Origin of the sequence: Hydrogenophaga sp., from assembly GCF_030656115.1 — a bacterium.
Classification (GTDB): domain Bacteria; phylum Pseudomonadota; class Gammaproteobacteria; order Burkholderiales; family Burkholderiaceae_C; genus Hydrogenophaga.
Window position 1 is genome coordinate 1 of record NZ_JAUSOO010000062.1, and the last position, 47,150, is coordinate 47,150.

At 64.0% G+C, this 47,150-nt stretch carries 51 protein-coding genes, 1 tRNA gene and 1 pseudogene; 22 read left to right on the forward strand and 31 right to left on the reverse strand.

The window, feature by feature from the left end:
• Window positions 1-655: hypothetical protein (locus Q7J58_RS09135; RefSeq protein ID WP_304826533.1), on the forward strand; the 655-nt coding region annotated here is incomplete at its 5' end.
• A gap of 393 nt (window positions 656-1,048) precedes the next feature.
• Here Q7J58_RS09135 and Q7J58_RS09140 read toward each other — a convergent pair.
• A complete protein-coding gene (locus tag Q7J58_RS09140) occupies window positions 1,049-2,596 on the reverse strand; it encodes an AMP-binding protein (RefSeq protein ID WP_304826536.1) in 1,548 nt (515 codons plus the stop codon).
• Window positions 2,597-2,711: 115 nt separating this feature from the next.
• Here Q7J58_RS09140 and Q7J58_RS09145 point away from each other — a divergent pair, with 115 nt between their 5' ends.
• Entirely contained in the window at window positions 2,712-4,313 is a 1,602-nt protein-coding gene (locus tag Q7J58_RS09145; protein ID WP_304826539.1) for a bifunctional aminoglycoside phosphotransferase/ATP-binding protein, read from the forward strand.
• A gap of 17 nt (window positions 4,314-4,330) precedes the next feature.
• Here the strand turns inward: Q7J58_RS09145 and Q7J58_RS09150 are convergent, their stop codons facing one another.
• Entirely contained in the window at window positions 4,331-4,885 is a 555-nt protein-coding gene (locus Q7J58_RS09150) for a hypothetical protein (protein ID WP_304826541.1), read from the reverse strand.
• A gap of 180 nt (window positions 4,886-5,065) precedes the next feature.
• On the opposite strand from Q7J58_RS09150, the gene Q7J58_RS09155 reads away from it, so the two are divergent.
• The 4 genes from Q7J58_RS09155 to Q7J58_RS09170 all read left to right on the forward strand — a co-directional run bounded on the left by Q7J58_RS09155 (window position 5,066) and on the right by Q7J58_RS09170 (window position 9,313).
• Window positions 5,066-6,694: a HAMP domain-containing sensor histidine kinase gene (locus tag Q7J58_RS09155; protein WP_304826544.1), complete on the forward strand. Its 1,629-nt coding sequence runs from the start codon at window positions 5,066-5,068 to the stop codon at window positions 6,692-6,694.
• 10 nt (window positions 6,695-6,704) lie between these two features.
• On the forward strand, window positions 6,705-7,448 hold the full coding sequence (locus tag Q7J58_RS09160) for a response regulator transcription factor (RefSeq protein WP_304826546.1): 744 nt from the start codon (window positions 6,705-6,707) through the stop codon (window positions 7,446-7,448).
• A gap of 160 nt (window positions 7,449-7,608) precedes the next feature.
• Window positions 7,609-8,760 carry an alpha-hydroxy acid oxidase gene (locus Q7J58_RS09165; RefSeq protein WP_304826549.1) on the forward strand — a complete coding sequence of 384 codons (1,152 nt, stop codon included), beginning with the start codon at window positions 7,609-7,611 and terminating at the stop codon, window positions 8,758-8,760.
• A gap of 7 nt (window positions 8,761-8,767) precedes the next feature.
• On the forward strand, window positions 8,768-9,313 hold the full coding sequence (locus Q7J58_RS09170) for an anti-sigma factor (protein WP_304826552.1): 546 nt from the start codon (window positions 8,768-8,770) through the stop codon (window positions 9,311-9,313).
• 87 nt (window positions 9,314-9,400) lie between these two features.
• On the opposite strand, the gene Q7J58_RS09175 is transcribed toward Q7J58_RS09170, so the two are convergent.
• Window positions 9,401-10,129 carry an SIMPL domain-containing protein gene (locus tag Q7J58_RS09175; RefSeq protein WP_304826555.1) on the reverse strand — a complete coding sequence of 243 codons (729 nt, stop codon included), beginning with the start codon at window positions 10,127-10,129 and terminating at the stop codon, window positions 9,401-9,403.
• A gap of 142 nt (window positions 10,130-10,271) precedes the next feature.
• On the opposite strand from Q7J58_RS09175, the gene Q7J58_RS09180 reads away from it, so the two are divergent.
• Together Q7J58_RS09180 and Q7J58_RS09185 are read left to right on the forward strand one after the other, a co-directional pair.
• Complete coding sequence (locus tag Q7J58_RS09180; protein ID WP_304826664.1) at window positions 10,272-11,510, forward strand: DNA polymerase IV; 1,239 nt, start codon at window positions 10,272-10,274, stop codon at window positions 11,508-11,510.
• Window positions 11,473-12,318, forward strand: a complete 846-nt coding sequence (locus Q7J58_RS09185) for an enoyl-CoA hydratase-related protein (protein ID WP_304826558.1) — start codon at window positions 11,473-11,475, stop codon at window positions 12,316-12,318. The genes Q7J58_RS09180 and Q7J58_RS09185 overlap by 38 nt, the downstream gene beginning before the upstream one ends.
• Before the next feature lie 188 nt (window positions 12,319-12,506).
• On the opposite strand, the gene Q7J58_RS09190 is transcribed toward Q7J58_RS09185, so the two are convergent.
• The 3 genes from Q7J58_RS09190 to Q7J58_RS09200 all read right to left on the reverse strand — a co-directional run bounded on the left by Q7J58_RS09190 (window position 12,507) and on the right by Q7J58_RS09200 (window position 14,372).
• The gene (locus Q7J58_RS09190) at window positions 12,507-12,830 is read right to left on the reverse strand and encodes a DUF1161 domain-containing protein (protein WP_304826561.1); all 324 of its coding nucleotides are present in this window, start codon (window positions 12,828-12,830) and stop codon (window positions 12,507-12,509) included.
• 29 nt (window positions 12,831-12,859) lie between these two features.
• Window positions 12,860-14,089 carry a 6-phosphofructokinase gene (locus Q7J58_RS09195; RefSeq protein ID WP_304826564.1) on the reverse strand — a complete coding sequence of 410 codons (1,230 nt, stop codon included), beginning with the start codon at window positions 14,087-14,089 and terminating at the stop codon, window positions 12,860-12,862.
• A 157-nt stretch (window positions 14,090-14,246) separates the two neighbouring features.
• Window positions 14,247-14,372 carry a tryptophan-rich sensory protein gene (locus tag Q7J58_RS09200; RefSeq protein WP_304826567.1) on the reverse strand — a complete coding sequence of 42 codons (126 nt, stop codon included), beginning with the start codon at window positions 14,370-14,372 and terminating at the stop codon, window positions 14,247-14,249.
• Between the two features lie 145 nt (window positions 14,373-14,517).
• Between Q7J58_RS09200 and Q7J58_RS09205 the strand changes: the two genes are divergently transcribed.
• Window positions 14,518-15,579 carry a histone deacetylase family protein gene (locus Q7J58_RS09205; RefSeq protein ID WP_304826570.1) on the forward strand — a complete coding sequence of 354 codons (1,062 nt, stop codon included), beginning with the start codon at window positions 14,518-14,520 and terminating at the stop codon, window positions 15,577-15,579.
• 205 nt (window positions 15,580-15,784) lie between these two features.
• Here the strand turns inward: Q7J58_RS09205 and Q7J58_RS09210 are convergent.
• A pseudogene (locus Q7J58_RS09210) lies at window positions 15,785-16,027 on the reverse strand (DUF3455 domain-containing protein); the annotation flags it as partial.
• Window positions 16,028-16,305: 278 nt separating this feature from the next.
• On the opposite strand from Q7J58_RS09210, the gene Q7J58_RS09215 reads away from it, so the two are divergent.
• The 5 genes from Q7J58_RS09215 (at window position 16,306) to Q7J58_RS09235 (ending at window position 20,031) form a co-directional block, all read left to right on the forward strand.
• On the forward strand, window positions 16,306-17,253 hold the full coding sequence (locus Q7J58_RS09215) for a DUF3034 family protein (RefSeq protein ID WP_304826573.1): 948 nt from the start codon (window positions 16,306-16,308) through the stop codon (window positions 17,251-17,253).
• 52 nt (window positions 17,254-17,305) lie between these two features.
• Complete coding sequence (locus Q7J58_RS09220) at window positions 17,306-17,797, forward strand: group 1 truncated hemoglobin (RefSeq protein ID WP_304826576.1); 492 nt, start codon at window positions 17,306-17,308, stop codon at window positions 17,795-17,797.
• Between the two features lie 11 nt (window positions 17,798-17,808).
• Entirely contained in the window at window positions 17,809-18,465 is a 657-nt protein-coding gene (locus Q7J58_RS09225) for a plastocyanin (RefSeq protein ID WP_304826579.1), read from the forward strand.
• A 68-nt stretch (window positions 18,466-18,533) separates the two neighbouring features.
• Window positions 18,534-19,106, forward strand: coding sequence for a sigma-70 family RNA polymerase sigma factor (locus Q7J58_RS09230; RefSeq protein ID WP_304826582.1), 573 nt, complete (start codon window positions 18,534-18,536; stop codon window positions 19,104-19,106).
• Window positions 19,107-19,251: 145 nt separating this feature from the next.
• Window positions 19,252-20,031, forward strand: a complete 780-nt coding sequence (locus Q7J58_RS09235; RefSeq protein WP_304826585.1) for an anti-sigma factor — start codon at window positions 19,252-19,254, stop codon at window positions 20,029-20,031.
• A gap of 165 nt (window positions 20,032-20,196) precedes the next feature.
• On the opposite strand, the gene queF is transcribed toward Q7J58_RS09235, so the two are convergent.
• From queF to yaaA, 5 genes are all read right to left on the reverse strand, one after another.
• Window positions 20,197-21,048, reverse strand: coding sequence for an NADPH-dependent 7-cyano-7-deazaguanine reductase QueF (gene queF, locus Q7J58_RS09240; RefSeq protein WP_304826588.1), 852 nt, complete (start codon window positions 21,046-21,048; stop codon window positions 20,197-20,199).
• Window positions 21,045-21,623 (reverse strand): alpha/beta hydrolase, encoded by a 579-nt coding sequence (locus Q7J58_RS23195; protein ID WP_336623485.1) that lies wholly within the window; start codon window positions 21,621-21,623, stop codon window positions 21,045-21,047. Before Q7J58_RS23195 ends, queF begins: the two co-directional genes overlap by 4 nt.
• Window positions 21,521-21,943: a hypothetical protein gene (locus tag Q7J58_RS23200; RefSeq protein ID WP_336623486.1), complete on the reverse strand. Its 423-nt coding sequence runs from the start codon at window positions 21,941-21,943 to the stop codon at window positions 21,521-21,523. The genes Q7J58_RS23195 and Q7J58_RS23200 overlap by 103 nt, the downstream gene beginning before the upstream one ends.
• 67 nt (window positions 21,944-22,010) lie before the next feature.
• Window positions 22,011-22,868, reverse strand: a complete 858-nt coding sequence (locus Q7J58_RS09250; RefSeq protein ID WP_304826591.1) for a 2OG-Fe(II) oxygenase — start codon at window positions 22,866-22,868, stop codon at window positions 22,011-22,013.
• A 26-nt stretch (window positions 22,869-22,894) separates the two neighbouring features.
• Window positions 22,895-23,671 (reverse strand): peroxide stress protein YaaA, encoded by a 777-nt coding sequence (yaaA, locus tag Q7J58_RS09255; RefSeq protein WP_304826594.1) that lies wholly within the window; start codon window positions 23,669-23,671, stop codon window positions 22,895-22,897.
• Between yaaA and Q7J58_RS09260 the strand changes: the two genes are divergently transcribed.
• On the forward strand, window positions 23,670-24,386 hold the full coding sequence (locus Q7J58_RS09260) for a pseudouridine synthase (RefSeq protein WP_304826595.1): 717 nt from the start codon (window positions 23,670-23,672) through the stop codon (window positions 24,384-24,386). The two genes, yaaA and Q7J58_RS09260, sit on opposite strands and share 2 nt — an antisense overlap.
• A 120-nt stretch (window positions 24,387-24,506) precedes the next feature.
• Here Q7J58_RS09260 and Q7J58_RS09265 read toward each other — a convergent pair whose 3' ends face one another.
• The 5 genes from Q7J58_RS09265 to Q7J58_RS09285 form a co-directional block, all read right to left on the reverse strand.
• Window positions 24,507-25,817 carry a Y-family DNA polymerase gene (locus Q7J58_RS09265; RefSeq protein ID WP_304826598.1) on the reverse strand — a complete coding sequence of 437 codons (1,311 nt, stop codon included), beginning with the start codon at window positions 25,815-25,817 and terminating at the stop codon, window positions 24,507-24,509.
• Between the two features lie 33 nt (window positions 25,818-25,850).
• Window positions 25,851-26,255, reverse strand: coding sequence for a translesion error-prone DNA polymerase V autoproteolytic subunit (gene umuD, locus Q7J58_RS09270; protein ID WP_304826667.1), 405 nt, complete (start codon window positions 26,253-26,255; stop codon window positions 25,851-25,853).
• Between the two features lie 369 nt (window positions 26,256-26,624).
• The gene (locus Q7J58_RS09275; protein ID WP_304826601.1) at window positions 26,625-27,014 is read right to left on the reverse strand and encodes a VOC family protein; all 390 of its coding nucleotides are present in this window, start codon (window positions 27,012-27,014) and stop codon (window positions 26,625-26,627) included.
• A 25-nt stretch (window positions 27,015-27,039) separates the two neighbouring features.
• The gene (locus Q7J58_RS09280; protein WP_304826604.1) at window positions 27,040-27,174 is read right to left on the reverse strand and encodes a hypothetical protein; all 135 of its coding nucleotides are present in this window, start codon (window positions 27,172-27,174) and stop codon (window positions 27,040-27,042) included.
• 41 nt (window positions 27,175-27,215) lie between these two features.
• Window positions 27,216-27,791, reverse strand: a complete 576-nt coding sequence (locus Q7J58_RS09285; protein ID WP_304826606.1) for a LexA family transcriptional regulator — start codon at window positions 27,789-27,791, stop codon at window positions 27,216-27,218.
• 432 nt (window positions 27,792-28,223) lie between these two features.
• On the opposite strand from Q7J58_RS09285, the gene Q7J58_RS09290 reads away from it, so the two are divergent.
• Window positions 28,224-28,415 (forward strand): hypothetical protein, encoded by a 192-nt coding sequence (locus tag Q7J58_RS09290; RefSeq protein WP_304826609.1) that lies wholly within the window; start codon window positions 28,224-28,226, stop codon window positions 28,413-28,415.
• Window positions 28,416-28,463: 48 nt separating this feature from the next.
• On the opposite strand, the gene Q7J58_RS09295 is transcribed toward Q7J58_RS09290, so the two are convergent.
• From Q7J58_RS09295 to Q7J58_RS09305, 3 genes are all read right to left on the reverse strand, one after another.
• A complete protein-coding gene (locus tag Q7J58_RS09295; RefSeq protein ID WP_304826611.1) occupies window positions 28,464-29,054 on the reverse strand; it encodes a DUF3501 family protein in 591 nt (196 codons plus the stop codon).
• A 67-nt stretch (window positions 29,055-29,121) separates the two neighbouring features.
• On the reverse strand, window positions 29,122-30,471 hold the full coding sequence (locus Q7J58_RS09300) for a heterodisulfide reductase-related iron-sulfur binding cluster (RefSeq protein WP_304826615.1): 1,350 nt from the start codon (window positions 30,469-30,471) through the stop codon (window positions 29,122-29,124).
• Window positions 30,472-30,628: 157 nt separating this feature from the next.
• Window positions 30,629-31,051 (reverse strand): rubrerythrin family protein, encoded by a 423-nt coding sequence (locus Q7J58_RS09305; RefSeq protein ID WP_304826618.1) that lies wholly within the window; start codon window positions 31,049-31,051, stop codon window positions 30,629-30,631.
• Between the two features lie 350 nt (window positions 31,052-31,401).
• Here Q7J58_RS09305 and Q7J58_RS09310 point away from each other — a divergent pair, with 350 nt between their 5' ends.
• A complete protein-coding gene (locus tag Q7J58_RS09310; RefSeq protein ID WP_304826621.1) occupies window positions 31,402-34,308 on the forward strand; it encodes a valine--tRNA ligase in 2,907 nt (968 codons plus the stop codon).
• 57 nt (window positions 34,309-34,365) lie between these two features.
• Here the strand turns inward: Q7J58_RS09310 and Q7J58_RS09315 are convergent, their stop codons facing one another.
• The 4 genes from Q7J58_RS09315 to cysM form a co-directional block, all read right to left on the reverse strand.
• Window positions 34,366-35,406 carry an NAD(P)-dependent oxidoreductase gene (locus Q7J58_RS09315; protein ID WP_304826624.1) on the reverse strand — a complete coding sequence of 347 codons (1,041 nt, stop codon included), beginning with the start codon at window positions 35,404-35,406 and terminating at the stop codon, window positions 34,366-34,368.
• A gap of 54 nt (window positions 35,407-35,460) precedes the next feature.
• Window positions 35,461-35,688 (reverse strand): sulfurtransferase TusA family protein, encoded by a 228-nt coding sequence (locus tag Q7J58_RS09320; RefSeq protein ID WP_304826627.1) that lies wholly within the window; start codon window positions 35,686-35,688, stop codon window positions 35,461-35,463.
• Window positions 35,689-35,811: 123 nt separating this feature from the next.
• Window positions 35,812-36,345 carry an NUDIX domain-containing protein gene (locus Q7J58_RS09325; protein WP_304826630.1) on the reverse strand — a complete coding sequence of 178 codons (534 nt, stop codon included), beginning with the start codon at window positions 36,343-36,345 and terminating at the stop codon, window positions 35,812-35,814.
• A 66-nt stretch (window positions 36,346-36,411) separates the two neighbouring features.
• On the reverse strand, window positions 36,412-37,314 hold the full coding sequence (gene cysM, locus Q7J58_RS09330; RefSeq protein WP_304826632.1) for a cysteine synthase CysM: 903 nt from the start codon (window positions 37,312-37,314) through the stop codon (window positions 36,412-36,414).
• 39 nt (window positions 37,315-37,353) lie between these two features.
• On the opposite strand from cysM, the gene Q7J58_RS09335 reads away from it, so the two are divergent.
• Window positions 37,354-37,438, forward strand: a tRNA-Leu gene (locus Q7J58_RS09335).
• Window positions 37,439-37,440: 2 nt separating this feature from the next.
• Here the strand turns inward: Q7J58_RS09335 and Q7J58_RS09340 are convergent.
• Window positions 37,441-38,112 carry a glycoside hydrolase family protein gene (locus Q7J58_RS09340; protein WP_304826634.1) on the reverse strand — a complete coding sequence of 224 codons (672 nt, stop codon included), beginning with the start codon at window positions 38,110-38,112 and terminating at the stop codon, window positions 37,441-37,443.
• A gap of 97 nt (window positions 38,113-38,209) precedes the next feature.
• Here Q7J58_RS09340 and Q7J58_RS09345 point away from each other — a divergent pair, with 97 nt between their 5' ends.
• Complete coding sequence (locus tag Q7J58_RS09345) at window positions 38,210-39,220, forward strand: calcium/sodium antiporter (RefSeq protein WP_304826636.1); 1,011 nt, start codon at window positions 38,210-38,212, stop codon at window positions 39,218-39,220.
• A gap of 13 nt (window positions 39,221-39,233) precedes the next feature.
• On the opposite strand, the gene Q7J58_RS09350 is transcribed toward Q7J58_RS09345, so the two are convergent.
• A complete protein-coding gene (locus Q7J58_RS09350) occupies window positions 39,234-40,160 on the reverse strand; it encodes an SDR family oxidoreductase (RefSeq protein ID WP_304826638.1) in 927 nt (308 codons plus the stop codon).
• Window positions 40,161-40,238: 78 nt separating this feature from the next.
• Between Q7J58_RS09350 and Q7J58_RS09355 the strand changes: the two genes are divergently transcribed.
• A complete protein-coding gene (locus Q7J58_RS09355; protein ID WP_304826640.1) occupies window positions 40,239-41,270 on the forward strand; it encodes a CDP-6-deoxy-delta-3,4-glucoseen reductase in 1,032 nt (343 codons plus the stop codon).
• Window positions 41,271-41,366: 96 nt separating this feature from the next.
• Window positions 41,367-42,347, forward strand: a complete 981-nt coding sequence (locus Q7J58_RS09360; RefSeq protein ID WP_304826643.1) for a tripartite tricarboxylate transporter substrate binding protein — start codon at window positions 41,367-41,369, stop codon at window positions 42,345-42,347.
• An 84-nt stretch (window positions 42,348-42,431) separates the two neighbouring features.
• Here Q7J58_RS09360 and Q7J58_RS09365 read toward each other — a convergent pair whose 3' ends face one another.
• From Q7J58_RS09365 to Q7J58_RS09385, 5 genes are all read right to left on the reverse strand, one after another.
• Entirely contained in the window at window positions 42,432-43,031 is a 600-nt protein-coding gene (locus tag Q7J58_RS09365) for an SCO family protein (RefSeq protein ID WP_304826646.1), read from the reverse strand.
• Window positions 43,032-43,126: 95 nt separating this feature from the next.
• Window positions 43,127-44,032, reverse strand: a complete 906-nt coding sequence (gene cyoE, locus Q7J58_RS09370) for a heme o synthase (protein WP_304826649.1) — start codon at window positions 44,030-44,032, stop codon at window positions 43,127-43,129.
• Window positions 44,032-45,183, reverse strand: coding sequence for a COX15/CtaA family protein (locus tag Q7J58_RS09375; protein WP_304826652.1), 1,152 nt, complete (start codon window positions 45,181-45,183; stop codon window positions 44,032-44,034). Before Q7J58_RS09375 ends, cyoE begins: the two co-directional genes overlap by 1 nt.
• A 129-nt stretch (window positions 45,184-45,312) precedes the next feature.
• Window positions 45,313-45,984 (reverse strand): hypothetical protein, encoded by a 672-nt coding sequence (locus Q7J58_RS09380; protein ID WP_304826655.1) that lies wholly within the window; start codon window positions 45,982-45,984, stop codon window positions 45,313-45,315.
• On the reverse strand, window positions 45,965-46,705 hold the full coding sequence (locus Q7J58_RS09385; protein ID WP_304826658.1) for an SURF1 family protein: 741 nt from the start codon (window positions 46,703-46,705) through the stop codon (window positions 45,965-45,967). Before Q7J58_RS09385 ends, Q7J58_RS09380 begins: the two co-directional genes overlap by 20 nt.
• 45 nt (window positions 46,706-46,750) lie before the next feature.
• On the opposite strand from Q7J58_RS09385, the gene Q7J58_RS09390 reads away from it, so the two are divergent.
• On the forward strand, window positions 46,751-46,990 hold the full coding sequence (locus Q7J58_RS09390) for a twin transmembrane helix small protein (RefSeq protein ID WP_304826661.1): 240 nt from the start codon (window positions 46,751-46,753) through the stop codon (window positions 46,988-46,990).
• Window positions 46,991-47,150: the final 160 nt, after the last annotated feature.

Sequence of the window (47,150 nt, forward strand, 5' to 3'; positions counted from 1 at the left end):
ATCGCCATTGCGTACCTGCGCCTGTCCAAGCTCAAGCACCTTCCAGCTAACCCGTTCGAGTACGCAGCGCCGCGCTTCGCAGGCCTCAGCACGCATAGGTGTTGAAGGTCAAGTTCCATGCAAAACGGCATTGAGCCAGAATCTGTCGATCCGATTTATCGACAGAAACGCGGACGAATGGGCCTTCGTTGTTGGCGATTGCTTTCGCACCCAACTGGACATACGCCTTGACGAGCGGATAGACACTGAGGCAAACAAAAAAAAGGAAGCACGTCTTGGCCGAAAATTGGAAGCAGCAGAAAAGATAAAACGAAGGGTGTGGACACAAGGTGTCCCACCAGCTTATTCGTTCGGCAGGGGGCAAATATTCCACGAACGCAACGAATCGGCGGAAGGCATCAAGCGAACTATTGTGGTGGAACTTGCAAGACCTGACCCGGGAGCGCTCATTGAGAGAGAAATCTCTAGTGAAGATGGGCAAGAATCAACTGTCGTTGCTGAAGATACTTCCGAGGAAACAACTGAAGGATTCGTCGACTTTTACATATTGACCTATCAGAACGGGGTATTAGCCAACAGCAGCGATTCTTCAATCAAAATGCGATCAAGCCTGTCTCAATCTCGCTTCGTAGAGCTTCTTCAGAAAGGAAATTAACTCAAGATATTTTTTTGCACGCTCAATCACGAGCGCCAGAATGCTCTCAACGGCGCAAAGGGGTCTTGCCTTTTGCCTTTTGCCTTTTGCCTTTTGCCTGTTGCCCGTTGCCCGTTGCCTTATGCCCTGCAGCGTCCCAGTAACGGCCTTTGAACTCACGCCAACTGGCGGACGCAAAGCCCTTGAGGCAAGTTGAGCAGCAGGGGCAGTGGCACCGTTTGCGCCACCGGTCAAGGCTTGCGGTGGGTCAACCGCCTGGCGATCAGCGCGCCCCATACTGACGTCACAGCGACCAAGCCGGATGCGCTCCATGCCCACAACACCCCATTCAGACCCAGACCCCCCAAGCGCAGACGCACCCCCGGGCTGGCGTGTTGCCATTGGGCAACGGGGTCAGGTCTTGCCTTTTGCCTTCTGCCCTACCCGCTCCCGCAACACCGTCTTCAACACCTTCCCGTAGTTGTTCTTCGGCAGCGCGTCCACGATTTCATAGCGTTTAGGCCGCTTGAAACGCGCAATATGCTCCAGGCAAAAAGCGTCGAGCGTCTTTGAATCCAGCGCCGCGCCGGGCTGCGGCACCACAAAGGCCACCACGATTTCGCCCCACTCCGGGTCCGGCGCGCCAACCACGGCCACCTCGGCCACGCCGGGGGCGGTGAGCAGCACTTCCTCCACCTCGCGCGGGTAGATATTTGATCCACCGCTGATGATCAGGTCTTTGCTGCGGTCTTTGAGGGTCAAGAAGCCGTCGGCATCCAGCACGCCCATGTCGCCGGTCCAGAGCCAGCCGTCGCGCACAGCGGCTGCGGTGGCCTCGGGGTTTTTCCAGTAGCCGGCCATGACGCTGTCGCCTTGAATGAGCACTTCCCCCACTTCGCCCACTGGCAGCGACTCGCCGCCTGGGCCGGCCACGCGGATGCGAACCGGGGTTTGCGCCACACCCACCGAGGCGATGCGTTCAGCATGGCGCGGGTGCTCGGTGTTGGCCAGGTGCGCGCGGCTGAGCGCGGTGCCCACCATGGGGCTTTCGCCCTGGCCGTAAATTTGCACAAAGCGCGGGCCCATGGTGCGCAGGGCGCGCTGGATGTCGGCCGCGTACATGGGCGCGCCGCCGTAAACGATGGTTTTGAAGCTTTGCCCGCACTGCTCGGGCGAGAGGCCTTGCGCTTCGGCTTCGTCCATGATGCGCTTGACGATGGTGGGCGCGGCAAACAGCGACAGCGGCCCGAGCTGCTGGCCCAGCACGAACAGTTCGGCCGCATCAAACCCGCCCGAAGCGGGCACCACGTGGCGCGCGCCGGCCATGAGGTGCGGGATGGCGTAAATGCCGGCGCCGTGCGACATGGGTGCGGCGTAGGCAATGGCGTCGTGGGCGGCGATGGGGTCCACGTCGTTGAAGTAGGTGAGCCCCATGGTGAGCAGGTTGCGGTGCGTGATCATCACGCCCTTGGGCCGGCCGGTGGTGCCGCTGGTGTAGAACAACCAGGCGGTGTCGGAGGGGCCGCGTTCGGCGATGGCGGGCAAGCGCTCGCTGCCTTCCAGCCAGGCGGTGCAGGCGGTACTGTCGGCGTCCATCACGCCGTCCAGCCCGGTGAACGCCGCCGGGTCGGGCGCCACGTCGCTCGTCACAAAGGCCCAGCGGGCCTGGGCGTTGTCCACGATCCACTGCACTTCTTTCGGGTGCAGCTTGGCGTTGACCGGCACCACCACCAGCCCGGCCCACCAGGCGCCAAACATCAGCTCCAGGGTGCGCGGGTGGTTGCGCATGAAAAGCACCACGCGGTCGCCAGGCTGCAGGCCTGCGGCGCGCAGGTGAGCACCCACTCCGGATGCGCGCTGTGCCCATTGCCCGTGCGTGGCCACGCTGCGGGTGCCGCTGAAAATGGCGGGGCGCGCGGGGTCTTGCAGCGCGGCGCGTTCGAGCAGGTGGGCCAGGTTCATGGGTGCCGTGTCCGTGGTGTGCTGGTGGTGACTGTTGCGGTATTTTCACAGCCCTGACGGTGGATGCACGGCGGTGTCAGGATGCCACAGGGTGTGGGCACGTAAAGTGGCTCGCATGAACGACGCACTGCCGCCCCTGATCACCGCCCTGCTGAACCCGGCGCTGTATGCCGACCTGCAGCCGCAGGCGGTGGAGCGCGTGACGCTGGTGGAAACGCATGGCGCCTGGGTGCTGCTGGCGGGCGCGTTGGCCTACAAGATCAAAAAGCCAGTGCGCTTTCCGTTCATGGACTTCAGCACCCTGGCCCTGCGCCGCCAGGCCTGCGAAACCGAGATTCGGGTGAACCGCCGCTTTCAGCAACACGATCGACCCGATACGCAGCTGTATCTGGGCGCGCTGCCCCTTGTGGGCACAGCCGCGCAACCGCGCTGGGGCGTGCCGGGCACGGCCGACGACGCACAGGCCATTGAATACGCGGTGAGCATGCGCCGCTTTGACGAAGCGGTCCGGCTGGACCACCTGTGTGAGCGCGGCGCGCTCACACCCGAGCACATGGCCAGGCTGGCGCGGCGCATGGTGATGTTTCAGGCCCGGGCCGCCGTGGCGGGCAATGGCCAGGAATGGGGCCATGCGGCCGCAGCCATGCGCTGGCCGCGCGACAACTTCAACACCCTGCGCACGGCCCTGACCGACCCCGCTGACGCCGCGCTGGTGCGCGAACTGAGCGAATGGACCGAACAGCGCTTCAGCGCCATTGAACCGCTGCTTTCGAGGCGGCGTCAAAAGGGCCGCGTGCGCGAAGGCCATGGCGACTTGCACCTGGCCAACCTGGTGCTGGTGGGGGCGGACGGTGACCAAGACGTGTTGCCGTTCGACGCCATTGAGTTCAACGACGCGCTGCGCTGGATCGACGTGGCCAACGACATGGCCTTTGCCTGGATGGACCTGCTGAATCACGGCCGCCCCGGCCTGGCCAATGTGTTGCTGAGCGCCTGGCTGGACGACAGCGGCGATGTGTCGGCCCCCACGGTGTGGAGCTTTTTTGCCAGCTACCGTGCGGGGGTACGCGCCAAGGTGGCGGCGCTGCGCCTGGGGCAACTGGGCGGCGCTGTCCCCGAAGGAATGGCGGCGCCCGAAGCCCAAGCTTGTCTGGCCGAAGCCCGGCGCTACCTCAGGCTGGCGCAAGCCATAGCCCACCCACCCGCGCCGCAACTGGTGATCACGCACGGCCTGTCGGGCAGCGGAAAAACATGGGCTTCCAGCCGCTGGCTGGCTGCCGAGGCCACAGGCCGCGCCATACGCCTGCGCTCGGACGTGGAGCGCAAGCGCCTGCACGGCCTGAGCGCGCTGGCGCCCAGTGGCTCGGGGCTGAACACCGGACTGTACAGCCCGCAGGCCCATGGCGACACCTACGCCTCGTTGCTCAAGCGCACGCGCCGGCTGCTGACCGACGGCTGGACGGTGCTGGTGGACGCGGCCTTTTTGCGCCAGCACGAGCGCGCAGCGTTTGCCACGCTGGCACGCAGCACGGGCGCTGCGTTTCGCATCTTGGCCTGCGAAGCCCCGGTGGATGTGCTGCGCCAGCGCATCACCGAGCGGCAAGCCCACGGCACCGACGCCTCAGAGGCCACGGTGGCCGTACTGGAACAGCAACTGGGCTGGCTGGAACCACTGACCGAAGCCGAGCGCGGGCAGGTGCTGCCCGCGCCGGGCTGAAGGTCACACCGCTTTCATCAGTTGCCGGCGTAAGGCAGTGAAGAGTGGTGCACCACGATGCGCAGGTTGCCGGCATCGTCTTTCACGTATTTCCAGGTTTTGTCCACCGTGGTCACGGCACCCGACTTGTTGGTGATCATGACGTTGCCCATGCTGGTGGCCGAATCGCCGGTGATGAAAACAGCGGCATTCTTGGCCTGGCACTGGGTCCAGCCCTTGAGGGCAAAGCCGGTGTCTTTTGGAAAGTTGCTGTCGCCGCCCACGAAATAAGCCAAAGCGCCGGCGCGGGTGGTGCGAAAGGTTTGCGGCACCACGGTCAGCGTGGGCTTGAACAGCACGGCACCCATCTGGTAGCCGTAGGCGCCGTCGATGACTTTTTCGGCCAGTGCTTTGGCCGCTGCCTGACCGCTTTTCTCGCCGGTCTGGCTGATGTCCACCAGCGCTTTGCACCAGCCGGCCTGTGCAGCCAGCACTTCGGCTTCGGTGATGGATCTGTTGACCACGGTGGCAGATGCAGCGGTGCTCAGGGAGGCCAGGGTGAGTGCAGCAGCGAGTAGAGGCAAGTTTTTCATGGCGGGGCTCCGGATGAGGTTGTAAAAACAGGCCCCTGCACTGGCTTTGAGCGAGGGCCTGCCTGTATTGAAATACCACCGGCTGAATGGGGTTTGAACCCTGCATGACCAGCCTCTGACGGCCAGATGAACAGAAGATGACAACCCCGGGCAGGGGGGCAACCCGTACACAATGGGCGCATGTTCCGTCGCCGCCTCAGCCTGGTCCTGATCTTTCTGGCCGCCACCCTGGCGCTGCAGGGAATTGGTGCGGTGTTTGCCCTGCGGGAAGCCGAGCGACAGGTGGTGCGCGGTCGTATTGCGAGCGACATTCACCTGGGTTTTGTCAAACTGTCGGCCACCAAGCAGCGCTTGCGCTCGTGGGTCACGCAGCAAAAGATTGGTGCCGGCGGTGAACTGGCCGAGCGGGATGCTTTGCTGCAAAACATGAAAACGACGCTGGCCGACCTGGCTCGCCTGACCGAAGAAGCCCGCCTCACACGGCTGGACGCCACGGGCGAAGCAGAGCACCTGGCGCGGCTGGATGCCTTGCGTGTGCTGGATGTGACGGTGCGGGCCCTGGGGGCCAGCATTGGACAGATGAACGTGTTGCCGCCCGACGCACCCGCACGCCAGGGCTGGGACGCGCTCACCGAGGTTTTTGAACGCGCCGACGGCCGAGACCTGCGGCAGCTGATCACCCAGAGCATCACGCGCGAAACAGCTGCCGTGGAGCGCGAGCGCCTGGCCGCTGACCAGGCACTCGCGCGCATGCAGGCGCTGTGGATCGGCATGGCGCTGCTGCTGGCGCTCGTTGCGCTTGGGGCCATGGTGTATTTCGCCCGCGCACTGCGCCGCCCACTGGACGCCCTGGTGAACGGCGCACAGGCCTTGCGCCAGGGCAAGTTGCAGCACCGGGTGGCAGTCCAGGGGCAAGACGAATTTTCGGATGTGGCGCGCAGCATGAACGCCATGGCCGAGGAACTCGAACAACACCGCTTGCGGGAAGCTGCTCAGCGCCACGAGCTGGAAACCGAGGTGCGCGAACGCACCCGGGCCTTGCACGAGGCCAACGAGTCGCTGCAAAGGACCGATGTGCGTCGACGACAGTTGCTGGCTGACATCAGCCACGAACTTCGCACACCCACCACCGTGATACGGGGCGAAGCCGAGATCACCTTGCGCGGTGGAACCCGCAGCGCCACGGAATACCAGGAAGCGTTGCACCGCATTGTGGACACCTCGCGCCAGCTCGGCGCCGTGATTGAAGACCTGCTGGCCATGGCGCGCAGCGACATGGATTCGCTCAGCATGGTGCGCCAGCCCGTGGACCTTTCGCTGACCCTGGCCGATGCGCTGACACAAGCCGCAGCGCTGGCAGCGGCCCACCAGATTCGCATTGAAGGCCCTTGCGGTGAGCTGAAGCCAGTGTGGTTGCTGGGCGATGCACAGCGCCTTCGCCAGCTGCTGTTGCTGATACTGGACAATGCGGTGTGCTATTCCTTTGCGCAGGGACTCGTGAAGGTGAGCGTGCATGAGACCGGCGGTGCCAGCCCCCACGTCGAACTGCATGTGAGCGACGAAGGCATTGGCATCGAACCTGAGGAACTGCCGCATGTGTTCGAGCGGCAGTTCCGGGGCGCTGCGGCGCGGGTACACCGGGCTGGGGGCATTGGGCTTGGCCTGTCGATTGCGCAAGCGCTGGCCCAGGCACACGGCGGCAGCCTGAGCTTGCGCAGCCCGGCCAGCGCCGCGGGCAACAAGGGCACTTGTGTGGTGCTGCGCCTGCCCATGCTAAAAACCGCTGCACTGACCGTATCCGGACCGTAAGCGCCGCCCCATGAACATCATCCTGATTGAAGACGATCCGCGCATTGCCGACTTTGTGCAGCGGGGCCTGCGCGCCGAGGGCTACCAGGTGCAGCATGCCGCCACCGGGCCTGAGGGGCTGGCGCTGGTGCAGGCGGCAGCGCGCCAACTGTCGGGCGGCACCACACCAAGCGTGGTGGTGCTGGACCTGATGCTGCCCGGCATGGGCGGCCTGGAGATTTGCCAAACGTTGCGGGCGCAAGGCGTGAAACTGCCCATATTGATACTGACCGCACTCGGTTCGCTGGACGACCGCGTGAACGGCCTGCGCACCGGTGCGGACGACTATCTGTGCAAACCCTTTGAGTTTGAAGAACTGCTGGCCCGGCTTGAGGCGCTGGCCCGCCGCTCTCACAGCCTGCAGCCCGGCCGTGCCCGTGTGCTGGCGGTTGCTGACCTTGAACTCGATCGGGAAAGCATGCGCGCAAGCCGGGCGGGCACCAGCCTGAACCTGACGGCACGCGAACTGGCGTTGCTGGAATTGCTCATGGGCGCACCCGGGCGGCTGTTCAGCCGGGAGCGCATTTTGTCCAGCGTGTGGGGGCAAAGTGAAGACCCGCTGACCAATGTCGTGGACGTGTACATCCGCCGTCTGCGCAGCAAGATCGACGAGGGTCACCCCGTCGCACTGATCCAGACCGTGCGCGGCCTCGGCTACCGGCTGGAAGCGCCCGCAGGGCCTTCACACCAGCCAGCCGCGCCAGCGGCTGCCTGATCATCGACCGCCTCGGCGCTGCGCCCCGCTGCACCCGCCTCCAAACGGACACGGGGCGCAAGAAATTTCAATCCGGCCAGGGGGCTTTCACAAGCCATTTCCGGGTGGGCTCGCTAACATCGCGCTCAGAGCACACCCACAACACCGGAGACAAACCCCCATGACCGTCATCACCACCGTCGAAGACCTGCGCGTATTGGCCAAAAAGCGCGTGCCGCGCATGTTTTACGACTACGCCGACAGCGGCTCGTGGACCGAGAGCACCTACCGCGCCAACAGCAGCGAGTTTCAAAAGATCAAGCTGCGCCAGCGCGTGGCGGTGAACATGGAAAACCGCAGCACCGCCACCAAAATGGTGGGCCAGGTGGCCAAGATGCCAGTTTGCATTGCCCCCGTGGGCCTGACCGGCATGCAATGCGCCGACGGCGAGATCAAGGCGGCCAAGGCGGCCGAGAAGTTCGGCATCCCGTTCACGCTGTCCACCATGAGCATTTGCTCCATTGAAGACGTGGCGGAAAACACCACCGCGCCGTTCTGGTTTCAGCTCTACATGATGCGCGACCGCGAAGCCATGGCCCGCATGATCGAGCGCTGCAAGGTGGCCCAGTGCAGCGCGCTGGTGCTCACGCTGGACCTGCAGGTGATTGGCCAGCGCCACAAAGACTTGAAGAACAAGATGCGCGCCTCGGTCATTCCGTCGCTGGGCAACATCGTGGACATCGCGACCAAACCGCGCTGGGTGCTGGGCATGATGGGCACGCGCCGCCACACCTTTCGCAACCTGGTGGGCCACGTAAAAGGCGTGAGCGACATGAGTTCGCTGGCTTCCTGGACCAACGAGCAGTTTGACCCAACGCTGAGCTGGGAAGACGTGGCGTGGGTGAAGAAGCAGTGGGGCGGCAAGCTGATTTTGAAGGGCATCATGTGCGAGGAAGACGCGCAACTGGCCGTGGCCAGCGGGGCCGACGCCATTGTGGTGAGCAACCACGGCGGGCGCCAGCTGGACGGCGCGCCCAGCAGCATCGAAGCGCTGCCGGCCATCGTGGCCGCAGTGGGCGATCAGATTGAGGTGTGGATGGACGGCGGCATTCGCAGCGGGCAAGACGTGTTGAAGGCCTGGGCGCTGGGCGCACGCGGCACCATGATCGGCCGCGCCATGGTCTATGGCCTGGGGGCCATGGGTGAAGAAGGTGTGACCAAGGTGCTGCAAATCATGCACAAGGAACTGGATGTGACCATGGCGTTTTGCGGCCATACCAACATTCAGAATGTGGACAAAGGCATACTCCTACCCGGTACCTATCCGACTTAATTGACCCATGACCGACACCGCGACCTCCGCCGAAACCAATAACACCTCCGTCTCCACCCCCGCCTCGCGCCGCGTCAGCCCTTGGTGGCGCGTGCTGGCTGTCTTTTTGCTGGTGCTGCTGCTGCTCGGCTGGGCCGCCAGCGCCAGCATGATGACCCAGCTGAAAGCCCAGATTCAGCATGTGCAGGCCCGGCTGGTCGATGTGCCACAGATTCGGCAAGTGGCGGTGTTGCTGGACAACCAGCAACAAGCTGCCATGCTGGTGACCTACAACCCCAAAGACGGCGCGCTGCTGGTGCAGCGGCTCAATGAGGTGAAAGAAGGCCGCGAAGACAGCATGCAGGTGTGGGCCATCGCCGGTGATGCAGCCCCGCGCTCACTCGGCGTGGTGACGAGCAAATACAAAACGCTGCAAATGCCTGTGAAAGAAACCGATCTGCAAGGCGTGACCGAGATCGCCGTCAGCGCTGAAAACAAAGGCGGCGTGGCCACCGGCGCAGGGCCGAGCCTGCCCTGGCTGTTCAAAGGCTGGCTGGTGCAAAAGTCGATCTGATGAACAAGGCCCCCACGCTGCGCGGGTCGCTGCCCCTGAGGGGGCTGATCCGCCTTGGGGCGGCCCGGCGGCGGATCGCTGCTTTCGTCATCTGAGTTCGTATTCAAACGTGCTCACCACCCGCAGCCGCTTGGTGCGCGAGCTGCCGTCGTCAAAGTCGTTGCCGTCGTCGCCCGCGATGCGGATCACGCCCTGGTTGGCGTTCTTCAGCGGGCCGAGCTGGGCGCCGGCTTCGGCTGCAAACTTGTCGGCCTGCTCGCGGGCATTGCGGGTGGCTTCGGCCAGCAAGGGGGCTTTGATGTCGTTGAAACCACGCAGCTGAAAACGCGGGCCACTGCGTCCACCCTCGTTTTCACCACCCAGCTGCACCCCGGCCTGAATCAGCGGGTCCACCGCGCGGGCGGCGGCGTCCACTTCAGCCACCCGCGGCGACTTCACCAACACCTGGCCGATGCCGTTGAAACGAAACGGCGTGTTGCCCTGCGGGTATTCGCGGGCGAACAGGTCTTGCACCTGCAGCGGGCGGGCGTCCAGCTCTTCGGCGGTGAAGCCTCGCGTTTTCAGAAATGCCAGCACCTTGTCGCGGTCGCCCGCCAGGGCTTGCTGTACGCCGCTGAAGTCGTTGCCCGCGCGGCGAAACGACAGTGTCCACACCGCAAAGTCGCTCTCCACGTCTTTTTCAGCCAAGCCCTTCACGGTGACCGAGCGGTCCGACATGCGAAAACGCTCCAGCCCCTGGCTGACATGGAAACCGGCCACAGCGATGCCAGCGCCCACCAACAAAGCGGCGATCAGGCGAGACAGGGCGTTGTTCATAAGTTGTTGCTCCCGAAAACAGCGGGACCAAACGCCCGCCTTGCGGCCATCTTAGTCCCGCCCCGCCCCATGCGGGCGGCGCTATGCTTGTACGGTGAACACCGCCCCGCCACCGCGCCTGCGCCGCATTGCCCACCTCGACATGGACGCGTTTTTTGCCTCCGTGGAGCTGCTGCGTTACCCGCAGCTCAAGGGCTTGCCGGTGGTGATTGGGGGCGGGCGGCGCAAAGAAGACGATGTGTTGGCCCGCCTGCGTGAGGCCTACCCCGAGCGCGACTGGTCGGGCGATACGCTGGACCGCATTCCGGTGGACTTTTTCCCGCGCCTGTCGGGCTACACCGGGCGCGGCGTGGCCACCACCGCCACCTACGCCGCGCGGCAGTTTGGTGTGGGCTCGGCCATGGGGCTGATGAAAGCGGCCAAGCTCTGCCCGCAGGCCATTTTGTTGCCGGTGGACTTTGACGAGGTGCGCCGCATCTCGCGCCTGTTCAAAAGCACCATTGCCGAGATTGCACCGCTGGTGGAAGACCGGGGCGTGGACGAGGTCTACATCGACTTCACCGACGTGCCCGGCGGCCAGCGCGAGGGCGGGCGCGTGCTGGCGCGGCTGATTCAAAAAAGCATCTTCCAGGCCACCGGGCTCACCTGCTCCATTGGCGTGGCACCGAACAAGCTGATGGCCAAAATGGCGAGCGAATTCAACAAGCCCAACGGCATCAGCATCGTGCACGAAGACGATCTGGAAGACAAAATCTGGCCCCTGCCGTGCCGAAAAATCAACGGCGTGGGTCCCAAGGCCGACGAAAAATTGCAGCGCCACGGCATCCACACGGTGGGCGAACTGGCCCAGCGCAGCCCGGCCTGGCTGGTGCAACACTTTGGCAAAAGCTACGGCGCCTGGCTGCATGCCGTGAGCTGGGGCCGCGACGAACGCCCGGTGGTGACCGAAAGCGAACCGGTGAGCATGAGCCGCGAAACCACCTTTGAGCGCGACCTGCACGCCGTGCGCGACCGCGCCGAACTGGGGGCGGTGTTCACCCGCCTGTGCGAACAGGTGGCCGCCGACCTGCAGCGCAAGGGCTACGCGGGCAAAACCATCGGCATCAAGCTGCGTTACGACAACTTCCAGAGCGTCACGCGCGACACCACCATCGACGGCTTCACCGCCGACGCCGCCACCATCCGCCGCCATGCGGGCCTGTGCCTGAAGCGCGTGGACTTGAGCCGGCGCATCCGCCTGCTGGGCGTGCGGGTGGGCAAACTCGTCAAGCCCGGGACAGACGCCGCCCTGCCCGGCCGCTACAGTGAACCCCATTCCAAAACACCCCGAGACAAGGCCACCGATGCCCACACCGACCTGCTTTTCCCTGAGCTTGACTGACGACCACGTGGCCCACCTGGTGCTGAACCGGCCCGAGGCCATGAACACCATGCACCCCACCTTCTGGCGCGAGCTGGACGAGGTGCTGACGCAGATTCACACCGAAGGCACGGCGCGCGCACTGGTCATCAGCAGCACCGGCAAACACTTCAGCGCCGGCATGGCGCTGGAAACCTTCAGCGGCGCCATTGCCATGGACGACCAGAGCCCCGAAGGCCGCGCCGCCATTTTTGACCTGCTGACCGACATGCAGGCCACGTTCACCAAGATCGAAAACCTGCGCATCCCGGTGATCTGCGCCATCCAGGGCGGTTGCATTGGTGGTGCGGTGGACATGGTCACGGCGGCCTGCATCCGCTACGCCACCGCCGACGCGTTTTTCTGCATCCAGGAAATCAACATCGGCATGGTGGCCGACGTGGGCACGCTGCAGCGCCTGCCCAAGCTCATTCCATTCGCGGTGGTGAAAGAAATGGCCTACACCGGCAGGCGCCTGCCCGCCCAGCGTGCGCTGGCCTACGGGCTGGTGAACGAGGTGTTTGACAGCGCAGACGCCATGCTGGCCGCCGCGTTGCAATGCGCGAAAGAAATCGCCAGCAAACCACCCATCGCGATCTGGGGCACCAAACAGGCGGTGACCTACGCGCGCGACCACTCGGTGGAAGACAGCCTGCGCCAGATGGGCTGGCTGCAAGGCGCCATCTGGAGCAACCAGCATGTGCGCGAGTCCATCGTGGCCATGAAGGAAAAGCGCGCCGGCCACTTCACGGCGCTGTCGGCGCTGCAGCCGTTCAAAACTCTGGGCTGAGCGGCGGCACAGCAGCGCCTGTTCCGCCTCAGCGGCTGAGCGTTTTTCGGGCGTGTCCGAGCAACGCCTCAAAACGTGCCCGATCAAGGCGCAAAGCACAGCCATAGCAGGGCTATGGCGCGCGTTTGCAGAGACTAGCGGGTGCGTTTGGGGTGGCGAGCGGGCATGAACGAAAGACGCTCAGCCTCTCAGTGCTTGCAACGACCGCCGCGCACCACGGTGCCGTCTTTGCACTCGGTCAGGATGTCTTCGTCTCGCGTGGGCCGCTTGGGGCTTGGCGACGGGGCGACCGTGGGTTGTGCGGGTACGGATACTGCAACCTGGGCATGCACAATTTTCTTTTTGCCGTTGTCGCACGCCAGCACCACGCCGCCTGGCGCCGCGGCATCGGCTGGCACCACCTTCAAAGCCACGCCCGACACACCTTTGCCCAGAATGTGCGCCTCAATCTGCGCTCGCAGCCGCTCGCAACCGTCAGCCCCCTGGGCCGCGCCGATTGTGGGCACGAGCATCCAAGCAAATTGAAAAAACCAACGGCCTGTCATGGGTGCGTCGGCCCTGCTTTGAGCACTTTGGCCACTGGGTTGTTGCGCAAGCGGTAGGCGTCGGGCATGTCCGAACCCAGCAGCGGGCGCAGGTACATGCGAAACGCGTCGGTCACATCGGTGCCGCTGGCGGTGATGAACCCGTCTGCCATGGTGCGGGTTTTGCCCGCCACCGCCTCCAGCGGCAACAGCTCGTAGACGGCCGAATAAAAGCCGGAGCGTTTGATCGCCACCGAGCCGTCCACCTGGCCCCACATGGCGAACTGCACCGCCTTTTCGCCCACCTCGCGCGCTTCGCGCTGGTCCACGTCGCTCACACAGCCAATGAAGCTGCGCTGCAGGTAGCCAAAGGTGTCGCCGCGCACGCGCTTGATGCCCAGCCTGGCCTTGATCTCTTCGCACAGCAGGTCGGCCAGCGCGCCGGTGCCCGACAGCTGCACGTTGCCATGCGCGTCCTTCTCCACGTCTTTCGCCAGCTGCGTGATGATGGGCCGACCCGACGCATCGTGAATGCCCTCGCTCACAGCAATCACACAGCGGCCGTAGCGCTCATACACCGCCTTCACGTCGGCCAGAAATTGGGGAATCTCGAAGACCCGCTCGGGCACGTAAATCAGGTGCGGGCCGTCGTCCGGAAACTTCTTGCCCAGCGCAGACGCTGCCGTCAAAAAGCCCGCGTGCCGGCCCATCACCACGCCCACATACACCCCAGGCAAAGCTGCGTTGTCCAGATTGGCGCCGGCAAACGCCTGCGCCACAAAACGCGCCGCCGAGGGGAAACCCGGCGTGTGGTCGTTGCCCACCAGGTCGTTGTCGATGGTCTTGGGGATGTGGATGGAGCGCAGCGGGTAGTGGGCCTTGCGCGCTTCTTCGCTCACGATGCGCACCGTGTCCGACGAGTCGTTGCCGCCGATGTAGAAAAAGTGCTCAATCTCATGCGCCTTGAGCACCTTGAAGATTTCCTGGCAATACGCCAGGTCGGGCTTGTCGCGCGTGGAGCCCAGCGCCGAGGCCGGCGTGCGCGCCACGGCCTCCAGGTTGTGGCTGGTCTCCTGCGTGAGATCCACAAATTCTTCGTCCACAATGCCGCGCACGCCGTGGCGCGCGCCGTAAACCCGCTTCACATTCTGAAACCGCCGCGCCTCCAGCGCCACGCCCACCAGCGACTGGTTGATGACAGCGGTGGGGCCACCGCCCTGGGCGACGAGTATTTTTCCGGATGACATGGGGCGTGCTCCTTGAAGAATGGAGAGAAATCAGAGACGGCGGTGCTCGGTCGCTTGATTTCAACACGAACAATTTCAAGGATGCATTGTCGCGCCAGTTCTGCTATCCGATGCAAAGTGACCTCCACAGCGAAGGCGTCGCCGAGGTCGAATATCCTCAGCCCAAGATCACTGGGTTCGCCCGCCACAGCACCCAGTTGAGGTCAGCGGCAAAGCCCACCCAGGCCAGGTAGGGCACCAGCAAAGCGCCCACCAGGGGCCGGATGCGCCAGAACGCCGCCACGGTGTCATGGGGTGGGCGCTCGGGTGAAGGCGCCGGAGGCGGTGAAACACCGCAGTGGGCTTTGTGGTACCCGTCCGTTCGGCACCGCGCACGGGCGGGCCCAATGGCGCCCGGTGCTGGCGCGCCCCGTGCGACACTGCGGCGCATGAAAACCTTCCACAACCCCCACCACGCCCTGCACCAGGGGCGCGAAGAGATGTTCCGCGGCCGCATGGTGCCGTGCCACGAGGTGCCGGCACGGCTGGACTTTGTCTTGGCCGAGCTGCTGCGCCGCCCGCTGGGCGCGCTGGAAACACCGGCACTGAACAACGCCGACCTGAACGCTGCGATTGCCCGCGTGCACGCCACGCGCTACACGCAGTTTCTGGCGGGCGCCTGGGACGAATGGGTGGCCATGGACCCCAGCAACGCCCAGCGCGATGCCTTGCCCTCGGTGTGGCCGCTGGGCAACCGCCACGCCTTCCGCACCGACGTGCTGCCCGCCAACTTTGCGGCGCGACTGGGTCTGTTTTCGTTTGACTCGGGCTCGCCGCTGATGGCGGGCACCTGGGCTGCGGCGCGCGGCGGTGCCGCCTGCGCGCTGGCCGCTGCGCACGAGGTGCTGGGCGGTGCGCGCAGCGCGTTTGCGCTCACCCGCCCGCCCGGCCACCACGCTGGGGCCGACTTCTTTGGTGGCTACTGCTTTCTGAACAACGCTGCCATCGCCGCACAAGCCCTGCGCGACGGCGGCCAGCAGCGTGTGGCGGTGCTGGACGTGGACTACCACCACGGCAACGGCACGCAAACCATTTTTTACGAGCGCGCGGACGTGCTCACGGTGTCGATCCACGGCGACCCGGCCACCGAATACCCGTTTTTCCTGGGCCACGCGGACGAGCGCGGCGCGGGTGCGGGCGAAGGCTTCAACCTGAACCTGCCGCTGCCGCGCGGAAGCAACTTCGCCACCTGGCGCGCGGCGCTGGGCCAGGCGCTGAACGCAGTGGCGACGTTCAAGGCAGATGTGCTGGTGGTGCCCATGGGCCTGGACACGTTTGAGGGCGACCCGATCTCGGGCTTCACGCTGCAAAGCGCCGACTACTTTGCCGTGGGCGAGGCGCTGGCCAGCGCTGGCCTGCCCACGGTGTTCACGTTTGAAGGCGGCTACGCGGTGGACGCGGTGGGCACCAACGCGGTGAACCTACTGGAAGGCTTCAACCGCTCCATCTGAGGTTATCGCGAGCGTTTGCGCCGTCGGAGCGATACGCGGCAGAGCGAAGTAGCAGCGCCCAGGGCACCGCCGGGCTGACTCCGCCCGACGGCCAGTACAGCCCCCTGGAGAGGGGTGACGCGCAGCGGCACGGGGGGTGTTACACAGCCTTCCAGAAGATGTAGTCGGCCTGGTAATTGACGACCTGCTGGCCGTTGCGGCTCATCAGCTTGGCATCCGGCCCCACAAACACCCACTCAAACTGACCGGCCAAGTCTTTCCTGGCACGGCATTCGTAGGTGATCTGGCCCATACCCACGGTTTCCATGGCTACTTTGTGGCCCGCGGGCACCTGCACAGCAGCGGGCAGGCCCGACTGCGAAAACGCCACGGTGGGCGCGCCCATGTTGGACGTACAGGCGGTGAGCGCCAGGGTGGCCGCAGCGGCCAGGGTGGACTGAATAAACATGGACAACGCCTCGGTTCGGGTTGCGGGAAAAAAACGTGACCGCGAAAAAAAGCGGGTCGTGCGCCCAACGACAAGATGCCAGCGGCAGCCGCCAGCCCAGCTGTTGCAGCACCGACGTTGTGGATACGCAGCCCGGAACCGTTTTGGATTCAAAAGCCCTTTCAAACCACATGGAATTGGGCAGATCTGAATCCAGTGGGTCTGCACCTGCGTAACCAGAAAGCCGGATGCACTGGCAGCCTCTCAGGCCTTCATTTTTCAACGCACCCACACGACCCATGACACACGACACCACCGCCTCCTTGCACCTGCCACGGGCTTTGGCCCTGCTGCCCCTGGCCGCTGCGTTGCTCGCCGCCGCGCCCGCCCACGCCGACACCGGCAAACTGCTGCTGACCGGCGGCGTGAGCACGGTCGAAGGCGCCGCTGGCGGTGGCCTCACGCCCTGGGCCGTTATTGGCAGCCAGGCCACCGAAGGCGAAACCGGTATTTCAGCGTTTGTGAGCCGCGCCACCACGCAGGACTACGGCCTGAGCGTGGTGGGCGCGGCGGTGGGCATTGACGACCGGGTGGAACTGTCGATTGCCCGGCAAGACTTCAACACCGGTATCACCGGCACCCTGCTGGGCTTGCCGGGTCTGCATTTGAAACAGAACATCGTGGGCGCCAAGTTGCGGGTGGCGGGCGACGCGGTGCTGGACAGCGACACGCTGATGCCACAAATTGCCGTGGGCGTGCAGGTGAAAAGCCTGCAGCGCAGCGGGCTGGACGGCACCTTGGCCGCGCTGGGCGCCAAGCGCGACGGCGTGGATGTGTATGTGAGCGCCACCAAGCTGTTTCTGGCGCAAGGCCTGCTGGTGAACGGCACGCTGCGCGCCACCCGCGCCAACCAGAACGGCCTGCTGGGCCATGGCGCCACGCTGGGCGGCGCCGACAACGGCTACGAACTGCAGCCCGAAATTTCGGTGGCCTACCTGCTGAGCCGCAACGTGGCGGTGGGCTTTGAATACCGCGCCATGCCCAACAAGCTGCAGCGCGCGGGTGCCGCCGCCGGCCTGGGCAACGGCCTGCGCGCCGACGACTGGAAGGACATCTTCATCGCCTGGGCACCGAGCAAAAACGTGTCGCTCACCGCCGCCTACGTGGATCTGGGCCGCATCGTGCCCGCCACCACCAACGGCAAGAAACAGACCGGCGTGTACCTCTCGGCCCAGGTCGCTTTCTGACCTTGGCCCGCACGCCAGCCCGCCCGATATCAACCTTTTTTGAACCTACCCCATGAAAACCTTCATCACCTCTGCCGCCCTCACCTTGCTCGCCCTGGGCAGCGGCCACGCCCTGGCCCAGTCGATGACCCTGAAAGCCACGACACCTGCCACCTCGCCCGCCAGCGCCTACCCCATGGCCCCTGCCGCCGGTCTGTACCAGGCCTTGGGCGAACAAGCCGGTATCCGCGCGCTCATGGACGACTTCGTGGTGCGCCTCAAGGCCGACCCGCGCATCGGCGAGCAGTTCAAAGACACCGAGGGCGACCACCTCGCCAAGCAACTGACCGACCAGGTGTGCCAGCTCGCGGGCGGCCCCTGCGTCTACAAAGGCCCCGACATGAAGGAAGCCCACGCCAACATGGACGTGACCCGCAGCCACTTCAATGCGCTGGTCGAGGTGCTGCAAACCAGCATGAACGCGCGCGGCATGGCCTTCACCCGCCAAAACCAGTTGCTCGCGCTGTTGGCCCCCATGCACCGCGACGTGGTCAACGTCCGTTGAAAGCCGCCGCCATGACAACCCTTCAAAAAACCACACAGGCCCTGGCCTGGCTGGTGCTGGCGGGCGCGGCGCAAGCGGCCACGGTGCAGGTCACGGTGCTGGCCCGCGACGGCCAGCCCCTGGCCGACGCGGTGGTGGTGCTGGAGTCTGCCGTGGTGCAGGCGCCGCGCGCACCAGCGCCCGTGCAAGCCACCATCGCCCAGCAAAAGATGCAGTTCTTGCCGGCGGTCAGCGTGCTGCCGGTGGGCTCGCGCGCGCGCTTCACCAACCAAGATGGCTGGGAGCACCATGTGCGCGGCAGACCGGCCGGGCTGGCCGGACTGAACGCAACGGCTCAGCAGGGTTTTGAGCTGCGGCTGCCCGGCAAGCTCGACGGCCAGGAACCCAGCAGCGCCGACGTGACGCTGAACCAGGCCGGACCCCTGCAACTGGGCTGCCATTTGCACGGTTCCATGCGGGGTTTTGTGTACGTGGCCGACACGCCGTGGGCGGTGAAAACCGGACCCGACGGCGTGGCGATGCTGCCCGACGTGCCCGAGGGCGCCGCGCGGGTGCGCGTGTGGCACCCCGAGCAACTGCTGGAAATGCCCGCCACCGCCATCACGGTGGTGCCGGTGACGCTGCTGACCGCGCCCACCCAGGTGGTGCCACGGCGGCGGCGCCTGTGATGCACGGGCTTGCGGGCGTGACAGCCCCCAAGGCGGCCAAGCCTGCGGGCTTCCCGCACAATGCGCCCATGCAAGACACACCCGATGCACAACTCATGGGCCTGCTCGACCGCGTGGCGCTGCGCGACGAAGCGGCGCTCAAGGCGCTGTACGACCTGACCTCGGGCAAGTTGTACGGTCTGTCGCTGCGCGTGGTGCGCCACACCGAGTGGGCCGAGGACGCGCTGCAAGACACGTTTTTGCAAATTTGGCGCTCCGCGCCCGACTACCGCGCGTCCTTGAGCCCGCCCATGGCCTGGCTGGGCCTGATCGTGCGCAGCCGCTCGCTGGACGTGCTGCGCCGGCGCAAGGCCGAGCGCGAACACCTGACCGACGAGATCGACGAGGCCATGGCCGACACCCTGGCCGGCGATTCGCCCAACCCCATGGACACCCGCCTGGCCAGCCAGCAGGCCCGCGCCTTGCACCAGTGCCTGGGCCAACTGGAGAACAAACAGCGCGAGGTGGTGAGCCTGGCCTACCTGCGCGACCTGAGCCACGGCGAACTGGCCACACAGCTCCGGCTGCCATTGGGCACGGTGAAAACCTGGATACGGCGCGGGCTGGACCAGCTGCGCAGCTGCATGGCAGGGTATGCATAAATACCCCCCGCGCCGCTTCGCGTCCCCCCCCTCCAGGGGGGCGGCACTGGCCGTCCGGCCAAGCCGGCCCGGCGGTGCCTCTGGGTTGGACCGCTTCATGCGGTGCGTGTGGCGCTCCGGCACCGTGAACCACTGAAGTTTGTCCATGAATTTGACCCAACACCCCGAACTGCTCGATCGTCTGGCCAGCGCCTACGCGCTGGGCACGCTGCGCGGTGGCGCGCGCCGCCGCTTTGAAACGCTGGCCCGCGAACAGGCGCCGGTGCGCGCGGCAGCGCTCATCTGGCAAAGCCGTGTGGCCAGCATGAACGAACTGCAAACCCCCAGCACACCACCGCCTGCGGTGTGGACACGCATTGCCAACCTGGTGCGCGCCGACGGCGAACAAGCCGCCATGGCCGCCGCCCGCACCCAAGCCGCAGCACCCGCGCCGGGCGGCTGGCTGCGCAGCCTGGCGCTGTGGCGCGGCACCACCGCAGTGGGTGCGCTGGCCACGGTGCTGGCGGTGGTCACCGCCGTGGGCCTGCGCGACGACCTGGGCGCGCAGATCGGAGCACTGCAGGCGCAGCTGTCGGCCCAGCCGCAGATCGAATACGTGGCTGTGCTCAACGACGACCAGGCCAGCGCGTCCATGCTGGTCACGTTTGACCCGAAGAACGCTCGCCTGACGCTGCAGCGCGTGGGCAGTTACCAGGAGGCGGCCGACAAGTCGCTGCAACTGTGGGCCTTGCCACCCGCCGGCGGTCCGCGCTCACTCGGGGTGTTGAGCGCAGACAAACTGCTGCAGTTGGCCGCCGACCAGCGCGACGTGCGCGAAGTGCCCGCGCTGGCCATCAGCCTGGAGCCCAAAGGCGGCGTGCCGAGCGAAACCGGTCCCACCGGGCCGGTGCTGTTCAAGGGCGCGCTGATCCAAAAAATGCTGTGAGATGGACCACCCCCGCCGCGCTGCGCGCGACCCCCTCAAGGGGGCGATGCGAGTGGCCCGGCAAAGCCGGTTCCACCGCATCCTGGGTGGGGCACGGCGCTCCGGGGAAAGCTCCGACGCGCTGCGGGTAGCGCTGTGGCGCCTTGAAGGACCCGGCTTCAGCGCCTACTGCCGCGCGGTGCGCACGTTGGCGGGCGGCAGTTGCGGGTGGCTGCTGCGCCAGGGGTTGATGTCGAGCCCGCCACGGCGCGTGTAGCGCGCGTACACCATGAGCTTGGCGGGTTTGCAGCGCGCCAGAATGTCCATGTACATACGCTCCACGCACTGCTCGTGAAACTCGTTGTGGTTGCGAAAGCTCACGATGTATTGCAACAGCCCAGCCTGGTCGATCTGCGGGCCGCTGTAACGGATCTGCACCGAGCCCCAGTCGGGCTGGCCGGTCACCAGGCAGTTGCTTTTGAGCAAGTGGCTCACCAGCGTTTCGTCCACCGGTTTTTCGTGCAGCGCGGCGCGCAGCAGCTCGGGCGCGGGTTGGTACTGCGTGCATTCCACGTCCAGCCGGTCGATGCACAGGCCGTCCAGCTCATGCACCGGCTCGCGGTCAAACAGCTCGGGCAAGCGCAGACGCACACCGGCGGTGGCCTGCACCGGGCCACCGTGCCAGATGGCGGCACTGAGGTCGTGGCGCATGCGCTCACGCACCGCATCGGCGCTGTCAAAGCGGGTGTTGTTGAAGCTGTTCAGGTACAGCTTGAACGACTTGCTCTCCACGATGTGCGTGCTTTCGCACGGAACGGTGATGTGCGCCAGCGCCACTTGGGGCTTGCCGCGCAGGTTGAGCCAGCTCAGCTCAAACGCGGTCCACAGGTCGGCGCCCAGAAACGGCACGCTGCCTGCAATACCGATCTCGCGCCGCTTGGCCGCGCGCGGCAGGGGGTACAGCAACGACGCGTCGTACTGGTCGATGTAGGCTGAGGCCTTGCCCAGTTGGGAGTGTTCGGGGGTGTTGGGGTTCATGCGGGGGTCGGTGCGGTTGCAGCGTTGAGGTGCGGAATGATGTGGTTGGCCAGCAGCGCGGCCACACCGGACGGCCAGTCGTGGCCCATGCCCGCAATGGACTCAAAGCGGGCGCCGGGTATGCGCGCCGCCGTGTCTTTCCCGCAGGCCACGGGCACCAGCGGATCGGCAGCGCCATGCATCACCAGCGTGGGGCAGACCACGCGCGGCAACAGCGTGTGCCGATCGCGGTCGGCCATGATGGCGAGCAACTGGCGCGACACACCCGCACGGTGGTAGCTGCGCTGCACGCCGTCGAGCAGGTGCTGGCGAAAAGCCGGCAAGTCTTGCGGGTAGGCCGGACTGCCAATCAGCCGAAAAATCTCCAGCGTGTGGTCCACCACGTCTTCAGGCAACTGGCTTCTGGGCCGCGTGACCATGGCGCGCGACACCTCGGGGCTGGGGCCGGGCAGACCCGGTGCGCCGCTGGAACTCATGATGCTGGTGAGGCTGAGCACGCGCCCGGGTGCGGTGGCCGCGATGCGCTGCGACACCATGCCGCCCATGGACACACCCACCAGGTGTGCACGCGCCACGCCCAGCGCGTCCAAAATGCCCAGCGCGTCTGCGCCATGTCTTGCAAGGTGTAAGCCGCGTGCAGGCGCAGCCCCAGGCGCGACTTGACGAACTGCCACAGCAGGTTGGGCTCACCCAGCTCGTCGAGGTGGCTGGACCAACCGATGTCACGGTTGTCGTAGCGGATCACGCGGTAGCCCGCGCCCACCAGCGCCGTCAACAGCTGCTCGGGCCAGGCGGTGAGCTGCATGCCCAGACCCATGGTGAGCAGCACCGCCGGGGCGTGGCCATCGCCTGCTGTTTCAACTTCAAAACGCAGACCGTTGCTGACAATGTTCATGGGGTTCCTGAGCGCAAGGTGTCGGCGGGTGTGGGCCGCAAGCGCTGCACATGGGGGCGCAACGCCCTCATTCAAACACGCGCTCGCGCAACCATTTGGTGGCCACCCATTTCTCGCCATCCACCACAGGCGCTCCGCCGTGCAGCGTGCCGGTGGCGGGGTGCGGCCGGTCGTAGCTGAAGAACACCGCATTGCCCCGCACCGGGGCCACTTCCAGCCCTGCGTCGGGAAACGTGGTGCCGCCACCGCGGGCGGGCTCGCTCAGGTACATCACCAACGTGGCCACGCGTTGGCCCCCGCGCCGCAAAATGCTGGCCGTGCCCGGCTGGGCGGGGTCGAAGTAATCGTAATGCGGCTTGTATTGGGCACCCGTGCCGTAGTGCAGCACCTGCATGCCCTCGCCGTGGTCCACCGGCCAGTTCACCAGCCGGGCAATGCGGGCCTCAATGCGGGCGATCAGCTCGGTTTCGCCCCGCCTGAAAAACATGCCTTCGCTGGTGCGGTCGGGGTTGAGTTCTTCGCCGCCGGTCTGCGTCTGCACCGTCAGGGAGCGGGCCAGCCGAGGGCGTGCGGCCGCCACCAGGGCATCGCACTCTTCGGTGCTCAGCAACTGGCCCAGCACCACCACACGCGGTTTGGCCAGCGTAGCGATCACGTCCACCCAGCGGTCACCAGCGTCGATCTGGCGCGGCGAGCGGCTCAGGTCCAGGTCGGGCAGGCGCTGGCTTGGCGGGGGCGATGCTGCGGCGACCTCACTGGCTGGGTCGCGCTGGTGTGTATCCCACTCGCTGGCCAGTGCGGTGGCGGCCAGCGCGGGCTGCCAACCCGCCTTCAACAGGGCCTCCAGCACGGACTGCCGCGAATAACCTGCCGCCGCCTGCTCTTGCAGCCAGCGGCGCAGTTCGGGGGTGATGGTCTGGCTCATGGTGTGCAAATCTCTGTAGAAAACGCTCAAGCCTTGTGCTCGCGCCGGAACACCAGGCGGTCGATCTCGGACGCGGCAGGCACAAACTGGTAGCCCTCCAGGTCAAAACCCTTGAGCTGTTCGGGCGTGGTCAGGCGGTGCTGCACGGCGTAGCGCACCATCAGGCCACGGGCGCGTTTGGCCATGAAGCTGATGATTTTGTAGCCATCACCTTTGCGCTCTTCAAAGGCACAGGTCACCACACGCGGCTTCAGCGCTTTGCGGTCCACCGACTTGAAATACTCTTCGCTGGCGAGGTTGACCACCACCGGACTCAGGTCGGCGGCGGCGCGCGCATTCAGGTAGTCGGCAATCTGGCTGCCCCAGAACTGGTACAGGTTGTTGCCGCGCCCGGTGGGCAGGCGGGTACCCATTTCCAGGCGGTACGGCTGCATCCAGTCCAGCGGGCGCAACACGCCGTAGAGGCCGCTCAAAATGCACAGGTGCTGCTGCAACCAATCCAGGTCGGGCGCGGCGAGCGACTTGGCGTCCAGCCCTTCGTACACATCGCCATTGAAAGCCAGCACCGCCTGCTTGGCATTGCGGGCCGTGAACCGGGGCGTCCATGCGGCGTAGCGCGCCACGTTCAGGCCCGCGAGCGGGTCCGACAACTTCATCAACTCGGCAATCTGCTGCGGCGATTGGTCGCGCAGCACACCAATGAGCTCGCTGGCCTGCTTCACAAACAACGGCTGGGTGTGGGTGGCGACATGGGCCGGCGTCTCGTAATCAAGCGCTTTGGCAGGGGACAATACAAACAACATGTTGGAAATCCTTTACCGGGACGATTATCTTGCAGCGGTGAACAAACCGCCCGGCCTGCTGGTGCACCGCACCGGGCTGGACGCTGGCGAAACCCGCTTTGCCCTGCAAATGCTGCGCGACCAACTGGGCCAACCCGTGTGGCCCGCGCACCGGCTCGACAAAGGCACCAGCGGCGTGCTGTTGTTTGCGCTGAATGCCACCACCGCGCGCACCCTGGGCCAGGCGTTTGAGGCGGGCAACGGCTTGCAAAAAACCTACCAGGCCGTGGTGCGCGGTTGGCCTGCCGACGCCGGTTTGACCGACCACCCGCTCAAGCGCATGCCCGACGACATGCGCAAAGAACGCGAAGAAGTACAGACGGCCCACACCCGCTGGCGCACGCTGGAGCACTACGAACTGCCGCTGCCCCACGGCGGCTTTGCCACCACACGCTGCGCGCTGGTGGAACTGCAACCCCTGACCGGGCGGCGCCACCAACTGCGCCGGCACATGAAACACATCGCCCACCCCATCGTGGGCGACGCCACCCACGGCAAAGGGCCGCTGAACCGGGCGCTGGCCGAGTGGCTGGGCGTGCAACGGCTGTGGTTGCACGCGGGAGCGCTGGCGCTGCGGCATCCGGTGAACGGTGAAGCGCTGCGTGTGCAGGCGCCGCTGGGAGCGGAGTGGGGACTTTGGCTTCGGGCGAGGCAAGCACCGCCTCGGCATCATTAAGCCCATCGTCAATGTCATCCGGCAGGGCAATACCGACGCCGAACCGGCCGAGACGACTCATCACTTGCGTCTCTGAATCTATGTGACTCATTGCCACCCGTGCCGTGGCTCACATGCCCGTCACGCATGCACCACGGGCATGTCCTCCCACCGCGTTGTGTACTGCGGTGTGCGCAGCTCCTGCTTCATCGACCACGGCCGCCGATCTCCCGCCAGCCCGGTGCTGGCCAGCAGGACCGTGCCCCGGCCATAACGCCGGTTCAAGCCGTCCAGCACATCCATCAGTCGGCCTTTGTTCTGGTCCTCGTCTGGCTCCAGACCCAGTTCCGTCTGTTGTACCGATGCCGGCTGCAACTCCAGCAGCACCACCCCGGCCTTCGCATACAAATAGCCCGGCTTGTAAATCGCCTGCAGACCGGCCAGCGCCGCTTGCACGATCCGGGTGGTGTCAGATGTGGGCCGGCGCAGCGGCACCACGATGGAGCGGCTGTACTGCGGGTCATCCCGAAAAGGGCTGGTGCGCACAAAGGTGAGCACCTGGCAGGCCTGGCCGTCTTGGCGGCGCAGCTTCTCGGCCGCCCGGCTGGCAAATTCACTCACGGCCTCACTCAGATCGCCCAGGGCACTCACCACGCGGCCAAATGAACGTGTACAGGCAATCTGCTGTTTGTCGGACACGGCGTCTTCCAGGCCCACGCAGGGCTGGCCTTGCAACTCCCGTACCGTGCGCTCCAGCACCACCGACCAGCGCTGGCGAACGGTGCCCAGGTCGATGCGTGACAGATCCAGCACCGTGTGGATGCCACCTTTTTTGAGCTGCGCCACAATTTGGCGGCCCACGCCCCATACCTCATCGACAGCGGTCGCAGCCAGCACCGACTCCAGCGTGGCCCGGTCCATGGCAGCCAGGTTGCAGACCTGGGCCAGCCCGGCCGGATAGCTGCCAGGCTTGCGCTCGGCGTTCTTGGCGATGTGGTTGGCCAGCTTGGCGAGGGTCTTGGTCGGGCCGATGCCAATGCAGCACGGAATACCCACCCACTGCAGCACCCGCTCGCGGATGGTGCGGCTGCGCTTGAGCAGGTCACCGCGCACGCCGGAGAGGTCAACAAAGGACTCGTCGATGGAATAAATCTCCTGGTGGTGCCCGAGCCCGGCCACCAGGCTCATCATGCGGTCGCTCAGATCGCCATACAGCGGAAAATTGGCCGATAGGGCCACCAGTCCATGGGACTCCTGCATGTGACGAATTTTGAACCAGGGTGCCCCCATGGCGATGCCCAGCGCTTTTGCCTCGTTCGAGCGTGCGATGGCGCAGCCGTCGTTGTTCGAGAGCACCACCACCGGTTGGCCGTTCAGGCCAGGTCGGAACACCCGCTCACACGAGACATAGAAGTTATTGCCATCCACCAAGGCATAGAGCGGTGACGCCATGTTTTATGCTTTTTACCGATCTGCTCACGTCCATCATGACTTGAACTGCTTGATCGCGGCAATGACCACCCCCCAGACCTCGACCGTCTGGCCCTCTGTGGGCGTGATATCTACAAAGGTGGGATTGGCGGCTTTGAGGTGCATGCGCCCGTCACGCTGGTGCAAGGTCTTGACGGTGAAGTCGCCATCCACCACCGCCACCACAATGTGGCCGTGGCTGGGCTTGATGGCACGGTCCACCAGGAGCACATCGCCATCAAAGATTCCCGCCTCGCGCATGGACTCACCACGCACCTTCATGCTGTACGTAGCCTGGGGGTGTTTGACCAGACGCTCCAGCACGTCGATGCGCTGACCCTCAAAGTCTTCGGCGGGCGACGGAAAACCCGCGCGCACCGTGGAATGCAGCTTATACGCCCACAGCCCTTGTTCACCCAGCAACCGAGGGGCGTTGCACAGCTGGACCCTGGTGGCTGCGCTCACGCTGACATGGGCGAAATGCCCTCTCGCCACTGACTTACCAGAGAAAATTCAAGTCGGCATTGAACGCACTGGTACCGACCCGATGGACGCATGTCTCCCGCGGCATCGCGCGCTATCAGCGTTTTGTAGGCCGTAGCGCCACACCGGTGACACCGATTGCGTGCACGGCCCTCATGGGCATCGGCCCTCATCTCTGTGTAAGTAGGTATGGGCGCACGGGGCAACTGGTGCAGGGTATGCGTTGGCGTGTGGTTCATGGTTGCCTCCTGTGTTTGACAATAGAACGCCGCAAGCGCCAGCGCCATCCCCCGCTTGGGGGGGTGCTCATTCAACGCCACCCATCGGCGTGCACAGTTCGACCAAAAAACCGTCGAGATCGGCCACATAGGCCACGGTTTGTCCCCAAGGCATTTGCTCCGGTGGCTGCACCAGCGTGGCACCGCACTCCAGCGCTCGCGCCAAAGCACTGGCCACGTCGTCCGTTGTGAACGCAATTTCAAAACAGGGTGCCTGGGGGTTGGGCATGCTGGGGTTTTTGTTCAGCGCCGCCATCAACTGCCTTGAAGAGAAAGCCAGCGACGTGGTGCCCGTATCCAACTCCCCGAAGTCCCCAGCGTCATGCAGGAACTTGACCTTCAGGCCAAACGCCGCTTGGTAGAACAACACGCTGCGTTTGACGTCTTCGACGTACAGAATGGTGTAACCCAGTTGCATTTCTCACTCCTTTCCAAGTCACGGATCAATCCAGATCCCACACCGACACCCGCGAAGCCATGGCAATGGCACTCAGGCGGCACACATCGCGGGTGCAGGTAGCGCGGTTGATGGCGCCACCGCGGCCAGTCCATTTGCGTATCAAGGCTTTGATGCTCATGTGATTCTCTCCAGTGTTGACAATGCGGGTGTTCGGCCTGCTCAGTCGCAGCGCCTGAACAGACCCACCACCACCCCCAGCACCTCAAGCGACTGCTGCGCCACGATGTCGGGATAGTCTGGGTTCGCGGGTTTGAGCACCCATCCCGAGCCCTGCAGCGGGTAGAGGTACTTCATGGTCATCTCGCTGTCCACCAGCGCTACCACGATGTCGCCGGGCTTTGTAGGCCGGTTGCGTTCGACGACCACCATGTCGCCGTCGTTCATGCCCGCGTCTTTCATCGAATCGCCCCGCACACGACAAAACACCGTGCGCTCTGGGTGGCGGATCAGGTAGTCCTCGACGCCGACGAACTCAGTGCCAGCGCTCTGGTCTGCTGGCTGTGGCAGACCCGCGCGCACGCTACCCATGACAGGCAGTGCAAAAAATTGGCGGGTTGGCGCGATGCGTCCATCCAAACGCTCCAGGTACCCGGTATCCACCAGGCGACCAATCACCTTGAACACACCACCCGACGAGGCCAGGCCCAGCACCTGGGCCAGTTTGGCCATGGACGGAAATGCCTTGTGATCGTGCCAGTACACCCGTAGGGCGTTGAGGTGCTTGGTGTCTGACATGGGGTGTGCGGTTGCCGGAAGGTCAAAAGTGAATGAATGTTCACCATGGTAGCAAAAGCACGCAGGATAGGTCAATGGTCTATTTTTTTTACTTGCTGTGCCGATTCAGGTCATTTTGGTCATCCGGCTGGACTTGAATACTTGTCAAGTTCCGCCTGTTTACATCCACGCCACCCCATGGACAACCTGCTCAACGAAGCCCGCCACCGTTGGCCGGTCAGACGTTATTGGCGGCAACCGGTCAAAAGATGCGTACACACAACAACCCAGACGTTCCATTGACATGAATACGTGTCACAAATCACAAACAGACGAAATTTCTGAAAGAATCATTTTTTTACAAAAAAAAGGGGGTGGTCGATGTTGTGTCCTCATTGTTTGCGCATGAGTTTTTCAAGGATTTGCAACTACTGCAGCGGGGAACATGAACCCATGGCCAGCCGTATACGTCGCAGGCAGGGGTGGAAGATGCTGTTGGTCAGGCCCGCTGTTGCGGCACTTGTACTGACTGTGCTGTTTTTGCTGATGGGTATCCGCTGGCCCGGATTGATGGTCGGTGCGGTCTTGGGCGCCCTTGTGGGTGCTGCGTTCCAGTCGCTGATCCGGGTCAAGCGTTACCGCTGACGGTTGCGCCAGCAACACCCACAACGCTGCAACCGTTGCCGGGGTGTGCTAGCGCAAATCGCCCGCCAAGCTGGCCAGGGTTTCGGGCGGAATCTGCATGTGGGCCGGGTAGTGGGTGTGGTCGCAACCCAGCTTGACCGCGCCACCGGCCTTGACCGACGCGCGCATGGCCGGCGTCAGTTCAAACCGCACAAAATGCACCGCACTGGTTTTTTCGGCGTTTTCGCGGTCCAGGTCTTCGTCGGCAATGGCGTACACCCGGGCATGGCCTTCCACTTCCACAAACAGGCGGTCTTCCACACCGATCAACCGGGCCAGCTCGCGCTTGCGCTCATGGATGTCGGTGTACTCGATCATCAGGGTGGCCTTCCAGTTGCTGCCGTCGGGCACCAGCGAGGCGTAGGCGTCAATTTCTTGCTGAATGCCCTCTTCCTCAAAAATCTTTTCAATACGCAGCATCTCTTGTATTTGGTAGCGGATGGTGGTCTCGCACTCAAACTGCAGGTTCAGGTGCTCGCCCAAGACCGCACTGCGCAGCTTGCGGTGCGCCATGATTCCAGGCTTGTGCAGCTTGCGCCACTTGGTATAAGCCTCCAGGCTCATGAGGTTGTCTGGGGTGATGTTGCCGGTGAGTTGCATTTCTTTCTCCATCTAGAACGTGAAACGGGGCCCGGGCCGTGCGTGGGCTGCACCGCTGACGCGCGCGTCACTTCAATCCGTAGGCCTTGGCCATCAGGCTGATCGGGTGCTGCAACTCGGGCGCCCCCAGACCGTTGACCTCAAAGCCCTGGGCAATGTGGTGGCCACCGAGCGGACAGTCGGAACTGATGAAGTCGGGCTTGCTGCCGTCTTTCATGCTGGCCATGGCCTTGAACACCGGCTTACCGATCTTCATGGCGGTCTGGTGGGTGGCTTTTTTGACGCCAAAGGTGCCCGCGTGACCCGAACACCGCTCAATGGTGTTGACCGTGGTGCCCGGAACCATCTTGAGCATTTCTTCGGTTTTTTTGCCGATGTTTTGCACCCGGCCATGGCACGGAATCTGGTAGCTCACGTTGCCCAGTTTTTGCGGAAACTCCGTCTTCAACAGGCCATCGCGCTTGCGGGCCATGAAGTATTCAAACGGGTCCCACATGTGTTTTTTCACCAGTTGGGTATCGGCGTCGTCAGGGAACATGAGCGGGATTTCTTGCTTGAACATGAGCGCGCAACTGGGCACCGCCGCCAGGATGGCGTAGCCGTCTTTCGCGTATCGGGCCAGCACCGGGATATTGGCCTCTTTGCTGGCCTGCACCGATGCCAGGTCGCCCAGCTCCAGCTTGGGCATGCCGCAGCACTTTTCCTTGTCCACAATCACATAAGGCACATCGTTGTGGTCGAGCACCTTCAGCAGGTCCAGGCCAATACCGGGCTCGTTGTAGTTGATGTAGCAGGTGGAAAAAATGGCCACCTTGCCCGGTGTCTTGGCGCCGTCCACCACGGCAGTGGCCTTGGCTTCGGGCGTGCCAGAGCGGAATTTTTGGGTGGCCAGCTCGGGCAGCCAGGCGTCCTTGTCCACGCCCGCCACGCTTTCCATCACGTTGCGCATCACCTTGGTTTTGTTCAGTGCGTTGACCGCCTGCACCACGATGGGAATGCCCGCCAACTGGCCGTGCACATCGGTAGAGGCCAGAAACTTCTCGGCCGCACCCACCTCACCTTTTTTGAACTTGATGGCCTTGGCGCGCAACATGGTGTGCGGAAAATCCAGGTTCCATTCGTGCGGCGGGGTGTACGGGCACTTGGTCATGTAGCACAGGTCGCACATGTAGCACTGGTCCACCACCTTCCAGTAGTCCGTCCTGTCAACGCCATCAACCTCCATGGTCTGGCTCTCATCCACCAGGTCAAACAGCGTGGGGAAGGAACCGCACAAGCTCACACAGCGGCGGCAACCGTGGCAAATGTCAAAAATGCGCTCCAGCTCGTCAAAGCATTTTTCTTCGTCGTAGAAGTCGGGGTTTTTCCAGTCCAGCGCGTGCCGGGTCGGCGCTTGCAGGTTGCCTTCGGTGGCCATGTTGTGTCTCCTCGTCTGTGCGGGTTTTTCGTGGGTTTTTGAAAGCGTTCCACAAAACACTTTCAAAAACGGCGTCCTGGAACGCCGCGGAACCGGCTCCGCCGGGCCGCCAGCGTTGCCCCCTTGAGGGGGTCGCGCGCAGCGCGGCGGGGGTGGGTCAATCCACCAATTCGTTCAGGGCTTTCTGGTAGCGGTTGGCGTGCGAGCGCTCGGCCTTGGCCAGGGTTTCAAACCAGTCGGCCACTTCGTCAAAACCTTCTTCGCGGGCGGTTTTGGCCATGCCGGGGTACATGTCGGTGTACTCGTGGGTCTCACCGGCCACAGCCGACGCCAGGTTGTCGCGGGTGGAACCGATCGGCATACCGGTGGCGGGATCGCCCGACTGCTCCAAGAACTCCAGGTGACCGTGGGCATGGCCGGTTTCACCTTCGGCGGTGGATCGGAACAGCGCGGCCACGTCGTTCTGGCCCTCGATGTCGGCCTTGTTGGCGAAATACAGGTAGCGGCGGTTGGCCTGCGATTCGCCGGAGAAGGCGTCTTTCAGGCATTGCTCGGTTTTCGAGCCTTTCAATGCGGGCATGTTGGTCTCCTGTTCGTGGTTGAAGAAAGACCCAGCAGGCGGTTCGGCAGGTGCCGAGACCCGATGAGACGCCACAACGTTACGCCGGGTCGAAAGGCCCGTCTAATTGTTCTGGGCTATTCGGCGCATTGCCTCAGGCTATTCAGCCAAGCCCATTGACAACGATGCATCCACCCGATGCAGGCATGTGTGAAGCCCAACCGCAGCGGTTCGACAGGTCCGGGGTGGGGACACACACCCCGCGCGGGGAGACGCGGCCTGGGGTGACCGGTCGAATAAAATCAGCCCATTCCCAAGCTTTCCCATGACGGCGCCCTGCGGAGCGCCGTTTCATTTTTTGCGCCCATCCCATGTCCGACACCCTGCACCAACCCGGCCTGCTTTCCTTGTCCAAATCGTTCGAGCCCGCCGCGCTCGAAGCCCACTGGGGCCCGGAATGGGAACGGCGTGGCTATGGGGTGGCCGGTTTTCGGGGCACCGGGGCCCCAGCAGAAGGCGCACCGTCGTTCGCCATCCAGCTGCCGCCACCGAACGTGACCGGCACGCTGCACATGGGCCACGCGTTCAACCAGACCATCATGGACTCGCTCACGCGCTACCACCGCATGAGCGGCGCCAACACGGTGTGGGTACCCGGCACCGACCACGCCGGCATCGCCACGCAGATCGTGGTGGAGCGCCAGCTGCAGGAAAAAGGCATCAGCCGCCACGACATGGGCCCCACGCCGGCCGAGGCGCGCAAGAACTTCGTCGCCAAGGTCTGGGAATGGAAGGAAGAAAGCGGCAACACCATCACCACGCAGATGCGCCGCATGGGCGACTCGGTGGACTGGAGCCGCGAGTACTTCACCATGGACCCCAAGCTCAGCAAGGTCGTGACCGAGACCTTTGTACAGCTCTACCAGCAGGGCCTGATCTACCGTGGCAAGCGCCTGGTGAACTGGGACCCGGTGCTGATGTCGGCGGTGTCGGATTTGGAGGTGGAGAGCGAGGAAGAGGACGGCTCGCTCTGGCACATTCGTTACCCGGTGGATGGCTCGGATGAATCGCTGGTGGTCGCCACCACCCGACCCGAAACCATGCTGGGCGACACCGCCGTGATGGTGCACCCAGAGGACGAACGCTACACCCACCTGATCGGCCAGCAAGTCAAACTGCCCATCACCGGGCGCCTCGTGCCTGTGATCGCCGACGCGTATGTGGACAAGGCGTTTGGCACCGGCGTGGTGAAGGTCACACCGGCGCACGACCCGAACGACTACCAGGTCGGCCAGCGCCACGGCTTGGCCATGCTGACCATCTTCAGCTTGGAGGCCAAGGTATCTGCCGCCGAAGCGGCTGACATCCCGGCTACTTACGTTGGGCTGGACCGCTTCGTCGCGCGCAAGCAGATCGTGGCCCAGCTGGAGGCTGAAGGCCTGCTGGTCGAAGTCAAGAAACACAAACTGATGGTGCCACGCTGCGCCCGCACCGGCCAGGTGATCGAACCCATGCTCACCGACCAGTGGTTTGTGGCCATGACCAGCAAGGGCAATGAACACAACACCAGCGGCACGTCCATCGCCGACAAGGCGGTCGCGGCTGTGCAGTCGGGCGAGGTGACCTTCGTGCCCGAAAATTGGGTCAACACCTACAACCAGTGGATGAACAACATCCAGGACTGGTGCATCAGCCGCCAGCTCTGGTGGGGCCACCAGATCCCAGCCTGGTACGACGAGCAGGGCCAAGTGTACGTGGCGCGCAACCAGGAAGAAGCACAGGCCCAGGCGGGTGCAGGCAAGGTGCTCACGCGCGACGAAGACGTGCTGGACACCTGGTATTCCAGCGCCTTGGTGCCCTTCTCCACCATGGGCTGGCCTGAACAAGGCGACAAACCCACCGACGACTACAACCTCTACCTGCCCAGCACCGTGCTGGTGACGGGCTACGACATCATCTTCTTCTGGGTGGCCCGGATGATCATGATGACGACCCATTTCACCGGCCGCGTGCCGTTCAAGCACGTCTACATTCACGGCCTGGTGCGCGACGCGCAGGGCCAGAAGATGAGCAAGAGCGAAGGCAACGTGCTCGACCCGGTGGACCTGATCGACGGCATTTCGCTCGCACCGCTCTTGGACAAGCGCACCACCGGCCTGCGCAAGCCCGAAACGGCGCCCAAGGTGCGCAAGCAGACCGAAAAAGAATTCCCCGACGGCATTCCGGCCTACGGTGCCGACGCACTGCGCTTCACCTTTGCAGCGCTCGCCTCGCTGGGGCGCAGCATCAACTTCGACAGCAAGCGCTGCGAGGGCTACCGCAACTTCTGCAACAAGCTCTGGAACGCCACCCGCTTCACGCTGATGAACTGCGAGGGCCAGGACTGCGGACTGAAAGAACACGGCGCGGCGGAATGCCTGCCGGGCGGCTACCTTGAATTCAGCCAGCCCGACCGCTGGATCGTCTCCCGTTTGCAGCATGTCGAGGCCGACGTGGCCCGTGGCTTTGCCGAATACCGGCTGGACAACGTGGCCAACACGGTCTACGACTTTGTGTGGAACGAGTTCTGCGACTGGTATCTGGAAATCGCCAAGGTGCAGATCAACACCGGCAACGCGGCGCAGCAGCGCGCCACGCGCCGCACGCTCATTCGCACGCTGGAGACCATCCTGCGCCTGGCGCACCCGGTCATTCCGTTCATCACCGAAGAACTCTGGCAAAAAGTAGCGCCGGTGGCCGGACGCGCCGGGCCGTCGGTCAGCGTGGCCACGTACCCGGTGAGCCAGCCCGAGCGCATCGACCCGGTGGCCGAAGCCCATGTGACCCAGCTCAAAAGCCTGGTGGACGCCTGCCGCAACCTGCGCGGTGAAATGAACGTGTCACCCGCCACCCGCCTGCCGCTGTACGTGCTGGGCGACACCGCCTTCATGCAGGGCGCCGGGCCGGTGCTGCAGGCGCTGGCCAAGCTCAGCGAGGTGAAGGTGTTTGACGACGAGGCCGCCTGGGCTGCGGCAGCGCAATCGGCCCCCGTGGCGGTGGTGGGCGAGGCACGCCTGTGCCTGTTCATGGAAATTGACGTGGCGGCCGAGAAGCTGCGCCTGGGCAAAGAAGCCGCCCGCCTGGAAGGTGAAATTGCCAAGGCGGGCGCGAAGCTGGCCAACGAGGCGTTTGTGGCCAAAGCGCCACCAGCGGTGATTGACCAGGAAAAGAAGCGGGTGGCCGACTTCACCGCCACGCTGGCCAAGGTGCGCGAGCAGCTGGCCCGGCTGGGGACCTGAACGGTCCGTACGGAACGATCCGGGCACTGCTTCAGCGGGCCCGGTTTCAAGGGGATTTCAGCGTCTGAGAAGATCCAGCGAGCCCCATTGAGACGGAGACGCTGCTTGCGGTACTTCATGATCGGCACCGTCCAGGCCATCCAGTGAAGCAAAGTCGCTGTACCGGGTTTCAGAACGCGGCGCCTGCGGCGACAGGCATTCATGGATGCGGTGCGCCACATACCAACTCGCACGCAACTTGGCTTCGCGCGTGTGTGAGCCCAGGCGCGGTGTCAGGTGCAAGTTGGACAACCCATGCAACGGGGTGCCTTCGGCCGCAAAACGGGGGTTGGCGCCATCCAGAAGACAGGCGTCGATGCGTCCATCGGACAAGGCTTGGGCCAGAGACTCCGGGTCAAACAGCGAACTGCGGCTCAACCCGACCCACAATTGTCCTGGCTTGCAGTGGTTGAGCAACCGCTCGCCGATCCAGCCTTTGAAACGTGAGGCATACACCACCTGAAGCGACACCGCGTCAGAACGGGCGAGCAGGTCTTGCACCGTGGTGGGCTCAACACCCAGTTTGTCCCAGATGGGCGCAGCTTGGTGCACCGCCGGATCGTAGCCCAGCAGTCGCACACCCAAGCCTTTGAGCATGGGCGCCAGGGTGTGCGCCACTGGCGCCAAACCCAGCAGGCCCACGGTGCTGCCCGCGAGTTCACGGCCCATGCGCACCTGCGAAATCTTGCGCCCCAGCAAAGCACTGATCATGCCGCGGCGGTACAGCATGAGCAGCCCGTAGAGCACGTACTCGGCGTTGGAACGAACGGCAGCACTGCGTGCCTGGACCACCCGCACCTGGCGGCGTGCGCAGGCCTCAAGATCGGTGTTGTCGCTGGAAACCTGCATGCGCGCAATCAACGCCAGCTTGGGCGAGAAGTCGAGAAACTCCTGCGACACGATCACGTGGGCAGGTAACACAACAGCACGCGTCTTGTACATGCTCTTGCGCAACTCGATCGAATCGTCACCAAGCTCGGGGCGGTAGCTGACTTCGTGACGCTCTTGAAGCCAGCTCAAGGCTTCGGGCACCAAAGGGTCAACCAGCAAGATTTCCATGTTGTGCGCAATCGCAATGAAGAAGCTGGTCCGGTTCAAAAACCAGCGTGCCTGTCAGCGGCGTTTCAAGAGCGTGAAATGGTCACTGCCCACGGTCTGCTGTTCCAGCAGTTCATTGCCCGTCTGTTTGGCGAAAGCCTGAAAGTCACGAACCGAACCGGTATCGGTTGAAATCACGCACAAGGTCTGGCCGCTTTGCATGTCAGCAAGCGCCTTCTTGGCCTTCAAAATAGGCAGCGGGCAGTTCAGGCCACGGGCATCGAGTTCTTTGTCGGCTTGCATGGGAGTTCCTCAGAATGGCTGATTCTAAGCGGGCAGGCACCCCACCCCACCAGCAAAGACCGGCCAGAACCCGGTTGGCGTGCACAAAGCACGGTTTTGCGAAGGCTCTAAATCTGGAGTCGATCAATCGCTGGTGGACGGTGATCCCATAAACACGGGCTCAATGCCCCGACCGCGCAGCCAGTCGGCCAACGCAAGGCCGGTACCGGCGCCCCAGCAACGCACCTGCTCAGGCCGCAGGAATTTGTATTCGACCAGTTCTGGTGAGAGGCGAACCTCGCCGTACGCGACTGCGTGGTAGGTGATGAGAACTTGGTTCATGCGCTGAAAATCGTGCACACCCACCAAACTCAGCCGGCTCACCTGCAAGCTGGTTTCTTCGGCAATTTCCCGGCGAATACCGTCTTCGGGGGTCTCGCCGGCCTCCATGAAACCGGTGATGAGGCCAAACATGCGGTTTTGCCAGGCGGCATTGCGCGCCAGCAGCACCATGCCGTCCACTTCGACAATGGCCGCCAGCACCGGCGTGGGGTTGTTCCAGTGGGTAAAACCACAGGCCGCGCAGCGCAAGCGCTGGGTCAAGCCACCGTCCTCCTCTTTGCCGATGAGGGCCAGCGGCCCTGCGCAAGACGGGCAAAACCGGAACTCGGTGTTCATGCCATCAGCCTTTGTTTTTGAATGTGACCGTGGCCTGAGCAGCCAGTGGCCGTGTAAAACGCCCCATCAAGCGGGGAACACACCGGTTGACAGGTAGCGGTCGCCGCGGTCACACACGACAAAGGCGATGGTGGCGTTTTCCACCTGCTGCGCCACCTGCTGAGCCACCCAGCAAGCACCCGCCGCCGAGATACCGGCAAAGATGCCCTCTTCACGGGCCAAGCGGCGACACATGTCTTCTGCATCGGCCTGGTTCACGTAAATCAGTTCGTCCACGGCGCTGGGGTCGTAAATTTTGGGCAGGTATTCCTGTGGCCATTTGCGAATGCCCGGGATGCGGGAACCTTCACTGGGTTGGGCACCCACAATGCGAACCGCCGGGTTCTTTTCTTTCAGGAAACGCGACACGCCGGTGATGGTGCCGGTGGTACCCATGGCGCTCACGAAATGGGTGATGCGCCCAGCCGTTTGCTCCCACAGCTCGGGGCCGGTGGTCTCGTAGTGGATGCGGGGATTGTCGGCGTTGGCAAACTGGTCCAGCACCCGCCCTTTGCCTTCGGCCTGCATGCGGTCGGCCAGATCGCGGGCCGACTCCATGCCGCCGCTCTTGGGCGTGAGGATCAGTTCTGCCCCAAACGCCTTCATGGTTTGGGCCCGCTCAATGGACAAGTCCTCCGGCATGATCAGCACCATGCGGTAACCCTTGATGGCGGCCGCCATGGCCAGTGCGATGCCGGTGTTGCCCGAAGTGGCTTCAATCAGGGTGTCACCGGGCTGGATATCGCCCCGCTCCTCGGCCCGCCGAATCATGGACACCGCAGGCCGGTCTTTCACCGATCCGGCCGGGTTGTTGCCCTCCAGCTTGCCCAGAATCACGTTGCCACGGGCTACGTTTTCCGCTGAGCCAATGCGCTGCAAGGCCACAAGCGGGGTTTTTCCAATCGCGTCTTCAATGGTCGGGTAGTTCATGGTCAACACTGTGCCATAATTCAGGGCTTGCGAATTACCGCCCGGGTGGTGAAATTGGTAGACGCAGGGGACTCAAAATCCCCCGCCGCAAGGCGTGCCGGTTCGAGTCCGGCCCTGGGCACCAAATCAAGGCCGTGCAGCGACAGCTGCACGGCCTTTTTGCTGTGCGTCAGGCGTTGAAAGGGCTGTTTTGGGCGCACGCTCCAGCTCGTCTTGCAGCACACGCTGGTACACGCGGGGCAGCTCACGGCTCATGCTGTTGTTTTCAATCCCGTAGCCCAGGCTGGTCCAGGTACCCGAGAGTCGCCGCAACACCGGCTGCACCTGCCCCTGGCGCAGCTGTGCAGACAGGTTGCCCCAGCGGGGCTCAGACAACCAGGCGTACACCACCGTGTCTTGGTAGATCGGAGCAAAACTCAGTTGCATGGCGTCCAGGGGGTCGTTGGTGCGTTCGGGGTGGTGGCGTGCAGCCAGTTCCACCCAAGTACCCGCCAACAATTGGTAGCGCCCAGCGGCCGTAGAACAATTGCCTTTGTTGGGGCCGCGCCCGATGCGCTCGCAGCGGTTGGGGTGCTTGTCCAGCGTCCAGACATAACCGCCGCCGTAGAGAACGTGGTAAGGACGCAACACATTCGACTCACTCGCGGAGATGGTGCGCATGAGCGCCCGCACATAGGGGTCGCCCCCCTGCATGACCAACACACGCGTACCCGGCATCAGCAACACTGGGCGCCACCACCACACCAACAGCAACATCAAGGCCGCCACCCCCACAGCAACCCCCACGCGCCAGCGCATGGGGGCACTGTAGGCAGCGGTCTCGGAACTTGAGGAGCGGGGAGTAAACATGTGGCCCTGCGGTGGAACAGGCCAAAAGAGCCTGAGAGAATACCCATTGTCCAACACCCTGCCGCTGCGCACCGTCACCATGCTGCTGCCCTCTCTTGCCATCCTCGTCGGCCTTGCCTTGCTGGTCTGGAGTGCCGACCGTTTTGTCGAAGGCGCTTCGTCCACCGCGAGCCACTATTCGGTGCCACCCTTGCTGGTGGGCATGCTGATTGTGGGTTTTGGCACCTCGGCGCCCGAGATGGTGGTGTCCACCCTGGCGGCCAGTCAAGGCAACCCGGGGCTGGCGCTGGGCAACGCCTGGGGCTCCAACATCGTCAACATCGCGCTGATTCTGGGGGTGACGGCCCTGATCTCGCCCATCATCGTGCACTCGATGATTTTGCGCAAAGAACTGCCCATCCTGGCTGCCGTCACGGCGTTGTCGGCCTACCTGGTGTGGGACGGCCAGATCACCCGGCTGGACGCCTGGGTGCTGCTGGCGGTGTTTGGCGTGCTGGTGACCTGGTCCATCGTGGAAGGTATGCGCGGCGGCGGCGATGCGCTGGCCGTTGAAACGGCTACCGAGCTGAAAGCGCATGCGATGCCGCTGAATCGTTCGCTGGTGTGGCTGGTGGTGGGCCTGCTGGTGTTGGTGGCCAGTTCGCGCCTGCTGGTTTGGGGCGCCGTGAGCATTGCGCAGTCGCTGGGTGTCAGCGACCTGATCATTGGCCTGACGGTGGTGGCCGTGGGCACCTCCCTGCCCGAACTGGCGTCGTGTGTGGCGGCTGCGCGCAAGGGCGAGCACGACATCGCGCTGGGCAACGTGTTGGGCTCAAATCTGTTCAACACGCTGGCGGTGGTGGGTATTGCGGGTGCGATTGCCCCCATCAACATAGAGGCCGCCTCAATCACCCGCGATCTGCCTGTGATGGCGGGTTTGACACTGGTGCTGTTCGTGATGGGCTGGGGCTTTCGCGGACGCCAGGGCCGCATCAACCGCTGGGAAGCCGGTGCGCTGCTGGCGGCCTACCTGGCCTACACCGGCTGGCTGCTGAGCACCATCGCGCCAGCCGCCTGACCCGGCGCACCGCTCAACCGGGCTGAGCCAACCCCTCGGCCACGGTGGGGTACTGCAGGCGAAGGCGCAATTCGGTTTTCATGCGCTCGTTGTGCAGGCGACGCGATTCGCTCATGAAGCTCAGCAGCATCAGCGGCAGCTGGTCGCCCGCCGCATCGCGCCCAATACGGGGCGGGCGAGGCAGGCCATAGAGATCGGCGGCCAGGTCGAAATAGTCGCCCATTTTCAGTTGGGTGTCGTCCACCACGTTCACATTGCGCTGCGGCCGCCCGCGCCACAGCGCCAGCACACAAGCGCGGGCCAGATCGTGTGCGTGAATGTGGTTGGTGTACACGTCATCACTTTCGCGCAGCACGGGCGTGCCTCGCAACAGGCGCTCGCGTGGGGTGCCGCCGGCCCGGTCGGGCGCGTAAATGCCCGGAATGCGCAGCACGCTGGTGCGCACACCGGTGGCGCTGCCCAGCCAGTGCACCGCGGTTTCGGCGTCAACCCGGCGCCAGGCGCGCGGCGTGCGCGGCTGGGCAGGCGTGGCTTCGCTGACCCAGCGGCCCTGCCAGTCGCCATAGACCCCGCTGGTAGACCCATACACCAACGCTGCGGGCACCGAGCGCTGCGCCAGCACACGCACCAGGGCGCGGGTGCGCGGGTCCAGCCGCCAGTCGGTCTGTTCGCCCGAGGGCGGCGGCGCCAGATGCAGCACCCGGGTGGCCAGGCCAGCCAGTCGCTGCAGACTGTGCGCGTCGTCCAGGTTGCCCAGCAGCGGTGTGATGCCCTGCGCGCGCAGGCTGGCACAACGTTCGGGCGACGAGGTCAGGGCCAGAATGCGGGCGCGCGCACCACCGCCGAGCACGCGGGCAGCGCGCTGGCCGACATCGCCACAGCCAATGATCAGGACCCGCTCACGCCGAAAGCGTGCGGGCAAAGCGCCAAGTAGGCTCATGCGAATTCCGAATTTGCGACAATGGAAAATTACCGGTGCGGCTGCGGCACACCGAAGGCACCTCAACACCCAGACTGTATGACATTCACCATCACCGTTCAGCCCAGCGGACGCACCTTTGAATCTCAACCCAACGAAGCCATTTTGGCCGCCGGCATTCGCCAGGGCATTGGCCTGCCTTACGGCTGCAAAGACGGCGCCTGCGGCTCGTGCAAATGCAAGCTGTTGTCGGGCAGCGTGAACCATGGCGCGCACCAGGCCAAAGCGCTCAGCGCCGACGAAGAGGCCGCTGGCTACGTGCTGACTTGCTGCGGTGTGGCGCAAAGCGATGTGGTGCTCGAATCGCGCCAAGTGACCGAAGCCGGTGCGTTTCCCATCAAAAAAATGCCGGTGCGCGTGAGCGCACTCGAACGCGCTTCGCACGACGTGATCGTGCTGCGCCTGCAGCTCCCGGCCAGCGACGCCTTTCAGTACCACGCAGGCCAGTACGTGGAATTTTTGCTGCGCGACGGCGACCGGCGCAGCTATTCCATGGCCAATGCCCCGCACACGCAGGCGGTCCAGCCGTCCGTGGAACTGCATTTGCGGCACATGCCCGGTGGCAAGTTCACCGACCACGTGTTTGGTGCCCTGAAGGAAAAGGACATCTTGCGCATTGAAGGGCCCTATGGCAGCTTCTACCTGCGCGAAGACAGCCCAAAGCCCTTGATTTTTCTGGCCTCGGGCACGGGCTTTGCACCCATCAAGGCGATCATCGAACACATGCAGTTCAAGGGCATTAACCGCCCCACCACGCTGTACTGGGGCGGCCGCCGCCCTGCCGATCTGTACCAGAGCGCCTGGATCGAAGCCCAGCTGGCCAGCATGCCCCACCTGCGTTATGTGCCGGTGGTGTCAGACGCACAGCCCGAAGACCAGTGGACCGGACGCACGGGCTTTGTGCACCGGGCCGTGCTGCAAGACTTCCCCAATCTCTCAGGCCATCAGGTGTATGCCTGCGGTGCACCCATCGTGGTGGAGTCGGCCCGTACCGACTTCAGCGCGCAAGCGGGCTTGCCACCCGAAGAATTTTTTGCCGACTCGTTCACCAGTGCGGCCGACAAAGTTTGACCCACTTGACCTCAGCGGACGGCATCGCTGTCGAAAACGGATCAGCAACCGCCCGCCGTGCTCTTTTTTGTTTCGTTACATACCGGAGACCTGAACATGCTGCACCGCCGCCACCTCATCACGTCCATCGCCTTGAGCGCGTCTGCGTTGGCACTGCCTGCGGTGAGTCTGGCGCAGCCCGCGGCCACCACACGTATCGTGGTGCCCTTCGCGGCGGGTGGCCCGATTGACGTGACGGCACGCATTCTGGCCGAAGCGGTCAAGGGAACGCTCGGCACCGTGATCATTGACAACCGCCCCGGTGCGGGCGGCAACATTGGCGTGAGCGCCGCAGCCAAGGCCGCGCCCGACGGCTTGACGCTGGGTATTGCCACCACCGCGTCGCACGGCATCAACCCGTGGCTGTTCAGCAAACTGCCCTACGACCCAGCCAAAGATTTCTCGGCGGTCACGCAAATGCTGCGGGTGCCCAACGTGCTGGTGATGAATGCCGATGCGGCACAACGGCTGAACATCAACAGCCTGACCGACCTGATTGCCTACGCCAAGGCCAACCCTGGAAAGCTCAACTACGGCTCGGGTGGCAATGGCAGCGCGGGCCACCTCGCGGGTGAAATGTTCAAGAACCAGGCGAGAATTTTTGCGCTGCACATTCCGTACAACGGCGGCAACCCAGCACAGCTGGGTCTGCTGTCGGGTCAGGTCGATTTCAACTTTGACAACCTGGCCACCGCTGCACCCAACATCCGATCGGGCAAGCTGAAGCCATTGGCGGTCACCACCGCGCAGCGCGTTGCGGCCATGCCCGAAGTGCCACCCGTTGCAGACACCCTGCCCGGTTTTGAAATTGACACCTGGTGGGGCCTGGTGGTACCAGCCGGCACGCCGGCCGACACCGTGCGCAAGCTCAATGCGGCTTTCACCGAGGCCTTGCGCTCGCCCGAGGTAAAGACCCGCTTCGCTGCCCTGATGGCCGAACCAGCTCCGAGCACACCGGAGCAGTTTGAAGCGTTCATGGCGCGTGAACGCAGCAAGTACGAACGGATGGTCAAAATCAGCGGCGCGAAGGTCGACTGACGCGCTGACCAAAAACCCCAAACAACAACAGCACCTCCAAGGTGCCGTTGTCGTTTAAAGCTGGGCTTTTGTTTCGGCCGGACGTTACTCGTTCAGCAGGCGCTTCACGTCATCGGCCAACGCCTGCGCACCGCTGCCGTAGCGGTGGTACAGGCGCACACGGCCTTTGGCATCGTACACGTAGCTGCCCGCCGAGTGGTCCATGGTGTAGCTCGTGGGGGTGCTGCCAGGCACTTTTTTGTAGTAGATGCGGTAGCTCTTGGCCAGCGCGGGCAAGGCATCGGGGGCCGCGTACAGGGCCAGAAAACTCGGGTCAAAGTTGGCCATGTACTCCTTCATGATCTCGGGCGTGTCGCGCTCGGGATCGATGCTGACGAACAGGCCCTGCAACCGCTCGCCGTCAGCACCCAGCAAACGCCGGGCCTCGGCCAGCTCGCCCAGCGACGTGGGGCACACGTCGGGGCACTGGGTGAAGCCAAAAAAAATCACCACCGCCTTGCCCTGAAAGTCGGCCAGCGTGCGTGGTTGCCCGTTGTGGTCGGTCAACGAGAACCCGGTGGCGTAGTCGGCACCGGTGATGTCGATGCCCGTGAACGCCGGTTTGTTTTCACCGCAGGCGGCCAGAGCCAAGGCCGAGGCACCCAAAACCAGGGCGTGGCGGCGATTCAGGTAAGTCGAGGGCATGTCGTGTATTACGGGCTGAGATGAAAAACCTCGCTGCGGGCCGCAAGTCTGGTCAGGGTTATTCCCTGTGGTGGCTCGCCCTGTCACCGGGGTGGTCATAGATAATGATCGACCAGCAGTGCCGCGAACAGCAGCGACAAATGGATCAGGGAGAAGCGGAAGGTTTTGCGCGCCAGCGCATCGGAGTAGTCGCGCCACAGCACGTAGGCGTAACCGGTGAAGCCTATGCTCAAGGCCACCGCTACGGCAAGGTAAAACCAGCCGCTCATGCGCATCACAAAGGGCATGAGGCAAGCTGCAAACAGCACCAAAGTGTAGAGAAAAATCTGCAAGCGGGTGAATTCAGAGCCGTGCGTGACCGGCAGCATGGGCAGGCCGGACTTGCGATAGTCTTCCACCCGGTACAGCGCCAGTGCCCAGAAGTGCGGCGGCGTCCAAAGAAAAATGATCAGGAAAAGAATCAGCGCTTCCGGCGACACGACACCGGTCATGGCCGCCCAGCCCAGCACAGGCGGCATGGCACCAGAGGCCCCGCCAATGACGATGTTTTGCGGTGTCAAGGGCTTCAGAATCACGGTGTAGATCACCGCGTAACCCACAAAGGTGGCAAAGGTCAGCCACATCGTGAGCGGGTTGACCCAGAAGTAAAGAATGCCCGACCCCAGCGCACACAGCCCGGCTGAAAACGTGAGCGTCTTGAGGTTGGACAGCTCGCCTTTGGCGGTGGGGCGCCAGGCGGTGCGCTTCATCTTGGCGTCAATTTGCTGTTCGACCACACAGTTGAAAGCAGCGGCCGCCCCCGCCACCAGCCAGATGCCCAGCGATGCGATGGCAGCCAGCCGCACCTGCGCCCAGGTGGGCAAGCCCGGAACGGCCAGCACCATACCGATCAGCGCACAAAACACGATGAGCTGGATCACGCGCGGCTTGGTGAGCGCATAGAACTGCCGCCAGGCAGATGGCAAGGCAACGGCAGTGGGGTTGGAAGACGCGGTGCTCATCAGATCGGTCGAGAGGTGGTGAATGCAGTGGCATCCACAGGTTCATGGGCGGTGCGGGTACTGAAAATGGCGCTGGTCATGACCACCACGAGCGCGGCCGCGCCTCCCGTGTGCCCTACGGCGGCCAGCAACGGCCAGTCGAGCACCACATTGGTCAAACCGCTGGCAAACTGCCACAGGGCCAAGCCGACCAGCCAGCGTGCGGTGGGCCGCAGGGCGACCACCGACCACAAGCGCCAGACCAGCCAGAACAAGGCGGTAAACACCACCCAAGCACTGAGCCGGTGCACATAATGGATGGCAGTCAGGGCCGGGAAGGCAATGGCTTCACCGGCCCGGTTTTGGCCCAGCTCGCGCCACAACGAGAACCCGTGCTGAAAGTCCATGTCCGGCCACCAACTGCCCTGGCACATAGGGAAGTCGCTGCAGGCGAGCACTGCATAGTTGGTGCTCACCCATCCACCGAGTGCAATCTGAATCCACAACAAACCGTACACCAGACCCAGAGCGAGCCGGGTGTTGGCGTGCAAGGGTATGGGTGGTGGACCACCTGGGGCGGCCAGTGCGTAGCCCGTGGCCTGCGCGCGCAGCAGCGCCAGCAGCGCCATGCCACCCAGCAAATGCAGGGTGACAATGGCGGGAAACAGTTTCATGGTCACCGTGAGTGCACCGAAAGCGCCTTGCAGGCACACCCAGATCAGCGTGACCAACGGCCAGACATACGACACCGAGAGTTTGCGGCGCTCGACCCAGCTGACGCTGGCCAACACCAGAATCAACACCCCCACCGCCGTGGCCAGGTAGCGGTGGATCATCTCGATCCAGGCCTTGGAAAACGTCACCGGTCCCGTGGGCATGGCTTCCTGTGCAGCAGCAATGGCGCTGCTGGCGCCAACCGGACTGGCACTGCCATAGCAGCCAGGCCAGTCAGGGCATCCCAAGCCGGAGTCGGTGAGCCGGGTGAAGGCTCCAAACAACACGAGGTCGAAAGTCAGAAACAACGTCACCAGGGTCAGCATGCGCAGGCGCTGAGCCGGCGGCGCGTGGCGGTTGCGCACCCACACCCAGGCCAGCGGGCCCAGGGCCATCACCACCCCCAGCAACATCAGCCGCGCGATGGGCGCGAAATCGTACAAGGCTTGTGTTTCCATGTCAGTGGCGCCCGGCCGCACGGGGGCACTGACGCACCTCCTTGGTGGGCAGCGAAAGAAGTGAGCGAGTGGCTTGTTTCATCCTAGGAACCTGCGCAGCGCTGTGCGCGTGGAGTGCTGGTGACCCCATCACCGGCCTGCCTTGTCCCAGAACGCCGAAGCACGCAACAACCGGTCGAGGTCGCGCTTGGCCTGTTTGGCATCCAGATTGGCCGGGAAGCGCATCATCCAGTTCCCAAGCGGGTCCACCACATAGAGGTGGTCCTCCAGCCGTTGCCCGGGTGCGGGCTCCAGCCAGGTGGCCAGCTGCGCGGCATCGACCTGCAGCACGACCGCAGGCGCGGTGGCCTGCTGCAGCGCTTCGGTCAACGGCGCCGCGCCTGTGCGCAACCACACCCAGTCAAGCCGGTCCTTTTCTTTGCCCAGAGTTTCTCGCAACTGCCGCTGCAAGTACAAGTGTTCCTGGCATGCAGCGTCGCATGCGCTGTCGGCCACGCTGATGAGCAACCACTGGTCTTTGAGCTGCGCAAGCGGCACGGATTGACCTTGTGTATCGATGCCCGTGAAAGCCGGCAACGGGCGCTGGGGATTGACCAATTCACCATAATTGCGCCGTCCCTCTGGGCGCACCACGTAATACATGAAGTAGGAAGCCACCACGGGGGCCGCACTGACCAGCAGCAAAGCGAGCATTTTCCAGCGCCCGGCGCGGGTGCTGGCTGCGGAACGCGCACTGCTCTGATCCAGCTGGGGCAGGCTGTGCACGGTCATCGTCAAGGGTTCATCGGGCGTCTGGGCCATGGAGGGTGCGCTTTCGGCGGGGAGAGATGAATTGGAACCAGACATACAAAATGCCTGCGAGGGCACACAAACCAAACCACTGAAACGCATAACCGTGGTGTTTGTGCACGCCTTCGGTGATGCGGGGCCAGTTGCGCTGCAGTCCATCGGTTGGATCGCCGGTTTGCAGAACGGAAAAATCCAGCAGGGCAAGCCCCGTTTCCTGCGACAACTCAGCGACGTCGATATTTTGCCGGATCGGCCCGGCACCTGCCGCGCCGAGTTCAAAAAGCTTGCCTGGCGCTGGGGCCAAGCGTCCTTCGACGTAAACCAAACCTTCAGGGGTTTCAACCGCCGGCACACGGCTGCGGTCGGTGAAGTCGCGTGGCACCCAGCCACGCTGGATCAAGATGACCCGATCACTCCCCGATAGCCGCAGCGGCGTGACCAAAAAGAAACCCACCCGACCGTCCATCTGGCGGTTATCCAAGAAGACGTTGGCCTCTGCAACCCATTGGCCTTGGAGCTGTACCGCGCGGTGCAGACCGGCTTTCGGGTCCCCCGCTTCCAGCAGGTCGCGCTCGGTCCAGGGAGGCAATTCACTGCGCTGATTCACCTGGCTCTGCAGCGCCTGCTTTTGCGATGCCCGCCCCAGCTGCCACACACCCAACGATGCGGTCATGGCCATGGTGAGTGCGGTGGCCAGGGTGACCACCCAGAAACGACCGGATCGGGAACTCATGCCCTTGCTCCCATGCCCGTCAGAAAGAACCCGATAATCTGACGCATGAAATACCTTGTCATTGCCGCGTTCATCGCCATTCTCGGCAGCCTTGGCGCTGCATTGCTTTTCATGATGCGTGGAGGCACAGCAAACCCGGCAGACAGCGAGGCATCGCCTCGCAAGAACCACATGGCGCGGGCACTGGCGTTTCGGGTTGGGTTTTCCATCCTGCTCTTTGTGGTGGTGTTGGTCAGTTATTGGATGGGCTGGATCCAACCCACGGGCGTGCCCATGCAGCCCTGACGTGGTATCCAGACTCTTTCAATCGGCATAGGGGGCAGCCATTATCGGCTGCACCCCTGCCACACCACCCGGCATGCGGGTCCGCACCGGGCGGTTCGAGAGCTTGAGGTCATGACAGCCTGGGCACGCCCAGCCGGTCAAAGTACGCAAGGGTCAACAC

Coding starts and splice junctions, on each gene's coding strand:
- Q7J58_RS09140 (WP_304826536.1), bottom strand. CDS start 2,596: ATGAACCTGGCCCACCTGCTCGAACGCGCCGCGCTGCAAGACCCCGCG.
- Q7J58_RS09145 (WP_304826539.1), top strand. CDS start 2,712: ATGAACGACGCACTGCCGCCCCTGATCACCGCCCTGCTGAACCCGGCG.
- Q7J58_RS09150 (WP_304826541.1), bottom strand. CDS start 4,885: ATGAAAAACTTGCCTCTACTCGCTGCTGCACTCACCCTGGCCTCCCTG.
- Q7J58_RS09155 (WP_304826544.1), top strand. CDS start 5,066: ATGTTCCGTCGCCGCCTCAGCCTGGTCCTGATCTTTCTGGCCGCCACC.
- Q7J58_RS09160 (WP_304826546.1), top strand. CDS start 6,705: ATGAACATCATCCTGATTGAAGACGATCCGCGCATTGCCGACTTTGTG.
- Q7J58_RS09165 (WP_304826549.1), top strand. CDS start 7,609: ATGACCGTCATCACCACCGTCGAAGACCTGCGCGTATTGGCCAAAAAG.
- Q7J58_RS09170 (WP_304826552.1), top strand. CDS start 8,768: ATGACCGACACCGCGACCTCCGCCGAAACCAATAACACCTCCGTCTCC.
- Q7J58_RS09175 (WP_304826555.1), bottom strand. CDS start 10,129: ATGAACAACGCCCTGTCTCGCCTGATCGCCGCTTTGTTGGTGGGCGCT.
- Q7J58_RS09180 (WP_304826664.1), top strand. CDS start 10,272: ATGGACGCGTTTTTTGCCTCCGTGGAGCTGCTGCGTTACCCGCAGCTC.
- Q7J58_RS09185 (WP_304826558.1), top strand. CDS start 11,473: ATGCCCACACCGACCTGCTTTTCCCTGAGCTTGACTGACGACCACGTG.
- Q7J58_RS09190 (WP_304826561.1), bottom strand. CDS start 12,830: ATGCTCGTGCCCACAATCGGCGCGGCCCAGGGGGCTGACGGTTGCGAG.
- Q7J58_RS09195 (WP_304826564.1), bottom strand. CDS start 14,089: ATGTCATCCGGAAAAATACTCGTCGCCCAGGGCGGTGGCCCCACCGCT.
- Q7J58_RS09205 (WP_304826570.1), top strand. CDS start 14,518: ATGAAAACCTTCCACAACCCCCACCACGCCCTGCACCAGGGGCGCGAA.
- Q7J58_RS09215 (WP_304826573.1), top strand. CDS start 16,306: ATGACACACGACACCACCGCCTCCTTGCACCTGCCACGGGCTTTGGCC.
- Q7J58_RS09220 (WP_304826576.1), top strand. CDS start 17,306: ATGAAAACCTTCATCACCTCTGCCGCCCTCACCTTGCTCGCCCTGGGC.
- Q7J58_RS09225 (WP_304826579.1), top strand. CDS start 17,809: ATGACAACCCTTCAAAAAACCACACAGGCCCTGGCCTGGCTGGTGCTG.
- Q7J58_RS09230 (WP_304826582.1), top strand. CDS start 18,534: ATGCAAGACACACCCGATGCACAACTCATGGGCCTGCTCGACCGCGTG.
- Q7J58_RS09235 (WP_304826585.1), top strand. CDS start 19,252: ATGAATTTGACCCAACACCCCGAACTGCTCGATCGTCTGGCCAGCGCC.
- queF (WP_304826588.1), bottom strand. CDS start 21,048: ATGAACCCCAACACCCCCGAACACTCCCAACTGGGCAAGGCCTCAGCC.
- Q7J58_RS23200 (WP_336623486.1), bottom strand. CDS start 21,943: ATGAACATTGTCAGCAACGGTCTGCGTTTTGAAGTTGAAACAGCAGGC.
- Q7J58_RS09250 (WP_304826591.1), bottom strand. CDS start 22,868: ATGAGCCAGACCATCACCCCCGAACTGCGCCGCTGGCTGCAAGAGCAG.
- Q7J58_RS09260 (WP_304826595.1), top strand. CDS start 23,670: ATGTTGGAAATCCTTTACCGGGACGATTATCTTGCAGCGGTGAACAAA.
- yaaA (WP_304826594.1), bottom strand. CDS start 23,671: ATGTTGTTTGTATTGTCCCCTGCCAAAGCGCTTGATTACGAGACGCCG.
- Q7J58_RS09265 (WP_304826598.1), bottom strand. CDS start 25,817: ATGGCGTCACCGCTCTATGCCTTGGTGGATGGCAATAACTTCTATGTC.
- Q7J58_RS09275 (WP_304826601.1), bottom strand. CDS start 27,014: ATGCAACTGGGTTACACCATTCTGTACGTCGAAGACGTCAAACGCAGC.
- Q7J58_RS09280 (WP_304826604.1), bottom strand. CDS start 27,174: ATGAGCATCAAAGCCTTGATACGCAAATGGACTGGCCGCGGTGGCGCC.
- Q7J58_RS09285 (WP_304826606.1), bottom strand. CDS start 27,791: ATGTCAGACACCAAGCACCTCAACGCCCTACGGGTGTACTGGCACGAT.
- Q7J58_RS09290 (WP_304826609.1), top strand. CDS start 28,224: ATGGCCAGCCGTATACGTCGCAGGCAGGGGTGGAAGATGCTGTTGGTC.
- Q7J58_RS09295 (WP_304826611.1), bottom strand. CDS start 29,054: ATGCAACTCACCGGCAACATCACCCCAGACAACCTCATGAGCCTGGAG.
- Q7J58_RS09300 (WP_304826615.1), bottom strand. CDS start 30,471: ATGGCCACCGAAGGCAACCTGCAAGCGCCGACCCGGCACGCGCTGGAC.
- Q7J58_RS09305 (WP_304826618.1), bottom strand. CDS start 31,051: ATGCCCGCATTGAAAGGCTCGAAAACCGAGCAATGCCTGAAAGACGCC.
- Q7J58_RS09310 (WP_304826621.1), top strand. CDS start 31,402: ATGTCCGACACCCTGCACCAACCCGGCCTGCTTTCCTTGTCCAAATCG.
- Q7J58_RS09315 (WP_304826624.1), bottom strand. CDS start 35,406: ATGGAAATCTTGCTGGTTGACCCTTTGGTGCCCGAAGCCTTGAGCTGG.
- Q7J58_RS09320 (WP_304826627.1), bottom strand. CDS start 35,688: ATGCAAGCCGACAAAGAACTCGATGCCCGTGGCCTGAACTGCCCGCTG.
- Q7J58_RS09325 (WP_304826630.1), bottom strand. CDS start 36,345: ATGAACACCGAGTTCCGGTTTTGCCCGTCTTGCGCAGGGCCGCTGGCC.
- cysM (WP_304826632.1), bottom strand. CDS start 37,314: ATGAACTACCCGACCATTGAAGACGCGATTGGAAAAACCCCGCTTGTG.
- Q7J58_RS09340 (WP_304826634.1), bottom strand. CDS start 38,112: ATGCGCTGGCGCGTGGGGGTTGCTGTGGGGGTGGCGGCCTTGATGTTG.
- Q7J58_RS09350 (WP_304826638.1), bottom strand. CDS start 40,160: ATGAGCCTACTTGGCGCTTTGCCCGCACGCTTTCGGCGTGAGCGGGTC.
- Q7J58_RS09355 (WP_304826640.1), top strand. CDS start 40,239: ATGACATTCACCATCACCGTTCAGCCCAGCGGACGCACCTTTGAATCT.
- Q7J58_RS09360 (WP_304826643.1), top strand. CDS start 41,367: ATGCTGCACCGCCGCCACCTCATCACGTCCATCGCCTTGAGCGCGTCT.
- Q7J58_RS09365 (WP_304826646.1), bottom strand. CDS start 43,031: ATGCCCTCGACTTACCTGAATCGCCGCCACGCCCTGGTTTTGGGTGCC.
- cyoE (WP_304826649.1), bottom strand. CDS start 44,032: ATGAGCACCGCGTCTTCCAACCCCACTGCCGTTGCCTTGCCATCTGCC.
- Q7J58_RS09375 (WP_304826652.1), bottom strand. CDS start 45,183: ATGGAAACACAAGCCTTGTACGATTTCGCGCCCATCGCGCGGCTGATG.
- Q7J58_RS09380 (WP_304826655.1), bottom strand. CDS start 45,984: ATGGCCCAGACGCCCGATGAACCCTTGACGATGACCGTGCACAGCCTG.
- Q7J58_RS09385 (WP_304826658.1), bottom strand. CDS start 46,705: ATGAGTTCCCGATCCGGTCGTTTCTGGGTGGTCACCCTGGCCACCGCA.
- Q7J58_RS09390 (WP_304826661.1), top strand. CDS start 46,751: ATGAAATACCTTGTCATTGCCGCGTTCATCGCCATTCTCGGCAGCCTT.